Below are 57,671 nucleotides of genomic sequence, written 5' to 3'. Positions count from 1 at the left end.
TGTTCCAACTGAGAAGGAATCCGTAATTGAAAGCTTATTTGCAAACGACATTGAGTTATTAGGTAAAGTTTCTAATGAACAAACATTACGACTAACAACAAGTAATTCTGATGCTGAATTGGACCTTAATGAGGCATTGAAGAATTGGAAAGAGGCTATACCTTGCTTAATGAAATAAAGGGATTAAATGAAGAATGTGGCGTATTCGGAATTTGGGGATCAAAAAACGCCAATTATTTAACATATTTAGGACTCCACAGCTTACAACACCGGGGCCAAGAAGGTGCCGGGATCGTCACTAATGATAATGGCAAACTCAATTGTTACCGTAATTTAGGATTACTGACACAAGTTTTTTACAAACCATCATTGTTAAATTCGCTGACTGGTACTTCAGCCATCGGGCATGTCCGTTATTCAACTGCCGGCAGCAATAAGATCGAGAATGTGCAACCACTATTATTTGATTTCACTGATCAACAATTTGCCCTCGCTCACAACGGTAATTTAACGAATGCATTTACCTTGAAAAAAGAACTGGAGCAAAAAGGTGATATTTTCAAATCAAGTTCAGATTCAGAAGTATTAGTTCACTTGATCCGCCACTCACAACAAGCTAATCAAATTGATCGCATCAAAGAATCCCTCCGTCAGATCAAAGGTGGTTTTGCTTACTTGATGCTTACTGAAGATTCATTGATCTTAGCATTGGACTCACATGGATTTAGACCGTTGTCAATTGGTAAATTACCTGATGGTGGTTATGTTGTTGCCAGCGAAACCTGCGCCTTAGATGCCGTAGAAGCTACCTTTGTTCGTGATGTGAAACCAGGTGAATTGACGATCATCAACGACGAAGGAATGACAGTTGATTCTTGGACTGATGATACTACCATGGCAATTTGTTCCATGGAATATATTTACTTTGCACGTCCGGATTCAAATATTTTAGGTGTTAACGTACATACGGCTCGTAAATGCATGGGTAAGATCTTAGCTAGTGAACAACCAGCTGAGGCTGATATCGTTGTCGGAGTCCCTAATTCGTCTCTTTCAGCAGCTAGCGGTTACGCCGAAGGCAGTGGCTTGCCATACGAAATGGGATTGATCAAGAACCAATATATGGGGCGAGAATTCATTCAACCTAGCCAAGAGTTACGTGAAAAAGCTGTTCGTCAAAAATTAGCCGCAGTCAAAGGTGTCGTCGAAGGTAAAAGGGTTGTCTTGGTAGACGACTCGATCGTTCGTGGGACTACTTGTGCCTTTATTGTTAAGTTACTCAAAGATGCTGGCGCTAAAGAAGTTCACTTACGGATCGCTTCACCACAATTCAAGTATCCAAGTTTTTATGGTATCGATATCCAAGATCGTAAAGAATTGATCGCAGCTCACTTATCGATTGAAGAAATGCGTCAAAAATTTGGTGCTGATTCATTGGCCTTTTTAAGTGAAAAAGGTTTGATCGACGCTATTGGCCTAAAATATGATGCGCCATACAATGGTTTGGATCTTTCATATTTTAATGGCGATTATCCAACACCACTTTATGATTACGAAAAGAATCTTACAGAAGATTTTTAAAAAGGAGAATTTCATGGGAAATCCTTACGAAGAAGCTGGAGTCAATGTTAATTCTGGCTATGAAATTTCCGGATTTGTTAAGAAGAATTTAGCAAAAAAACATGCTAATGCGACCAACATTGGAAACTTTGGTGGCATGTATGAGATCCCCGAAGGCTATAAACATCCTGTGCTTATCTCAAGCAATGACGGCGTGGGAACAAAGTTATTGATTTCAATTGCTGGAAAGAAATACGATACGGTCGGGATCGATTGTATTGCGATGTGTGTCAATGATTTATTAGCTCAAGGTGCTAAGCCTGAATACTTTTTAGACTATTTAGCCACAGGAAAAGTCGATGGAAAGATCAAAGAAGTGTTAAAAGGGATCTTGAATGGTTGTGAGATTGGCCAAGTTGATTTAATCGGTGGTGAGACGGCTGAAATGCCTGACATGTATCAAGGAAACGATTATGATCTTGCCGGTTTTGCAGTCGGGATCGTTGAAAAAGAAAATATCTTGACCAAAGCCAATGTTAAGTCCGGTGACCAATTGATCGGATTGGCATCAAGTGGTTTGCATTCAAATGGCTTTTCCTTGATCAGAAAGATATTTTTCAAAGACAACGATTTCAACTATGTTACTCACTTGCCCGAAATGCCCACGGTCAACCTAGGAGATGCATTGCTTGAACCGACTAGGATCTATACTAAGGAGATCGTTCCCCTTTTAGAAGATAAATTGATCAATGGGATCGCACATATTACTGGTGGCGGCTTTGATGAAAATATTCCTCGTATGTTGCCTGATGAATTAGCTGCCGTGATCGATGCCGATTCTTGGAAGCGACCAGATATTTTCGAAGTAGTTCAAAAATATGGCAAAATCAAGACTTCTGACATGTTTAATATTTTTAACATGGGACTAGGGATGATCTTAGCGGTTGATGCAAAGGATGTCGACACGATTTTAAATCGATTAAATCAAGAACAACTTCAAGCTTTTCACATTGGCCAAGTGGAACAACGAACTGACAAAGCTGTTGTTTTATCCGGAGGTGGCTTATGAGAGTAGCGATATTTGCTTCAGGAAATGGGACAAATTTTGAAGCTTTAGCGGATGATCAAAAGCTTAAAGACGCTGGATTAGAAATCGAGTTATTGGTTTGTGATCAAGTAAACGCTCCGGTCATTGATAAAGCAAAAAAAAGAAATATCCTGGTTTATGTAAATAGTTTAAAAGATTATCCAGATCGACATCTTTATGAGCAAGCGATTATTGATAAATTAGCACCACTTAAAATTGAATACATTTTATTAGCTGGTTATATGAAAGTTGTGACAACAACATTACTTTCTAAATATGCGGGTAGGATCATTAATATTCATCCATCTAAATTGCCCAAATATTCCGGCTTGGATTCGATCGAACGTGCCTTTGATGCTCACGAAAAAGAAACTGGCGTCACGATCCATTATATTGATGAAGGAGTCGATACAGGGCCGATCATTCGCCAAGAAACTGTTCCGATATTTGCGGATGATACAGTCGAGACTCTCGAAGCTAGAGTGCATGAGAAAGAACATCAGATTTATCCAGAAGTAGTACTTGAATTATTAAATAAATAAAACAGGTGGTCATAAAATGAAAAATGCTCTGATCAGTGTTTCAGACAAAACTGGAATCGTAGAATTTGCACAAGGACTAATTGATGCAGGATATTCAATTATTTCAACTGGTGGTACTTACAAAAAATTAGAAGATGCTGGACTAAAAGTAACTGAAATTGATGAAGTGACAGGTTTTCCCGAGATCTTAGATGGACGTGTTAAAACACTTCATCCAAAGGTCCATGCTGGCTTGCTAGCTAAGAGATCAAATAAACAACACATGGAAACGTTAAAAGAATTAAATATCAACACGATCGATTTGGTTTGTGTTAATTTATATCCCTTTAAAGAAACAATTTCTAAGGAAAACGTGGAATTACCTGATGCGATCGAACAAATCGATATTGGTGGTCCTTCAATGCTTCGTTCAGCTTCGAAGAATTTTGAAAGTGTCTATGTGGTAGTTGATAAAGACGATTACAATTCTGTTTTAGATGAAATCAACAACGGAACAGAAGATGAAGTTGCATTTAGACAAAAATTGGCAGCGAAAGCTTTCCGTCACACTGCTGAATATGATGGTATTATTTCAAATTACTTGACTAATATTGCGGATATCGAATTCCCCGAAACAAAGACTATCCCATTAGAATTCAAGCAATCGCTTCGTTATGGCGAAAATTCTCACCAAAAAGCAGCTTTTTACAAGAATTCAATGGCAACTGACTATTCAATAGCTTCTGCCAAACAATTACACGGTAAAGAATTGTCATATAACAATATCCGTGATGCTGATGCAGCTATCAAGATCGTTTCTGACTTCGAAGAACCTTGTGTCGTAGCGCTAAAGCACATGAATCCTTGTGGTATCGGTATCGATGATAATGATATTTATGAAGCTTGGAAAAAAGCTTATGCTGCTGATAAGATCTCTATCTTTGGTGGGATCATCGTTGTTAACCGTGAAGTCGACGAAAAAATCGCTGAAGAAATGCACAAGATTTTCCTTGAAATCGTGATCGCACCAAGTTTTACTGACAAAGCTTTGGAAATCTTGGAATCAAAGAAAAATATCCGTTTGATGACTTTAGACTTTTCAAAAGCCAAGCAAGCTGATAAATTCGAGTACACTTCAGTTCTCGGTGGCATGTTGATTCAAGAAAGAGACACTGTCATAGACAGTCCTGATGACTTTGAAGTCGTAACTGAGAAACAACCAACTGAAGAAGAGAAGAAAGCTCTGTTATTCGCCCAAAAAGTAGTCAAACACGTTAAGAGTAATGCCATCACAGTTACTACAACTGATATGACATTAGGTATCGGTGCAGGACAAATGAACCGGATCGGTTCAGCTAAGATCGCAATTGAAGAAGCTGAAGAAAATGACAACATCAAGAAGCCATTCGTCATGGGTTCAGATGCCTTCTTCCCAATGGATGATTGTGTACAATTTGCTGCTGAACATGGAATCACGGCTATTATTCAACCAGGTGGCTCGATTCACGATCAAGATTCAATTGATATGGCAAACAAATACGGAATTGCCATGGTCTGCACCGGCAGAAGACATTTCAAGCACTAATCCAGGAGGACAAAATGAAAATATTAGTCGTTGGCTCTGGCGCTCGAGAAGATGCTATATGCCAATCTTTACGTAAATCTGATCGATTTAATGATGTGTTTTGCGCACCAGGAAATGCGGGAATGAGACTTTTTGGCATTCAAACCGTGGGCATTGATGAACTAGAATTTGAAAAACTTGCTAATTTTGCGATCGAAAACGATATCGTATATACGATCGTTGGTCCCGAAAAACCTTTAGTCGAAGGGATCGTTGATTACTTTGAAAGTCGTGACCTCAAGATTTTTGGCCCTAACAAGGCTGCTGCTCAAATCGAAGGCTCGAAGGCGTTTGCTAAAGAACTAATGAAGAAAGCAAACGTTCCGACTGCTTTTTATGAAGAATTTACAGACCTTGGTCAAGCTTTAGAATATGTTGAGACGAAAGACCAATTTCCGATCGTGGTCAAAGCTAATGGTTTGGCTAGTGGTAAGGGTGTCTTTATCATTAAAGATATGGGTGAAGCAATTGATGTTTTAAATCAACTATTAACTGACCATAAGTTCCAAACTGATAAGGTGATCATCGAGGAATTTCTCGAAGGTGAGGAATTTTCACTGATGGCTTTTGTCAATGGCGATCATTTTTATCCAATGCCAATCGCCCAAGATTATAAGCGTGCTTTTGACGATGATACTGGTTTGAATACAGGCGGTATGGGGGCAATTTGTCCGGTTGAGAATATTGACTGTGAAGTCGTTTATCAATCATACAAAGATATTTTAAAACCGTTTGTTAAAGCCATGAAGAAAAATGGTGTTGACTACACTGGCGTACTGTATGCCGGTCTGATTATGACTAAAGATGGTGTAAAAGTCATTGAGTTTAATGTGAGATTTGGCGATCCGGAGACAGAGGTTGTCTTGCCAAGACTTCAATCAGATTTGTCAAAGGTGATTTCTGAATTGCTCAAGAATGAGGATGTCAATAACATTTCTTGGCGTGATCAAGGAGTTGATCTGGGCGTGTTTGTCGCTAGCAAAGGCTATCCCACGGCTCCGATCCTCGGTAAATCGATAGGACCTAAATCACAATTTATTGATCAACAGTTAAAAATAAATTTCGCTAGTGTTAGTGAATTTGACAATGAGTTAGTTACCAATGGTGGTAGACTCTACGTGGTTAAAACACATGCCAATACATTGCAAAATGCACAGGATAAGATTTACTCGTATTTGGATACAGTTGATCAGACTAATGTCTTTTTCAGAACTGATATTGGTAAAAATTCTTATTAATGGTAATAAAAAAGAGACCTTCTGAGGTCTCTTTTTTTTGCGCTTTGTTGGCATTAATTCTAGAAAGTATTGGTTTTTGATTTAGGGACTGTTAGTTAGAACGGATTTGTCGGGTTGAAATAATCATGTCAGTGTTTTGTGGCTAAAATTGGTGGATAGTAATATAACTATTAATTTTTCCAGATACTATTTGCAGTGGATTTGGTGGTGGTTATTTGTTTTATCCTCAAGGATGTTGAAACGAGCTGAGCAGGGTAGTGGTTTCTGGTTTAGACGTTGTCACATAGCTGTGTTTACCCTGTTTGTTAGCTAAATTTGCCGAATGAGGATAATGTTATTAATTTATATGGACAAAACTTGCAATGGATTTGATAGTGGTTATTTGTTTAATCCTCAAGGATGTTGAAACGAGCTCCGCGAGGTAGCGGCCTCCGGTTGAGAGGTTGTCACATATTTGTGTTTACCTTGTTTGTTAGCTAAATTTGCTGAATGACGACAATGCTATTAATTTATATGGATAAAACTTGCAGTGAATTTGATAGTGGTTATTTGTTTTATCCTCAAGGATGTTGAAACGAGCTCCGCGGGGTAGCGGCCTCCGGTTAACACATGTAGTCGCGGCACGGCTACGCCGTACCTTGTGCGACTACATGCGTTAATCCTCAGCAGCTGACCGACCCCGCTGCGCTCTCTGTGCTTAATCCTCAGCAGCTGACCAACCTCGCTGCGCTCTCTGTGTTTGTTTAATCTTCAAACTTTTTCTTGTTGGGATCTGGGATGTATTTAAAACTTGGGTCGATTTCTTTATCGACGTTAGCCCAGGCGTCTTCCATATCTTGATTTACTTTTTTAGTTTGTTCGTCATCGAGTTTTGCTTTAAAATTAAAGTCGATTTCTTTTCCGATCCCGATCGTCACTTGCTTGTGTTTCAATAGATCAGAAAAAGTTAAAGGTCCTTGGTATACCATCGGAACTAGTGGAGCTTTGGAAAGCTTTGCGATCAGTGAGGCTCCACCGCGTAGTTCCTCTGAGTATCTAGTTCCTGAAGGGAACATAATCAAAACTTGGCCTTTTTTCTTTAATGCTTTGACGGGAGTTTTGATAACTGATGGACCAGGGTGCTTGCGATCGACCGGAAAAGCATTGGCGTGAACTAAGATATAGCGTAAGATCGGGTTTTTGAATAACTCGATTTTGGCCATGAAGGTGGCTTCACGCGGTTTTATCGCCAATGCAAAGAAAATTGGCTCCCACCAAGTACGATGTGGGGCAACGATAATATAAGGTTTGTCTGGCAAATTTTCTTTGCCAATTATTTTAAAACGACCGTTGACGACGAAAACAACAAATCGTGCAACTTGTCGAATGAATTTATAAAACATTTACATTTTTCCTCCAAATGAATAGGAATATTAAAAGGTAGGCATATGACTAAAATATCAAGAGATATTATAGCAAAGAGTGGGATCGTCATAAATCAGGATAAGGACCTGTATTCATTCAATCTGGATACCATTTTACTATACAACTTCGCAAAACCAGCTAAAAAAGGCAAAATTGTCGATTTATGCTCTGGAAATGGGGCCATCGGGCTAACACTAGCAGCAAAGACTTCTGCAAAAATTTATTTAGTTGAGTTACAAAAGCCGTTGGCAGATCTCGCTCAAGCTAGTATTACTGATAACAAATTGGATGATCAAGTTAAATCGATCAATACTGATGTGAAAGATGTGTTGCAGTACCTTGACCACGATACGATTGACACGATCGTCTGCAATCCACCATATTTTGCCAAGAGTGATCAGACCAAGATCAAAGAAAGTCCTGTGTTAGCAATTGCTCGTCATGAATTAAAGACAAACATTAATGAGATATTACATCAAGCGATGATTTTATTGAAGGAAAATAGTCATTTATTTATGGTTTTTCGTCCAGATCGGCTAGTTGATCTGCTGAGTGCCATGAAAGCTAATCAGCTTCAGCCAAAGAGGATACGCTTTGTTCGAAGTCACAAAACTGATGTTGCAAACTTAGTTTTAGTTGATGGTATCAAGACACACAAATCCTCATCCTTAATGGTCTTGCCCGATCTAGTGATGTATGATGGTAATGTTTTATCACGGGAGGCTAAAGAGATTTTAAATGAGTGAGACTAATGAGGGATATTTTGTGTACATGTTATTGTGTGCAGATGGAACTTTTTACACCGGCACGTCAAACGACGTTTATAAGCGAGTCAAAACGCACAACAGAGGTAAGGGTGCCAAGTACACCAAAGTTCGTCGTCCGGTTCGCTTACTGTACCAAGAAAGATTACACGATAAGTCTGAAGCGTTAAAAAGAGAAGCGGCCATCAAGAAATTGGGACGAAAACAAAAAGAACAATTGTTACGAAACCACGGAATTAGTTGGGATTAATGCTTGATTTAATGTCTTTTTTACACTATAATATTTGCTTGTATTGAAAATACACACACTTAATGATCTATCCAAAGGTGCGGAAATTCCGTCTTGGGTAGAAAAGATTTAAGTGGAGGAAAAACCAGGAGGAAATTTTTATGTCAGTTATTTCAATGAAACAACTTCTTGAAGCTGGTGTGCACTTTGGTCACCAAACAAGACGTTGGAACCCAAAGATGAAGCCTTTCATCTTTACACAAAGAAATGGTATTTATATCATTGATCTTCAAAAAACAGTACGCATGATCGACGATGCTTACAATTATATGAAAGCCGTTGCCGGTGATGACGGTGTCTTCTTGTTTGTTGGTACTAAGAAACAAGCACAAGATGCTATTGCTGAAGAAGCTACACGTGCTGGTCAATACTACGTTAACCATCGTTGGTTAGGTGGAACATTGACAAACTGGAACACAATCCAAAAACGTATTAAGAGATTAAAAGAAATCAAAGCTATGTCAGAAGACGGAACATTCGAACGTCTACCTAAGAAGGAAGTTTCATTGCTTGAAAAGCAAGAAGCTAAACTTGAGAAATTCCTTGGTGGTATCGAAGATATGCCAAGAATTCCAGATGTTATGTTTATCGTTGATCCACACAAAGAAAACATTGCTGTTAACGAAGCTAAGAAATTAAATATTCCTATCGTTGCAATGGTTGATACAAACACAGATCCAGATCCAATCGACGTTATTATCCCATCAAACGATGACGCTATCCGTGCCGTACGTTTGATCGTTTCTAAGATGGCTGATGCCATTGTTGAAGGTAAACAAGGTGAAGATTCAGTTACAACTGATGACTTTGCCAAAGAAGATTCAGCAGATCAAGCAGAATCCATTGAAAATGTTGCCGAAAACGATGATAATAAGAGTGATAACGAAAACAAATAATTAAGATCAGTCATCTGAGAAGATGACTTTCTTATTGACTGGAGGATTATTAATGGCTGCGAAAATTACTGCTGCTCAAGTAAAAGAATTACGTGATAAGACAAGTGTCGGTATGATGGATGCTAAGAAAGCTTTAGTATCTGCTGATGGAGATATGCAAAAAGCTATCGATGAACTTCGTGAAAAGGGTATTGCTAAAGCTGCTAAGAAGGGTGACCGTATTGCTGCTGAAGGTTTAGCTCACATCGAAGTGTCAGGAAACAAAGCTGCTGTGATCGAGGTTAACTCAGAAACAGACTTCGTTTCATCAAACGACAAGTTCAAAGCTCTCGTAAATGAGATCGGTAAGGCTATTGTTGAGAACGAACCAAAAGATATGGAAGAAGCATTAGCTCTTAAAGTATCAGAAGGTACAATTCAAGATGCTGTTACAGGTCTTACAGCCGTTATTGGTGAAAAGATCACTTTGAGACGTTTCAAAGTGCTTGACAAGACAGACTCACAAGTATTTGGTTCATACCTACACAATGGTGGCTTGATTGCTGCTGTTACAATTCTTGAAGGTTCAGACGAAGAAGCTGCTAAAGACGTTGCTATGCACGTTGCAGCTATCAACCCACGTTACATTGACCGTGACCACGTTCCTAGTGATGTTCTTGAACATGAAAAGGAAATCTTCACAGAAGAAACAAAGGCTGAAGGTAAACCTGAAAAGATCATTCCTCGTATCGTTGAAGGCCGTGTTAACAAGTTCCTTTCAGAAATCAGTTTAGCAGATCAAGAATTTGTTAAAGATTCTGATATGACAGTTCAACAATTTGTTGAATCAAAGAACTCAAAACTTGTTGATTACGTTCGCTTCGAAGTTGGAGAAGGTATCGAAAAGAAACAAGAAGATTTTGCTGAAGAAGTTAAAAATCAAATGAAATAATCATTTTGTTATGGAGGGGATCGCTTAATTCATTAGAATTGAGCGGTCCTTTTTCTTTGGAAACAATCACCCTTAATACGCTATCTGATCTAAAAATGAATTCGAGACGATAAGCTTATTCGCTCTCTGAAGATTCAAGGGGTAGCAACTTGCGGTTTAGAAGTTGTCATGTAGCGGAGCGTTTTCCATTTTTGTTAGCTAATATCAAGATATAACGTGAAATGTGCTTTAATCCGCTCTACAATTAATGTAAAATATACGGTTGGTAAACTTAAATAGGCTAGTATGTTAAAATATTAAATAGTAAAATCAAAGGAGTGCACTTATGCCTGACATTAAATATAATCGAGTTATTTTAAAGGTTTCTGGAGAGGCTTTAGCTGGTGAAAAAGGATTCGGGATCAATCCACCAGTTATCAAGCAAGTTGCCGAACAAATCAAGAGTATTCATGAACTAGGTGTTGAGATTGCCATTGTTTGTGGCGGTGGAAATATCTGGCGTGGTGAGACCGGTGCCGAAATGGGTATGGATCGTGCTCAAGCAGATTACATGGGTATGATGGCCACAGTTATGAATGGACTTGCTCTTCAAGATGGCTTGGAACAGTTAGACGTACCTACACGAGTTCAAACATCGATCGAGATGCGCCAAGTAGCTGAACCATACATTAGAAGAAGAGCCGTAAGACATCTTGAAAAGGGTCGTGTGGTTATTTTTGCCGGTGGTACTGGTAATCCTTACTTCTCTACTGATACAACAGCTGTATTACGTGCTGCAGAAATAGAAGCAGACGTTATTTTGATGGCTAAGAATAATGTTGACGGTGTTTATTCTGCTGATCCAAAGAAAGACCCAGCTGCAAAGAAATATGACGAATTATCTCAACTTGATATTATTAACAAGAACTTAGGTGTAATGGACTCAACCGCTTCATCATTATCAATGGATAACAACATTCCATTGATCGTTTTCAATCTGAACAAAGCCGAGAACATCCGAAAAGTTGTTCAAGGTGAAAATATCGGAACAATTATAAAGGGTGGTACAAAATAAATGGCTGAAAATATTGCGATAACAACATCTAAAGAAAAAATGAACAGTTCTATTGAAGTCTTGAACCGCGAGCTAGCTAACATTCGCGCAGGTAAAGCTAATGCTTCCATTTTAAGCAACGTACAAGTTGAATATTATGGTACTTTAGTACCATTAAACCAAGTTGCCTCTGTTAATATTCCAGAAGCTCGTGTACTTTTGATCTCACCATATGATAAGTCAGCACTAGATGCTATCGAGCACGCTATCAATTCTTCTGACCTGGGATTGAATCCAGCTAATGATGGTGACGTCATCCGTTTGGTGATTCCACAACTAACTGGTGAACGTAGAAAAGAAATTGCTAAGAAGGTTGGTAAAGAAGCAGAAGACGCTCGTGTTGCTGTTAGAAATGTTCGTCGTGAGGGCATGGATTCTATCAAAAAACAATTGAAGAATAGTGATATTACCGAGGATGCTTTTCATGATATCGAAGACCAAATCCAAAAAGTAACTGACGATGCTGTTGATCGTATCAACAAATTAGCAGAATCAAAAGAAAAGGAAATCACTGAAGGATAGTCCTTCAGAACGATCGTGTTATGACAGAAAATAATATTGATGGGCAGAATAACAATTTGCGCGTACCAGATCATATTGCCATTATTATGGATGGCAATGGTCGTTGGGCCAAGCGAAGTGGTCAACCACGTATCGCCGGTCATAAGGAAGGCATGAATAACGTTAAACGGATCGCCACATCTGCTAGTAATCTAGGCGTCAAAGTCTTGAGTTTATACGCATTCTCAACTGAAAATTGGAAGAGACCAAGTTCCGAAGTCAACTTTTTGATGAAACTACCAGTGGACTTTTTCTCGATTTTTATGCCTGATTTAATCAAAGAAAATATCCGCGTCGTAATCACTGGCTTTAAAGATAATTTGCCCGCAAAGACAAAAAAAGTCGTTGATAAGGCAATGGAAGACACTAAGGACAACACTGGGATGATTCTCAATTTTGCTTTCAACTATGGCGGACGTGCAGAAATTGTTAATGCCACTAAAATCATCGCTGAAAAAGCAATTGCGGGAGAACTTTCACCTGATCAGATCGATGAGAAAGTTTTCTCTGATGAATTGTTCACGCATATACTAGGTGAATATTCTGATCCTGATCTTTTGATCAGAACTAGTGGGGAAGAGCGGATCTCTAACTTCTTATTGTGGCAAATGGCGTATACTGAAATGGTATTCGATGATGCATATTGGCCAGATTTTACATCAGATGACTTAGTTAATGATATTAAGATTTACAATGACAGGGACCGAAGATTCGGCACTGTTTAACTTGGGGGAAAATTATGAAACAACGTGTAATCACTGCTGTTATTGCATTAGCAATTTTTATCCCGATCCTTTTAGCTGGTGGCATTTGGCTTGAGGTCGCAGCTTGTGCTTTAGCAATGGTAGGTGTTTTTGAGATTTATATTATGCGTAAGCGTATAATAGTGTCAATCGACTTCATTATTACTATCTTAGGTACTTTAGCTTTAGCAGTCCCATTGAACTTTTACAATGGGTGGTTGCCCAATGGATTCAGCCGCTTAGATATCATGTATATCTTTGTCGTACTGTTGTTGATGGTCACTGTCTTTACAAAGAATAAATTTAATTTTGAAGATTCAGCCATTTCGGCAATAACTATGGTTTATGTCGGGATCGGTTTCCATTATTTAGCATCCGTTCGGAATTCCAAAGCCGGTTTAGGTCTTTTACTATTCGCATTGATTGTTGTTTGGTCAACTGATATTTTTGCCTATACATTCGGTAGAAAAATCGGTAAACATAAGCTATGGCCAGCAATTAGTCCTAACAAGACATGGGAAGGTACGATTGCCGGAATAATTTGTGCACTGATTTTTTCTGGGATCTACATGATTTTTGTCCCTCAAAAATATCCAATGATCGATATGTTGATGATTGCATTCGTGCTTTCGATCTTCGGTCAAATTGGTGATTTGATAGAATCGGCTTATAAGCGATTTTATAAGGTCAAAGATTCGGGTAAAATTTTGCCAGGCCACGGCGGTATTTTGGATAGATTCGATAGCATGTTAATTGTTTTACCAATGTTACATATTTTTGGTTTAGTCTAATCGCTTCGTGGAGGTTAAAATGACCGCGATAATTACATTTATAATTGTTTTTGGTATCTTAGTGATCGTTCATGAATTTGGACATTACATTGCTGCCAAAAAGTCAGGAATTTTGGTACGTGAATTTTCGGTCGGAATGGGACCAAAAATCGTCGCGTACCGCAAAAATAGTACAACTTATACATTAAGACTCTTACCCCTTGGTGGATATGTCAGAATGGCGGGGTCACAAGACGACGATTCTGAGATCAAACCAGGGACGATGTCTTCTTTAGTCATGGACGATAATCGGAAAGTGACTAAAATTATTATCTCCAGCAAGGTTTATGACGCTAATGGTGTCCCGGTACAGATCTCCAAGGCAGATTTAGTAGATGATTTGTTTATCGAAGGTTACGAAAACGGTGATGAATCAGAAACTAAGCGTTTTGAGGTCGACCATGATGCCACGATCGTTGAAGAAGACGGAACTGAGGTTCAAATTGCGCCTCGTGATGTTCAACTTCAATCAGTTTCGGTCTGGAAACGGATGATCACTAACTTTGCTGGACCTTTTAATAATTTCGTTTTAGCCATTGTATTGTCGATCCTAGCTGCTTTCATGATGAGCGGTGGCGTATTGACTAATACTAATCAGTTAGGTGAGATTCAACATAACAGTGTCGCTCAAAAAGCTGGTTTAAAGCAAAATGATACTATTACAGCAGTCAATGGGAAGAAAACAGATAACTGGACCGAATTGATCACTGCTATTCAAGCACGTCCTAATAAGAAAACCACTTTGACTGTTAAATCGAAGGATACAACGAAGAAAGTTACAGTTGTTCCTAAGAGTGTCAAAAGTGGCGGGGAGACATACGGTATGATCGGTGTGGCTGCCCAGTTGGATAATTCTGTAGCTGCCAAATTAAAATACGGCTTCACTTCTAGTTTTCAAACTACTCAAGCCATTTTCACTCAACTAGGAAAGATGTTGACTGGTGGTTTTAATATTAATCAACTTGCTGGACCCGTCGGGATCTATTCAATGACCTCGCAGGCCTCACATTTGGGGATCGTATATGTGATTCAATTTATGGCAATGTTGTCGCTAAACTTAGGGATCGTCAACTTGATCCCGATTCCAGCCCTTGATGGTGGAAAAATCGTGATGAACATTGTCGAAGCAATCAGACGTAAGCCAATTCCTGAAGAATATGAAACAATTATTTCATTAATTGGTGTGGGGATCTTAGTATTACTAATGGTTGCTGTAACTTGGAACGATATTCAAAGATTCTTTATTAAATAGGGGGTACTACCGAAAATGAAACAATCTCGAATGTACATTCCAACATTAAAACAAATACCATCTGATGCTGAAGCAACAAGTCATCATTTGATGCTGCGTGCTGGCTATATCAGACAAGTATCTGCAGGAGTTTATGCACTCTTGCCGTTAGCTTGGGATGTTATTTTAAAGATCGAAACGATAATCCGTAAAGAAATGAAGAAAATCGATGCGGTTGAAATGATGATGCCGGCATTGATACCAGCAGATTTGTGGAAGGAAAGCGGTCGTTTAAAAACATACGGTGAGAATTTGTTTTCGTTTGAAGATAGACATAATCGAGAGTTCATATTAGGCCCGACTCATGAAGAAACATTTACCAGTGTTATTAAAGAACAATTAAATAGTTACAAGAAGCTACCTTTGGTGCTTTATGAATTGCAGCCTAAATATCGTGACGAAGATCGACCTAGATATGGATTGCTCCGTGGTCGTGAGTTTTATATGAAGGACGCTTATTCATTTGCTGCCAATAATGAACAGACTGATATCATTTTTAACCAGATGGAAACTGCTTATAAGCATATTTTTGATGCTTGCAAATTAGATTATCGGACGATCATCGGTAATGCTGGACCTATGGGTGGTACTGATTCAAAGGAATTTTCAGTTGTTGCTGATATCGGTGAAGATACGATCGTATTTTCTGATGACAGTAATTATTCTGCTAATTTGGAAATGGCCACTAGTAAAATTGAGCAGGTTACTTCCGAAAAGCATTTGCCAATGGAAGAAATTGCAACACCAGATGCTCATACGATCGATGCTTTAGCTAAATTTCTCAATATCGAACCCACTAAGATCATGAAGGCAGTGGCCGTTATGGCTGATGACAAACCTGTTTTAGTAATGATCCGTGGTGACTATCAAGTCAATAGCATTAAACTTCGTAATTTGTTGAATGCTAATTTAGTTGAAGAAGCTAGTCCGGATGAGGTTAGAAAAGTCTTTAAGAGTGCACCAGGATTTATTTCTCCATATGGTGTTGCGGATGATGTTCGTGTTATCTACGATAGTTCGCTCGAAGGGCTGGATAATTTTGTCATTGGTGCTAACAAAGATGATAAACATTTGATCAATGCAAATTTTGAAGATATCGTCGAAGGACAACCAGAATTTAATGATGTGCGAGTGGTCAAAGAAGGGGAAGTATCTCCTGATGGACACGGTCATCTTGAATTTACTAAGGGAATTGAGATCGGGCATATTTTCAAATTGGGAACGAGATTTTCTAATTCACTTGGAGCTAATTTCATCGATGAAAATGGTAGACAACAACCACTTTTGATGGGGAGTTATGGTATTGGAATTTCACGTTTACTTTCTGCTATAATTGAACAACACAATGATGAGGATGGGATTGTTTGGCCCGCCAAATTAAGTCCTTTCCAAGTTCATGTCGTACCGATCAAATATAGCAATGATGATCAAAGAAAACTTAGCGATGAAGTCGTTCAATTACTTCAAGATGAAGATTTCGATGTTCTTTTAGATGATCGAAATGAACGTGCTGGGGTTAAGTTTGCTGATTCCGACTTAATGGGATTCCCAATTAGAATTACTGTTGGTAAGAAGGCAGTAGATTCGATCGTTGAACTTAAGCTACGTAAAACTGGCGAAACGATCGAAGTTAACAAAGACGAATTAGTTAATTCGGTAAAAATTTTGCTTAAGAATCAGTAATGAGGCTTAGGCTTTTTTTATTCACGAAAGGTATTTTTTTATGTCAGATAATAAAGATTTATTCAAAATTCTGATCCAACAGATTAAATTAGACAATATTTTGCCCAATAGTCATTCATTTGACGATGCTAAATTAAGTAAGGTCGAGGTCCATAAGCAGTCACAAAGTTGGACCTTCTTTTTTGAGTTTGCCAATATTTTACCGTTCCATGAGTTCAAGATTTTTCGTCAAGCTTTGACGGATGGTTTCAAAGATATCAAGGCGGTCGATTTTCAGATCCGTGTTCCCAATGCTCAACTGGATGAAAAACTTATCAAAGATTATTGGCAATTTGTCTTGAGCACAGCACACTTGAATTCTCCAGTAGTTTCACAGCTTCTCCAAGAAAATCCGCCACATATGGAAAATGGTCAACTTTTCCTTTCAGTTTCCAATAAATTTATGGTCGATTTCATGAATGGTGACATTTCTGAAGGCATTCAAAGTGAATATTTCAATCTTGGTTTTCCACCGTTCAAGATCCGTTGCAATGTCGACGAAGCCAAATCTAAAGCCAAAATGGAAGCTTTACAAGCTGCTAATGCTGAGAAAGAAAAAGTCATCCAAGACAAAGCCAAGATCGTTAGTGAAAAGAAGGCCAAGAAGTCTTCCACCAGCAACGTTCAACGATTAGGTAAGAAAATTGCTGATGATGCGCCGATCACATCCATGGTCGACATTGTTGAAGAGGACCGGAACAAAGTTGTTGAAGGATATATTTTTGATAAAGATGTTCGAAAACTCAAATCTGGTCGTTCTTTGATGATTTTAAAAGTTACTGACTATAGCTCATCATTTAGCATTAAGAAGTTTTCCAACGGTGAAGATGATGAAGCCTTTTTTGAGGAATTGGATAAGGGCGCTTGGATCCGCGTACGTGGTAATGTTCAAGAAGACACTTTTTCTCGAGAATTAGTCATTATGGCTAATGATATCAATATGATCAAACATCAATCGCGACAAGATACAGCTCCAGAAGATAATAAACGAATCGAATTGCATGCTCATACAAACATGAGTCAAATGGATGCGATCCCTAGTCCAACGGCATTGATCAAACGAGCTAGTGAGTGGGGACAGCCAGCAATCGCTATTACAGATCATCGGGCATTGCAAGCTTTCCCGGAGGCTTATTCTGCCGGACAGAAATTTGGGGTCAAGATCGGCTACGGTGTCGAGATCGATTTAGTTGATGAAGGTAATCCCATTGCTTACAATTTGCGTGATGAGGCTCTTAATGGAGCTGAATACGTCATTTTTGATACGGAAACTACGGGATTATCAGCCGTTTATGATTCAATTATTGAAATTGGTGCTACCAAGATGAAAGATGGCGAAGTGATCGATCGTTTCGATAAATTCATCAACCCTGGTCATCCATTATCGGAAGTCACGACTAACTTGACTAGTATCACAGATGATATGGTCAAAGATGCTCCCGATGAGAAAGTTATCATCGGCGAATTCATGGACTTTATCGGCGATGATATTTTAGTTGGTCACAATGTTACTTTTGATATGGGCTTTATGAATGCAGCTTTAACGAGAATAGGTCGAAATAGACTGTCTATGCCAGTGATAGATACATTGGAAATGTCGCGAACACTTCATTCAGAGTATCGTAATCACAAACTTGATTCACTGGCTAAACGTTACAACATCGTATTGGAACACCATCACCGTGCTGACTCTGATGCTGAGACGACTGGTTATCTGATGTACAAGTTATTCGAAGAATTAGAAGCTAAGTTTGCAACTACTAATGTTTCTCAATTAAATGACAATGTTGGTGGCGAAGAAGCTTATAAACAAGCACGTCCAAGTCATGCCATCTTGATCGCCAAAACGCAAGCAGGATTAAAGAACTTATTCAAAATCGTTTCGTATTCAATGACAGAGTATTTTTATCGGACAGCCCGTGTTCCTCGAAGATTATTAAATAAGTACCGTGAAGGAATTATCGTTGGTTCTGCTTGTAAAGATGGTGAAGTATTCAATACCATGATGCAAAAAGGTTACGATGAGACCCGTGAAGTTGCTCAATATTATGATTACCTAGAAGTTATGCCCAAAGCGGTTTATCAACATTTGATCGATATCAAGATCATTCGTGATGAAAATGCTCTTGAAGAGATCATTGCTAACATTGTTAAGTTAGGTAAAGAGATCAACAAACCGGTAGTAGCAACGGGAGATGTTCACTATTTAGATGAAACGGATAAAGTTTATCGTGATATCGTGATCAAAGCTGTAAAGAGCAACCCACTGGCTCGTCAAGAATTGCCTGACGTTCAATTTAGAACGACTAATGAGATGTTTGACGAATTTTCATTTTTGGATGATGCTACCGAACAAGAGATCATCGTTGACAATCCCAAGAAGATCATGGATGGGATCGAAGAGATTTCACCAGTTAAGGATCGGTTGTACACTCCTAAAATGGAAGGTGCCGAAGATGAAATTCGTAATCTGACTCTTAACAAGGCACACGAATTGTATGGAGATCCGTTGCCTGATATTGTTCAAGAACGAATGGATAAAGAGCTTAAGAGTATTATCGGTAACGGATTCTCAGTTATTTATTTGATTTCACAGCGTTTAGTTTACAAGTCTAATAAAGACGGTTACTTAGTTGGTAGTCGTGGATCAGTTGGTTCTAGTTTCGTTGCTACAATGACGGGTATCACTGAAGTTAATCCCTTGCCGCCGCATTATCGTTGTCCTAAATGTAAGTATTCCGAATTCTTTACTAAAGGTGAAGTTGGGTCTGGATTTGATTTACCAGATAAGAAATGTCCTGAATGCGGAAGTGAATTATTAAAAGATGGTCAAGATATTCCTTTCGAAACTTTCTTAGGCTTTAAAGGTGACAAGGTTCCCGATATTGATTTGAACTTCTCTGGTGACTATCAGCCAGTAGCACACAATTATACCAAGGTCTTGTTTGGTGAAGATCACGTATTTAGAGCTGGTACTATTGGAACTATTGCCGATCGGACTGCCTTTGGTTATGTCAAGAACTATGAGGAATTGACTGGTCAGCAGTTGAGAAATGCTGAAGAAGAGCGTTTAGCGGTAGGATCTACCGGAGTTAAAAGAACTACTGGTCAACACCCGGCAGGAATCATTGTAGTTCCAGACTACATGGATATTTTTGACTTTACGCCGATCCAATATCCAGCTGACGATCAAAATGCGGCTTGGAAGACGACCCATTTTGATTTCCACTCGATCCATGATAATATTTTGAAACTTGATATTTTAGGACATGATGACCCGACAATGATCCGTACGCTCCAAGATTTGTCAGGAATCGATCCTTTGACGATTCCGGTTGATGATCCGGAAGTTATGTCACTATTTTCCGGAACAGAAGCTTTAGGTGTAACTCCAGAACAGATTTTTTCAAAGACTGGTACATTGGGTGTTCCCGAATTTGGAACGCGTTTTGTTCGAGGGATGCTTGAAAAAACACATCCGACTACTTTTGCTGAATTGCTCCAGATCTCTGGTCTGTCCCACGGGACTGATGTTTGGCTAGGTAATGCTGAAGAACTGATCGACCAAGGAGTCGTAACCTTGAAGGATGTTATCGGTTGTCGTGATAACATCATGATGGATTTGATCCACTATGGAATGGATTCACAAACTTCCTTCCAGATCATGGAGCACGTGCGTAAGGGTAGAGGTATTCCTGACGAATGGAAGCAAGCGATGAAGGATGCTGATGTTCCTGATTGGTATATTCAGTCTTGTTTGAAGATCAAGTACATGTTCCCTAAGGCCCATGCAACTGCCTATATTTTGATGGCTTTACGGATCGCTTACTTCAAGGTCCACTATCCACTGTATTATTACAGTGCTTATATGTCGGTCCGGGCAGATGATTACGATTTAGTCGCAATGACTAGCGGTAAGCAGGCTGTTAAAAATGCGATGAAAGAGATCACAGATAAAGGAATGGACGCCTCAACCAAAGAAAAGAACTTGTTGACAGTCTTGGAGATGGCCAACGAATGTCTCGAAAGAGGCTTCAATATCAAAATGGTCGATATTGAAAAGTCAGATGCATTTGATTTTCAAATTATTGATGATCACACACTGTTAGCACCATTTAATGCTATTCCAGGACTAGGTGATAACGTTGCTAAGCAAATCGTGGTGGCTCGTGAAGAACAACCATTCCTTTCTAAAGAAGACTTGTCTAATCGAGGAAAGGTTTCTAAGACTATCATTGAATACATGTCAGAAAATCATGTTTTAGATGGAATGCCTGATGAAAACCAATTATCGTTGTTTTAGTTGATTTCATTGGAATATTATGGTAAATTATACTTTAGTTAATTACCGTGAACGAGTGAGCAGAAATGCTCACTCTTTTTATTGCCGATTACTATGGAGGGTGAATTTGAACAATAAAACTGATGAATTAAAAGCCATTTTACAACCAATATTAGAGAAACATAATTTTTTTCTAGTGGATTTGGAATTTGTTCATGAGCGTGGTGACTGGTACTTGAGAGTTTACGCTGATAAAAAGGGTGGTATCACAATTGATGATTGTGCCCTGATCAGTGAAGAATATGGGGAAAAGTTAGATGAACTAGATCCAATCGATCCAGCTTACTATTTAGAAGTTTCTTCTCCGGGTGCAGAGCGTCCCTTAACAAATGACGAAGATTTAAGTAATTATGAAGGTGCTTATGTTAATGTTTCCCTTTACCAAAAGGTAAATGGAGAAAAGGTCTATGAAGGTCACCTTGATTCAATTACTGATGATCAAATAACGATGACTTATAAAGTTAAGAACATTAAGAAGCAAGTAACGATCGATCGAGATAAGATCGCTAAGATCCGCCTTGCGATTGAATTCTAAGGAGAATAACATGACAAAAGAAATGGTAGATGCACTAGATGCATTAGAAAAAGAAAAAGGCATCAAGAAAGAATATGTTATTGAATCTCTTGAAGCTGCCTTAGTTGCTGCTTACAAACGTAACTACAATCAAGCTCAAAACGTCGAAGTAGAATTTGACGCAAAGAAGGGTAACATTCACGTATATTCAGTTAAAGAAGTTGTTGAAGAAGTTGCTGATGATCGTCTTGAGATATCCTTAGATGATGCCCAAAAGCAAAGTCGTGGTTATGAGATCGGTGATCACATTCGTGAAGAGGTCACACCAAAGAATTTTGGTCGGATCGCAGCACAAACGGCAAAGCAAGTAATTATGCAACGTGTCCGTGAAGCTGAGCGTGATATCATTTATAATGAATATAGCCAATACGAACATGAGATCATTCAAGGAATTGTTGAAAGAAGCGATAATCGCTTTGTTTACATTAGTTTTGGTAAGATCGAGGCTGTTATGTCAAAATCAGATCAAATGCCTAATGAAAACTACAATCCTCGTGATCGTGTCCGTGTTTATGTGACTAAAGTAGAAAATGCGACAAAGGGACCTCAAGTATTTGTCTCAAGAACTGATCCAAACTTGGTCAAGCGTCTATTTGAACAAGAAGTTCCTGAGATTTATGATGGAACAGTAGAAATTGTTTCAATTGCCAGAGAAGCTGGTGATCGTACTAAGATCGCAGTTAAATCAGATAATCCTGACATCGATCCAGTGGGAACTTGTGTTGGACCAAAGGGTGCCCGTGTGCAAGCCGTTGTTGATGAGTTGAATGGTGAAAATATCGACGTGGTACCTTATGTTGATGACCCAGTGGACTACATCGCAAATGCTTTGAATCCTGCAGAAGTAATTGCAGTTCAATTTGATGATGAAGATAAACAACAATGCATGGTGATCGTACCGGATTATCATCTTTCACTAGCTATCGGTAAAAAAGGTCAAAATGCTAGATTAGCTGCTAAGCTAACTGGTTATAAGATCGATATCAAGCCAGAATCACAAGTTGAATTCGTTGATGATAACGATCAGGATGTGGACATTGAAGATGTCGAAAACGGCAACGTTGAGACTGAAGGTGAGACTGACAATCCAGAATCAACTGATACAACTGATGCTACAGATCCTAGCGATGATGTGACTGATCAAACAGATGAATCTGCTGAAAGTTCAGATGCTGATCAAGACGAAACTACTGAATCACAAGACTAATTACAAAGGGGGCGATGGCAATGGCAACTAGAAAAGTACCAATGCGTAAAGATATTCTTACTGAAAAGATGTATCCCAAAAGGGAAATGGTAAGAATAGTGAGAGATAAAGAAGGAAATATCTCAATTGACCCTACTGGTAAGAAGTCCGGACGTGGAGCCTACGTGGGTCTTGAGCCAGATGCAGTTAAAGAAGCAAAGTCAAAGAAAATTCTTGAGAAAGTTTTTTCTACTAAAGTTGAACCAGAATTTTATGATGAGCTCTTTGAATTTGTCGATCATCAAAAGGCACGAATGGATCTGTTCGGTGATTTAGGTAAGAAACATTGAGAGAACAATTTTTAAATTTTCTAGGGATCGCATTGCGAGCTGGCAAAATAATCGGTGGAACGGACCTCACGATTAAAGGAATTCGTGACAAGTCGGTAAAATTGGTTATAATGGCAAGTGACTGCAGTGAACGAACTAAGAAAACACTTAATGACAAAACATCATATTATGAAGTTCCGATAATAGATGTTTTTTCAAGTGATGAGTTAAAAAAATCAATTGGTAAGGATAGAAAAGTTATGGGTATAACTGATCTTGGAATTGCTAGAAGGTTAAAAGAAATTATGCAAAATTAAGGAGTGTGATAGGATGGCCAAAAAGAGAATCTATACTATTGCAAAAGAAAATAGTGTCGATAACCAAGTTGTATTGGATGCTGCTGCTAAATTAGGCGTTGACGTCAAGAACCATATGTCATCTGTCGATGAATCAAGTGAAAAGAAAATTGTTTCAGAATTAAAGGGTGGAAAAGCTCACAAAACTGAAACTAAGAATGATGCTGCACATACTAGTAAACCGGCTCATTCAAATAATAAGGAGAAGTCTGAATCTGGAGATCATAAGACTAAGATCAAGATTTCCGCTGTAAGACGTGATCCTAATAAGAACAATCGTGGACATTTCGACCACAACAATCATGGTCACAATAATGGACAACGTAACAACAATAACAATGGTGGAAACAGAAATGCTTCTAACAACCAACGTCCAAATAACCGACCAAACAATAACCGTAATAATAATGGTTCAAACAGCAACAATAACAACAGCAGATCAAATAACAACAGAGGTTTCCAATCACGAGACCGTCGTAACAACAATGTTAGACGTGAACAAACTGCTCAAGCACCACGCCCAAGACAAAGTGCAGGAAACAAATATCTAGAACAGTATAAGACGAATATTCAAGACGCAAGTCGTACAACTAACCGTCCTAATACAAATCGACACAATAATTCAAGCAATAATCATAACAATAACAACCATGCTAATAATCGTTCGAACAACCGTCCAAACGATTCAAGACGATTCAATAATAATAATCACAACAACAATAACAATCGTCCTGCAGCACAAACAAATAACCGCAGTACCGTGGTATCTAAGCCTAACAATACTGCAGCAAAGGCTACTCCAACTCCAAAGGCAGAATACAAGAAGCCAAATAATAACAACAATCGTAATTTTGGTCACAAGACCAACCTTGCCAATCCTTACGGAACACGTAAGAAGAAGAAGGAAAGAAAGAGACAACAACGTCAACAACGTAATGAACCTAAGAAGGTTATGCCACAAAGAAAAGAACGTCCATTACCAGAAACATTGGTCTACACTGTTGGTATGAATGCACAAGACTTAGGTAAGATCCTTCACCGTGAACCAGCTGAAATCGTTAAGAAGCTATTTATGCTAGGAATTATGATCAACCAAAATCAATCCCTAGATAAGGATACTATTGAGTTGTTGGCAACTGATTACGGTATCAATGCTGAAGAAAAAGTCGAAGAAGATATTTCTGATATCGACAAGTACTTTGAAGCAGAAACTAAGAATACTGAGAATCAAACACCAAGACCACCAGTTGTTACTATTATGGGACACGTTGATCATGGTAAGACAACCTTGCTTGACCACTTAAGACATACACATGTCACTGCTGGTGAAGCCGGTGGTATTACACAACATATTGGTGCTTACCAAGTAAGATTACAAGATCGTTTGATCACCTTCTTGGATACACCTGGACACGCTGCCTTTACTAATATGCGTGCACGTGGTGCCGATATCACTGATATCGTTGTATTAGTTGTAGCTGCTGATGATGGTGTTATGCCACAGACAATCGAAGCTATCAACCATGCCAAGGCCGCAAATGACCCAATTATTGTGGCTGTCAATAAGATCGATAAGCCAGGCGCAAATCCACAACACGTTACAGAACAATTAATGGAATATGATTTGATTCCTGAAGATTACGGTGGGGATACTATCTTCGTTAATATTTCTGCTAAGATGGGAACAAACGTCGATCAATTACTTGAGATGATCAACTTGGAAGCTGATGTGCTTGAACTTAAAGCTAACCCTGATCAAAAGGCTATCGGTACTGTTATCGAAGCTAAATTGGATAAGGGACGTGGACCTGTTGCATCACTATTAGTACAACAAGGTACCTTACACGTTGGTGATCCAATCGTTGTTGGTAATACTTATGGTCGTGTTAGAACTATGACTAATGATCATGGTAAAGAAGTTAAGAAGGCTGTTCCTTCTCAACCTATCGAGATCACAGGTTTGAATGATGTTCCTGAATCAGCTGACAAGTTTGTTGTCTTTGATGATGAAAAGACAGCCCGTGCAGCTGGTGAAGAACGTGCAAGTCGTGCACTTCAAAAAGAACGTCAAAATACTAACCCTGTTACATTGGATAACTTGTTTGAAACAATGAAACAAGGAGAACTTAAGACGGTTGACGTTATTATCAAGGCCGACGTTCAAGGTTCTGCAGAAGCTATCGCAGGAAGTTTGAAGAAGATCGATGTTGAGGGCGTTCGTGTCAACATTATCCATCAAGCCGTTGGTGCGATCACAGAAAGTGATGTTACTTTAGCTTCAGCATCAAATGCCATCATCATTGGATTCAACGTCAGACCGACTGCTCAGGCACGTAGTCAGGCTAAGGAAGAAAATGTTGACATTCGTCTTCACAGAGTTATTTACAAGGCAATTGATGAAGTGACTGCTGCTATGAAGGGTATGCTTGAACCTGTCTATGAAGAAAAAGTTACTGGTAACTTAACAGTTCGTGAAACATATTCTGTATCTAAGATCGGTACCATCGCAGGTTGTATCGTAGATAATGGTAAGATCACAAGAGATAGTGGCGTAAGACTTATCAGAGATGGTATCGTTAAATACGAAGGTAAACTTGGCTCACTTAAGAGATTCAAGGATGACGTCAAAGAAGTTAAGTCAGGATTCGAATGTGGTGTTACAATTGAAAACTACAATGACATCAAGATTGGCGACGAAATCGAAGCCTATGTGATGGAACAAGTTCCTGTCAAATAGGAGATGATATAATGAAACATCGTATTGGTAGAGTCGAACAAGAAATTCAAAAAGAAGTAAATGATATTTTACTAAAAAGAGTCCGTGATCCACGTGTTCAAGGTGTTACAGTCACCGGCGTCGAAATGACTGGCGACCTCCAACAAGCAACTATTTTTTATAGTATTTTGTCGGAAAAAGCTAGCGACGTTGAAAAAACACAAGCAGGATTGGATAAAGCAAAAGGTTTGATCCGTGGAGAACTAGGTTCACGTTTAACTTTGTACAAAGTACCTGAATTAGTTTTCAAACAAGATCAATCAGTTCGTTATGGTGAAAAAATCGATCAATTGATCGCTAAATTACATCAAGATGAACAAAATCGTTAATAAATAACAAGATTACATCTAATTGCTTTTGTGGTTAGGTGTAATTTTTGTATCCGGAGAAAATCTATGAATGGTGTAGTTCCTTTTTATAAAGAGTTAGGCAAAACTAGCTCGGATTATGTATATTTATTGAGAAAAATTTTAAAGACTAAGAAGGTTGGTCATACAGGGACGTTGGACCCATTAGTCGACGGTGTTTTACCGATCTGTGTTGGACAGGCTACCAAGTTAGTAAACACCTTGACGAACTCTCCCAAAGAATATGAGGGGGAGATCACTCTTGGTAGATCAACAACTACTGAGGATCGTGAAGGAGAAACTGTCAAACAAGTTAAATTAACCGAGCAGATTTCTAAAGAAAAGTTAGATCAAGTTTTTCAAGATATGACAGGTCCTTTAGAACAAATTCCACCGATGTTTTCGGCTGTTAAAGTCAACGGACGTAAATTGTATGAATATGCTCGCGCAGGTATAGAAGTACAACGACCAGTAAGAAACATAACTATTTACGATTTTCATATAATTGATGATTCTCAGTTTGATTCTGAAATTGGTGAACAAAAAGTCAAATTTCACGTTCGTTGTTCCAAAGGAACTTACGTCAGAACTTTGGCAGTTGAATTTGGTCAACGACTCGGATTGCCGGCGTTTATGTCCCAATTAACTAGAACAAAAAGTGCTGGTTATGAAATAAAAGATACTTTCAAATTGTCTGAGATCGAATCAATGGTAAAATCAGGTAGTAACGATTTCATTAAAAGCATTGATGATGTCCTAAATTATTTACCTGCACATCAACTGACCGACGATGAATGGGAGATCAAGGTGATTCACGGTGGCTTTTTAAATTTAAACCAACAAAACCAAGACGAATTACTGCGTGTACAAAGAAATGGCGTTACGAAGGCTATTTATCGCTTTGATCCGGATAGGAATACCTGGGTACCAGACATAATGTTATTACAAAATGAGTAAAGAAGATGGCTATGAAGATACTACATGTAACGCATCCACTAAAAGAAGACGAAATACCACAACAAGATACCGTTTTGATCATGGGCTTTTTTGATGGAGTGCATCGAGGACATCAGAAAGTCATTAAAACTGGGGTCGATATTGCTAAGAAGCATGGCCTTAGATCAGTTTTGATTACTTTTGATCGTTCACCTCGAGTGGTTTATCAAAAAGAACAAAATTTCAAATATTTATCAACCGAAAAACGAAAAGCAGCCTTGATCGAGAAATTAGGGGTTGACGATTTATATTTCATAAAATTCACAACCGATTTTTCTAAATTAACTCCACAAGAATTTGTTGATAATTATATGATCAATATGAGAGCTAAATTTGTCGTTGGTGGATTTGACTACACTTATGGCAAACGTGATATTGCAAATATGCAAACTCTGCCGCAATATTCACGTGATAAATTTGAGATCATTACTGTTCCTAAACAAACTTTTGATGAAGAAAAAATCGGCTCGAGTTCGATCAAAGACTTGATCTTGTCAGATCAAATTGATCAGGCTAATCATTTATTAGGCTACTATTATCAAAACACGGGGATCGTGGTTCATGGTTTACAAAGAGGACGGACTTTAGGATTCCCAACAGCCAATTTAGCAATTGGTCAAGATGAATTGATCCCATCGATCGGAGTGTACGCGACACGTATTAAAGTAGATGGAAAATGGTATGACTCAATGACCTCAGTGGGTTACAATGTAACATTTTCTGAGAATACCGGGATCACCGTTGAATGCAATATTTTCGACTTTGATCAAGACATTTATGACCAGCCTATAACTATAGAGTGGATCCATTATTTGCGGGGAGAGATCAAATTCAATGGTCCTGACGGCTTGATTGCACAATTACACCATGATCAAGATGATTCCAAAGCTTTACTACGAAATCTTGAATAAATAACAATAATTGATTGACGGTTTATGTCATAGAGATCACAAATTCAATCAATTTTAAAAATCTCACAATCGTGGGATTTTTTGTTTGTAAAAATAATGTTCTTTTGAAATAAGCAAATTTGGTTGTTAGTTGGGATCGAATTATCATTGTAAATTATATTATGTAATAAAAATCTGAATAATATTTATTAATTTTTGTACGCAAACAGAATGGATTATCGTCAGAAATTTATGACAAGACTATTTTTATTTTTTTAAAGTGCATTACTTGACACATAAAGGCTAGATTGTTATATTTTACATTGTTAGCACTCCAATATGAATAGTGCTAAAAGGAGGACGGTATAATGTTATCGGAACGTCAAGATGCTATCTTGAGAGAAGTCGTGCGCATTTTTACAGATACCGGCCAGCCGGTTGGATCAAAGACGTTGATGAATGCTTTACCATTTCATGTTAGTTCGGCAACGATCAGAAATGAAATGGCTACGCTAGAGGAGATAGGCTATCTCGAGAAGACTCATCTATCCTCTGGTAGAGTCCCATCGATTTTAGGATATCGTTATTACTTGGATTATCTAGTCCAACCTAGTGTGGTTCCAAGAGATGTCTCTAAGAAAATCGATGAGGATTTCGGGCATACTTATCATCAACTTGATGATATTATCGAAAGGTCTGCTAAAATACTTTCACACTTAACCAGTTATACAGCGATAACTTTAGGTCCTGAAAGCAGCAAAACATTGTTAACTGGATTCAGAATCGTTCCACTTAATTCCCATCAAATAATGGCAATTATCGTTACGAGCGATAACAATGTTGAGAACAACATTTATACAGTTGATGATGAATTAGACAGTTCTTTAATTGAAAGATTTGTCAAGATCGTTAATGACAAATTAGTTGGTCAACCTTTACCAAAAGTCATTGAGATGTTACATGATGATGTACCAATCATTTTATCTAACTACATGCATTCAGCTAATGGTTTAGTGGACATGGTCGATGAATTGTTCAAGAAAGCCGATTCTGATAAGTACTTTGTCGACGGGCAATTGAACTTGTTGAATTATGCGGATGGCAATGACATGCAGGAGGTTCAATCGTTGTTTTCAATCATCAATCAAAGCAACGATCTTAAGAAACTGCTTGACCCTAGTTCTTCAGAAAGCGGGATCAAGGTTAGATTAGGAAGTGAGCTGGGTTCAGATGTGTTGAAGAACTACAGCATTATCACGGCTGATTATGATGTTGGTCATCACGGTAAAGGAATAATTGCCTTGCTAGGTCCAACGACAATGCATTATTCGCAGTTGATCGGGCTACTCGGTGAATTTAGAACAGAGCTAGCCAAACGACTGATCGATTATTATTCGAGATATGATGATTCATGATATAGGAGGCTGTAATGGCAGAGAAGGAAAAAGAGCAACAAGCTCAAGCTTCAAAAGAAGCTGATCCAAAGAAATCAGAAGCAAAAGCTACTGAGGAAACTACCACAGATCAGAAGGTAGATCCACAGATCGCTGAACTTCAAAAGCAAATTGAAGATCTCAAGCAAAAGAATTCTGAATTAGATGATAAATATATTCGTTCACAGGCAGAAATTCAAAATATGGCTAATCGGCAAAAGAAAGAAATTGCTGGCATCATTAAATATGATGGCCAAAATTTAGCCAAGGAGATCCTTCCAGTTTTAGATAACTTAGAGCGTGCATTGACCGTTGAAGTTAATGATGAAACTGGCAAACAATTGAAGAAGGGTGTGGAAATGGTTCAGCAACATATGGTTAAAGCAATCACTGATAACAACGTGACTGCTATCGACAATGTTGGTGAGAAGTTCGATCCTAATGACAGTCAAGCAGTACAAACTGTTCCTGCTGACAAGGATCATCCAGAAGACACAGTCGTTCAAGTTCTTCAAAAGGGTTATAAACTCAATGATCGAGTTTTACGTCCAGCAATGGTAATCGTTGCAAAATAATTAAATTTTAAAAAAGAGGTATTTGTATATGTCTAAAGTAATCGGTATTGATTTGGGTACTACAAACTCAGCTGTAGCTGTTCTTGAAGGTGGTTCTCCCAAGATTATTGCCAACCCTGAAGGTGCTAGAACAACTCCTTCTGTAGTTGCATTTAAAGATGGTGAAATCCAAGTAGGTGAAGTTGCTAAAAGACAAGCAATCACAAACCCAGATACAGTATCATCTATTAAGAGACACATGGGTGAAGCAGGATACAAAGTTACTGTGGGTGGCAAATCATACACACCACAAGAAATTTCTGCAATGATCCTACAATACATTAAGAAATTCTCAGAAGATTATTTAGGTGAAGAAGTTACAGATGCTGTTGTTACGGTTCCTGCATACTTCAACGATTCACAAAGACAAGCAACTAAAGATGCTGGTAAGATCGCTGGATTAAATGTTCAACGTATCGTTAACGAACCAACAGCTTCAGCATTGGCTTATGGTTTGGACAATGACAAGGGTGACGAAAAGATCTTAGTATACGACCTTGGTGGTGGTACATTTGATGTTTCGATCCTTGAATTAGGTGACGGTGTCTTCGAAGTACTTTCAACAAATGGTGATACAAAACTTGGTGGTGATGATTTTGATAAACACATCATGGATTGGTTAGTAGATCAATTCAAAGCTAAGAACGGAGTTGACTTGTCACAAGATAAGATGGCTGTTCAAAGATTAAAGGACGCTGCTGAAAAAGCTAAGAAGGACCTTTCAGGTGTCAACCAAACTTCTATCAGCTTGCCATTTATCTCATCCGGTGCAAATGGTCCTCTTCACTTGGAAGAAACACTTACACGTGCTAAGTTTGATGAATTAACTGCTGATCTAGTTGAAAGAACTAAGACACCAGTTGAAAATGCTCTTAAAGATGCAGGCCTTTCAAATAGTGACATCGATAAAGTTATCTTGAATGGTGGTTCAACACGTATTCCTGCAGTACAAGACGCCGTTGAAAAATGGACAGTAAAGAAACCAGACCACTCAATCAACCCTGACGAAGCTGTTGCTTTAGGTGCTGCTATTCAAGGTGGTGTTATTTCTGGTGATGTTAAAGACGTTGTCTTGCTTGATGTTACTCCATTGTCATTAGGTATTGAAACAATGGGTGGAGTCTTCACTAAGTTGATCGACAGAAATACCACAATTCCTACAAGTAAGTCACAAGTATTCTCTACTGCTGCTGATAACCAAAGTGCTGTTGATATCCACGTATTACAAGGTGAACGTCCAATGGCTGCTGACAACAAGACATTAGGTCGTTTCCAATTAACAGACATTCCAGCAGCTCCTCGTGGTGTTCCTCAGATCCAAGTTACATTCGATATTGATAAGAATGGTATCGTTAATGTTTCTGCTAAGGATATGGGAACTAACAAGGAACAAAAGATCACTATCAAGAGTTCATCAGGTTTGAGCGATGAAGAAATCGATCAAATGATGAAAGAAGCCAAAGAAAACGAAGCTGAAGACAACAAGCGTAAAGAGGAAGTTGATGTTAAGAACGACGTTGAACAAGCATTGTTCCAAACAGATAAGACTCTTAAAGATGTCAAAGGCAAAGTTTCAGATGACGAGATCAAGAAGGCTGAAGATGCCCGTGATGCTTTGAAGAAAGCTCAAGATTCTGGTGACATTGAAGAAATGAAGTCAAAACGCGATGATTTGAATAAGATCATCCAAGACTTATCAGTAAAACTTTATCAACAAGCACAACAGGCTCAAGGTGGCGCTGATGGCGCAGCTCAAGGCAATGATGGTGCCCAAGGTAACGATGATAAAGATAAGGGTGACGATGGTAAGACCGTTGACGGTGACTTCAAAGAAGTAGATCCTGATAAAGACAAATAAGCAAACATTTGAGATTATGACAGACAAAACTGTTATAATCTGTTTGTTGAAATAAATTAAATCGTTGGGACAAAGTGATTTGTCCCAACTTTTATATAAAGGTGATTTTTAATGGCTGACAGAGATCCATATGACGTTTTAGGTGTCGACAAGGATGCCTCGCAAGATGACATAAAGCATGCATTCAGAAAGCTTTCAAAGAAATATCATCCAGATATTAACAAGGCTCCTGATGCTGAAGAGAAATTTAAAGAAGTAAACGATGCATATGAAACTCTCAAAGACCCTCAAAAGCGTGCTCAGTATGATCAATATGGATCAGCTGGCATGAATGGCGGTGCTGGTCAAGGCTTTGGTGGCTTTGGTGGCGGTGGCGCTGGACAGGGCTTTGGCGGTTTCGAAGATATTTTCAGCCAATTCTTTGGCGGTGGAACTGCTCGTCAAAATCCAAACTCACCTAGACAAGGCTCAGATTTGCAATACCGCATGGATCTAACTTTTGAAGAAGGTGTCTTTGGTAAGAAGACAACTATTTCATATAATCGAGAAGAAAAATGTGAAACTTGTGGTGGTAATGGTGCTAAGCCAGGTACTGAACCCGTCACATGTAGTAAGTGTCACGGCTCAGGTTATATGGAAGTAGACCGTCAAACTCCACTCGGCAGAATGCGCACACGTGTAGTTTGTGACGTCTGTGGTGGTACAGGTAAGGAAATCAAAGAGAAATGTGAAACTTGTCATGGTGCTGGAAAAGTTAACGAAAAGCATTCGCTTGAGGTCAATGTCCCAGCAGGTGTTGAAGATGGTCAACAAATGCGTCTTGAAGGACAAGGTGAAGCCGGTGAAAATGGTGGCCCATATGGTGATCTTTACATTGTCTTCCGTGTGGCACCAAGTAAAGAGTTTACTCGCAATGGTTCCACTATTTATACCTCAGTCAATATCAGTTTCCCACAAGCAGCATTAGGTGATGAGATCGATGTTAATACTGTGCACGGACCGGTCAAATTGACCATTCCAAGTGGAACACAAACAGGAACATCGTTTAGACTAAGAGGAAAAGGTGCTCCAGTGTTGAACAGTAAGAGTATCGGTGACGAGAAAGTAACTGTAAACATTGTTACACCACGTAAATTATCTAGTGAACAAAAGTCTGCCTTGAAGAAATTCTCCGAAGCAGGTGGAAATAAGATCCGTGAAAAAGACAGCAACTTTTTCAATAAGATAAAAGATGCCTTTAACGGAGATTAATTTAAATAGAGAGCGAAAGTCACTGGTCAGCTGCTGAGCATTTACGGACTTTCGACAAAAGAGTGCTGAAAAGCTTGCTCGTCGAAAGCATGTAAAGCAGAGTCCGCTAGTGAATGTAGCTCCTTATAATTTAGGTTGAGGGTCAAACCTCAACCTTTTTTTGGTATAATGGTTTGGTTAAAGGAGATTCACATAAATGGATTTAGATAAATTAAAAGAACGTCAAAAACACATTCGAAACTTCTCCATTGTTGCGCATATCGACCATGGTAAATCAACGATTGCTGATCAAATTCTTGAGAAGACTAATACGATCGCAAAGCGTGATATGAAGGCACAGATCCTTGATGATATGCCACTAGAACGTGAGCGTGGTATTACGATCAAGCTGAATGCTGTCGAATTAGAATATAAAGCTAAAGATGGAGAGACTTACATTTTTCATTTGATCGACACACCAGGACATGTCGATTTTTCATATGAAGTGTCACGATCATTAGCAGCCTGTGAAGGAGCATTACTGATCGTAGATGCTGCTCAAGGTGTGGAAGCACAAACTTTAGCTAATACTTATTTAGCTATTGATAACGACCTTGAGATCGTTCCGGTGATCAATAAGATCGATCTGCCTTCAGCTGATCCTGATAAGGTCAAAGAAGAAATTGAAGAAATGATCGGGATCGATGCCGAAAGTGCTGTTTTAACATCAGCTAAAACTGGCGTTGGTATCGATGAGTTGATCGAGCGGATCGTCACAGATATACCAGCTCCTCAAGGTGATATCAAGGCTCCTCTAAAAGCTTTGATCTTTGATTCAGTTTATGACTCATACCGAGGCGTTGTCTTGAACGTCCGTCTCTTTGAAGGCGTCGTTAAACCAGGTGATACGATCGAGATCATGAATAACCAGAAGAAATTCGAAGTTACCGAAGTTGGTGTCATGTCACCGAAGGCCGTTCCACGTGATTACTTGATGGCTGGTGATGTTGGATACATCACTGCAAGTATTAAGACGGTCAAGGATACTCAAGTAGGTGATACTGTCACATTGGCTGATAATCCTACTGCTGAGCCCTTGACTGGTTATCGTCAAAGCACGCCCATGGTTTATGCTGGTATGTATCCAGTCGATAATGGCAAATACGAAGATCTGCGTGAAGCTTTGGAGAAATTACAGTTAAATGATGCTGCCCTTGAATTTGAGCCTGAAACATCGCAAGCGTTAGGTTTTGGTTTTCGTTGCGGATTCCTAGGACTTTTACATATGGATGTAGTTCAAGAGCGGTTAGAACGAGAGTTTAACTTAGATTTGATTATCACCTCACCATCAGTGGATTACCACGTTACTAAAACCGACGGTGAAAAGATCATCGTTGATAATCCTGCTGAATTGCCAGAGACTTCAGAGATCCAGGAGATCAAAGAGCCTTACGTTAGGGCAGAAATAATGGTCCCTGAGGATTTCGTTGGACCGGTGATGGAACTTTGTCAACGTAAACGTGGCGAGTTCGTGACAATGGACTATTTGGATAAATATCGAGTAAATGTTATTTATAAATTACCATTGTTGGAAATCATTTTTGATTTCTTTGACGATTTGAAATCTAATACTAAAGGTTACGCTTCATTAGATTATGAGGTTGAAGACTATATGCCAAGTGATTTAGTTAAGATGGATATTTTATTGAATGGTGAACCTGTTGATGCACTTAGCTTTATCGTGCATAGGGACTTTGCATATCAACGTGGTCGAGATATCGTTTCTAAATTAAAAGAAGTTATCCCACGCCAAATGTTTGAGATCCCAATTCAAGCAGCCATCGGTAATAAGATCGTTGCACGTGCGACTGTTAAAGCTTATCGTAAAGATGTTACCGCTAAGTTATATGGTGGTGATAGAACTAGAAGAGATAAACTATTGAACAAGCAAAAAGCCGGTAAGAAACGAATGAAAGAAGTTGGTAAGGTTTCTATACCACAAGAAGCTTTTATGTCTGTCTTGAATTTAAATAGAGGCAAGGAATCTGATAAATAAATTTTTTAAAAACCGTTGAATTTACTTACCGTGAATTTAGCGGTTTTTTTTAGATAGGTGGGAAAGTTTATGAAAATGAAAGCAGCTGTGATCGAAAAAGTTGGAACACCAGATGAAATCAAAGTTAGAGAAATTCAAGTGCCACAAGTGGGTGTCAATGATGTGCTGATCAAGGTATTTGCGGCATCTGTTACATTTGTACGTTCAGGAGCATTTAAGACGCAAATGAAATTTCCATTTGTTGTCGGACGAGATTGTGTTGGAACTGTTGAAAGGATAGGTGAAAACGTCCAAGGTTTTTCCATTGGTCAAAGAGTATGGACTAATTCTATGGGCTATGATGGCAGACAAGGTATCACTAGTGAATACGCCGTTATTCCTTCATCAAGATTATTTACGGTTCCTCAGGGTGTGAATGAATTGAAACTTATAGCGTCAGTTCATTCAAGTGCTACAGCTGAGATATTGCTAAATGATGTTTTAAAGGTTAAGTCAGGCAAGAGTGTTTTAGTTGAAGGTGCAGCTGGACATGTCGGAACAAAACTGGTTGCAATTGCTAAACTCAATGGTTTAACGGTAGCCACAACTGCTAACGTCAAAGATTTTTCTTATCTAAAATCGATCGGGGCGATGAATAATTACGATTACACCAAGCCGATATCTGAAATCTCTGATAATTTTGACTATATAATTGACACATCTGGAAAAAATGAGTTGCAACTAAATTTGGACCATTTAAATCAAGCTGGGGAAATTGGATTGATAACTGCTCCCAGAACTAACCAATTCAGTTTTAATGTTAGAGATTTCTATATGAACTTGAAGCAGATCAAGGGTTTTGTGATTAGTCATGCTAGTCTCTCACAAATCCAAAGATCGGCTTTATTCATAAATCAATATTTCCAAGACAACAAATGGTTAGATGATGACTTATTAATTAAAACCTTGGATGACGTCAAATATGCTCACTTTTCACTAGAAAACAATCAAAATCACCGTCAAAGAATTATTATCAAGATTAATTGAAATCGAATTATTGAAAAATAGTGTATTTAGTAATGAATATTTAGGCAACATTAGTAAATAATAACTAAATATTGAAAAATGTTTTTATGTAATTTAGATTTTAAAATTTCACATTCTAATCTTTCTAATTTGTTTTAGAGATAGGGCTTTAAGCTACTGCTGTCATTAGTTACCGTTGATTAGAGAGAAGTAGGCTCAAAAGTTTAATTGTGAGGTTGATCACAGAAACCTTACTTTAACTTAAGATTTTGCTTATAGAAAACAGTTTATTGATAACTAAAAAATTACTATAATTACTGATATTTTAGTAATAAAAGCGTTTACATTTTTTAGTACGGGTTTATAATTTATGTATTAACAAAGTGATTAATAAATGTATATTTTTGGGGGAATGTTTTATGAAAAAATACAACCTACTTTATGCTTCGCTTTTAGCAATTCCAGTCGCATTAATTGGTGCAGGAAACGCTCAAGCCGCTGACACTGATTCTACTGATCAAACCCCAGTAGAAAACGTCGCTCAAACAACGAACGATACAACGTCAACAACTGAAGCAACGGCTAATACACAGGCTAGCCAAGAAGCTCCACAAGCAGTTGCTACATCGCAACAACAAAATGCTCCATTAGTTGTTGAAAATGATCCTACTGAGCAAACTGCTCAAGTACAAGCAACTAGCGAACCTACTGTTTCATCCACTGAACCAACAACAGGTGGGAATTATACAGAAGGACGTGCATATTGGGTCGCTAACCCTGATTACTACATTTGGGATACTCCTTATAGTGAAACTTCCCAAGTAGTAGCCAAAGCTGCTGATTACACACACACTGTATTCAAAGGATTGAACCAAGTTCCAAATGCTGAAGGTAATTTGTACGAACAAATTACTAATAATGACAACGTAACAGGTTGGATCTACTTGCCAGCACTTTCAGAATCAGATCCTAATGAAGTTGCACCAGCCCCAGAAGCTCCTGCAACAACGACTGATACTTCAACTGATGCATCGTCTGATGCCGATGCTAGTGCAGATGCAGAAGCACCAGCAGATCCATTAGATACTATTAAAGATACAGCTGATAAGATCGGCTCTACTGCTGATTCTGTAACCAGTGCAATTGACAAGACTCAAAGCTTGCTTCAAGAACCAGGAAAAGTCATTACCAATGGCATCACAAATGGTCTGACGAACTTAACTGACATTAATAATGCAGCTACAGGCAATGTGACAACTGTGATAGATAATTTATCAAAGACAAGTGACAGCTTGTTAGGTTTGCATGATTCAGCTAAGAAATTAGTCTCAGCTCCTATTACTGATTTGAAAGACGCTGTAAACGACCTAGGTCAAACTGGTCAAGCAATTTTTGATAATGGTAAAGGTGCCTTAGACAACTTTCGGACAGCTGCTAAAGATGCTGCCAATGACGTAAGCAACATTTATGATGGCGTAACAGGTGCCGTTAAGAAAGTTGCTGGAACTGCTGGGGATGTCCTAGATGGTATTAACAGCGGTGTCAGCAAAGTAACTGATACTGTGGAAAATGTCGCTGATGGTATTAAAAAAGCCGGCGACGCTGTTTCAAGTATTACTAGTGGTATTTCAGGTGTTGTAAGTAAAGCAACTGATGCTGTTAGTGGATTGACTAGTGCTGGAAAAACAATCTCATCGATCGTTAGTGGACTAGCTGGTCTCTTAAAATAGTTATTAATTCAAGTCTCAAAGCAAACTGCTTTGGGGCTTTTTATTTTGAAGCGCATTACTTTGTGATAAATATTTTTTAGGCTACAATAAATTTATTGATCAACAAGTTTAAGGAGGAAGGCTGGATGAAAAAATATGACGCGATCGTAATCGGTGGAGGTCCTGCTGGTGGAGCTGCAGCTTATGCTTTAAAAGGAGCTGGGAAGAAGGTTGCCATTTTTGAAGATGATTTATGGGGTGGAACTTGTCCCAACCGTGGGTGTGATCCTAAAAAGATGTTACTCAGTGCTGTTGAAGCTAGGGATAGGATCAAACAATTACAAGGTAACGGTTTTTCCAAGGTTCCTGATGCTGATTGGACTGAAATGGAGCGCTTTAAGGAAACTTATACAGAAAATATTCCTGAAGGCACTAAAAAAGGTTTAGATTCAGCCGGAATCGCTACTTATTATGGCAAATCTAGTTTTATTTCAGAAAATCAGCTTCAATTTGATAGCGAAGTTTTTGAAGCTGACCAGTTCATTATCGCAACTGGGCAAAAGCCATCGATCTTGATTATTGAAGGATCAGAGAATCTGATCACTAGCAATGAATTTTTGTCGTTGAAGCAAATGCCAAAATCGATTACCTTCATTGGCGCTGGATACATTGCCATGGAGTTAGCTAATATTGCGAATGCTACGGGTGCTGATGTCCATTTGATCCATCATAATGATCGTCCACTGAAAGCATTTGATGAAGATTTCGTTAATGACATGGTTGAGCAAATGAAACAAAGCGGTATTACTTTCCACTTTAATGTCTATGTTGACCAGGTTGAGAAAACTTCTGATGGATTGACGATCCATGCTAATGATTTTGAACTAAAGACCGGAGCTGTGGTTTGTGCAACTGGCAGAATTCCTAATGTTGAGGGTCTTAACCTGGAGCAAGCAGGTGTCAAAGTTGAAAGATCCGGTATCAAGGTCAACGAATATTTACAAACAGACAATCCTAATATTTACGCAGTAGGTGATGTGATCAAAAAGTCAGAGCCTAAATTAACGCCTGTTGCTGGTTTTGAAGCTAAGTATGCGGTTGGACACATTTTAGGACAAAATAGCCAACCAATCAGTTATCCAGCAATCCCAACGTTAGTTTATGGAAGCCCAAAATTGGCCAAGGTCGGAATTTCCATACCTGATGCTAAGGCTGATCCTGAGCAATACCAAGTTAACGAATTCGATTTGACTAATTGGTTCACTTATCACCGGATAAATGAGCCAAAAGCTGCAGCTAAAATTGTTTTAAATAACAATAAACAGATCGTTGGCGCAACTGTCTTGACCGAACAAGCTGATGAATTGATCAACTTATTGACGATTGCTGTTGATAAGAAGATGGACAACAGTGCCTTGAATGATTTCATCTTTGGATATCCAACTGTTGCTAGTGATCTCCAGTACTTATTTTAAAAATAGTTATCGATTCAATTGATAATTTCCAATATAAGTTGACAAAAATTAAATCATTCACTATATTAAACGTATAGCTTTAAAGATTTGGATTATTAGTAATCAGGCGGCGCCAGAGAGTCTATCAATCGTTGGAAGATAGATCACCGATAACTGATCACGAACCTGCCAAACCTATTTGTTGTCGCAAGACAATCGCTGTTCAGCGTTACGAATCGAGTGAATCTTCGAAACGAAGATTAATTAAGGTGGCACCACGGAAACTACTTCGTCCTTTATTGGATGAAGTAGTTTTTTTTATACATTTAGGAGGGATAGAATGTCAGATTTACAAAAAGAAAACTTTTCAGAATGGTATTTAACAGCTATTAAGAATGCCGATTTAATGTCATATTCACCAGTTCGTGGATGTATTATTTTTAAGCCAGATGGTTATTCACTCTGGGAAAGTATCCAAGCAGAATTTAACAAATATCTTGCTACACAAAAGATCAGAAATGCTTATTTCCCATTGTTGATCCCTAAACACTTCTTTGAAAAGGAAGAAGAACATATCGAAGGATTTGCTCCTGAGCTTCCTTGGATGACACAAGTCGGTGATCAAAAGCTTGACGAACCATACGCTTTGAGACCAACATCAGAAACAATGATCGGAAATGCCTTTAGTGACTGGATCAACTCATATCGTGATCTTCCTTATGAAATCAACCAATGGGCCAACGTCTTCAGATGGGAGAAGAAGACTCTACCATTCTTGAGAACTTCTGAGTTCTTGTGGCAAGAAGGACATACTGCTCATGCAACTGAAGAAGATGCTCGTAAGAGAACATTGTCAGTGCTTGATGCCTATGAAGACTTGATCGTTAATTTCTTAGCTATCCCTTCATATAAAGGTCAAAAGACACCTTCAGAACGTTTCGCAGGTGCCGTTGATACTTATTCGATCGAAACAATGATGCGTGATGGAAAAGCCGTTCAAGCAGGTACATCACATTACTTAGGTCAAAACTTTGCCAAGTCATTTGACATCAAGTTCCTTGATAAAGATGACACTCACAAGTACGTATATACAACATCATGGGGAATCTCAACTCGTTTGATCGGTGCAACGATCATGGTTCACGGTGACGAAAAAGGTATCGTCTTACCACCTAAGATCGCTCCAACGCAAGTTGTTTTGATTCCTGTTGGTCCATGGCAAAAGAATCCTGAGATCATGGAAACTCTTCAAAAGATCCAAACAAACTTGGAAGCTAAGAATATCCGTGTTGAAATCGATGACTCAGACAATACTCCAGGTTACAAGTTTAACGAATGGGAACAAAAAGGTGTGCCAATGCATGTTGAACTTGGACCTAGAGATATCAAGAATTCTTCTGCAGTTATTAAGATGCGTGATCTCGACGATAAAGACTCAGTTGCACTTGATGGCATTGAAGATAAGATCAGTCAAGAATTAGACACAATGCAAACAAAATTACTCGAATCAGCTAAAGCTAGAAACAAAGCAAACGAACACTACGACATTGATACTTTGGATGATTTTAAGAAACACATTGCAACATGCAAAGAAAATAATGAAGTTCCTGGATTTGTTCTAATTGGCTGGGATGGAACTGACGAAACTGAAGCTAAGATCAAAGAAGAAACTGGTTTCACAACTCGTAATATTCCATTCAACCCACCAATGGAAAAGAAAGTTGATATCGTAAGCGGTAAACCAGCTAAATACACAGTATGGATCGCTAGAGCATATTAATATTGAGGCTGCTAGCTTGCAGAACTTATTTCAAAACAAAAACACATCGCAAGATGTGTTTTTTTGATTGAAAAAAATTCTGTTTTTCATTTATAGTTTTTTGAAATTTGATATACTAATTACGTAATTAACTAAAACTTTCACTGTTTTTCCAATGAGTTTGCTATGTGTTAATTGCTTAACTTATTAATATTTTTGCTTTATTATATGAATAAGTTAAGAAATTCTGAATCGGATCGAGAAGGATACTTATGAAGAAATTTTTTTCTATAACCGGTATCGTGCTGCTATTTGTAGTAGCATTAGGCTTGATTTTTAATGAGCCTTTGAAGCAGTTTGCTGTTAGTCATATGTCCAATCATTATTTGACTTCCTTAACAGCCGACGATGTCAAGAAGAATCAAAACAAGAAGGCTGAGTATGACTTTAAGAAGGTCAAACCAATATCAGCTTCACAGGTTGCCAAGGCTTCCATCAACAACAATGCCATTACGATCGGCAAAATGTCTGTTCCCGCAGTTGACTTATATTTACCCATTCTTAAGGGATTAAGCGATGATGCTTTGTCTACTGGTGGTGGAACAATGAAGCCAGATCAAAAGATGGGGAAGGGCAACTACGCTTTGGCCGGTCACTATATGACTAACAAGGGTGTATTGTTTTCACGTTTGGAAAATGTCCAACTAGGCGATTTAGCATACATTACCAATATGAAGAAAGTTTATACCTACAAAATTTACTTTAAGAAGGTCGTCCCACCAACCGCAGTTTATATGATCGATGATTCGCCAGGAAAGAAATTATTGACATTGATCACCTGTGCCGATGGTGGAACTAACCGTTGGGCTATTCAAGCTTCATTAGTCAAAACTCAAAAAGCCAATTCTAAATCATTAGCAGTGTTTTCAAAATAAGTCGAGAGGCTTATTTTTTTTAGATTAATTGTTATAATGTACAAGTTAGTAGGTGATGTATTGGTATCTATAAAGTGGACAAAACGTGACAGTCCAACAAATGAACAGATCAGCGCTTTTGCGCAAGAAAATAAACTATCAAATATCGTAGCGGAATTAATGTTGGAAAGGGGATTTAGTGATCCGATCCAGATCCAAGAATTTTTGCATCCGGACGTTTCAGGATTACAAGATCCTTTTGCTTTGCACGACATGGATAAAGCTTTAGAGACTTTAGACACAGTCATTCAACAAGAAGGTAAGATCGCCATTTATGGCGATTATGACGCTGATGGCGTTACGAGTGCTTCCATCATGAAATTGACCTTGAAGAAGCTTGGAGCAGATCCCATCGTCTACATTCCTAATCGGTTCAAAGATGGCTATGGTCCAAATTTAGATGCATATAAGAAATTAGTTGAAGATAAACAGATCGATCTTTTGATCACCGTCGATAACGGTGTCAGTGGTAAGGATCAGATCAAATACTTGAAGGACAATAATGTCAAAGTTATCGTCACTGATCACCATGATCTGCCCGATGAATTACCACAAGCAGATGCGGTCGTTCATCCACGAATCCCAGGGTCGGAATATCCTTGTCCTTATTTATCTGGAGCTGGAGTAGCTTTTAAATTCGCAGATGCCTTATTGGGTGATGATGCCTTAGATTTTGTCGATCTAGCCGCTATTGGTACAGTAGCAGATTCCGTGGCATTACTAGGCGAGAACCGGGTGATCGTCTCCGAAGGCTTGAAACGAATGAAAGAAAACGGACACTTAGGGATCTTAGCTTTGGCTAACAAATGTAATATCGATCTTGATAAGATCACAGAAGATGAAATTGCTTTTACTATTGCACCAAGACTAAATGCAATCGGTCGGCTAGATGATGCCACTTCTGCAATGGAATTATTGACGACTAGCGATGAGACACTTGCTAATGATATCGTTGATGAAACAGAAGATATCAATACTAGACGGCAAGAACTAGTATTAGAAGCATATAACGATGCCCAAAAACAGATTGACGAACAATCTGAGAACGGTGTCTTAGTTTTGACGAGCGATAAATGGCATCAAGGAATACTTGGGATAGTTGCCAGTCGAGTGGTAGAACAGACCCACAAACCAACGATGGTCTTGCGTTATGACCAAGATGCTGAGCTATATAAAGGATCAGGAAGAAGTCCGGAAGGATTCAATCTGTTTGACGCATTGAACGCTCATAATCAATTATTTGCCGGATTTGGTGGGCATGCTCAAGCTTGTGGATTTTCGATCGAGGAACCGCAGCTGAATCAATTGATACCAGAATTGCAAGCTGAACCAGCTAAACAAGGTTTTGATCCGCAAAGTGCTGTTGAAGAAAAATATGATCTTGACCTGAATATTTCACAATTTAGTTTTGAGCTGATCAAAGAAATCGATCAATTGGCGCCTTTTGGGATGAACAATCCTAAGCCAGTAATTAAAGTGGCGAATGTCAATTTGACGAATAATCAAGCTGTCGGCAAAGACAAGTCACATTTGAAGACAATTATTGCCGATCAAACGCACCAATTACCAGCTATCGGTTTTCGACTTTTTGCCAAAGAACAGGAAATTCAAAATGAGCTTTGTAATGTTTATGGTCAGCTGAATATCAATGAATGGCGTGGCAAAAAAACTTTGCAAATGATGTTATCTGATTTCGAACCTTCTCCAGAAGCGCAAACTATCAATAAATTGCAATCGATCTATATCGACTATCGCAACAAGAAGCTATCTAAGCCACTAATGGAAAGGTTTGATAGTATCGTTTGCTTTAATCAATCATACTTTGAGATGCTCAAACGTCACGATTTGAATGTCAAAGTTATTATGTCGACGGATGACTGTAATGGAGAAAACGTCTTGATCTATGATCGTCCGCATGACTTGAAGCTGTTCCAGCAGTTCTTAGAGAGCAATAAAACCGCCCACACGGCACTTTATTTACACACGAGTGTAACTAGCGGCTATCTACGTCCAGACGTCGTAGGAATGAAACAATTCCTGAAATACTTGTATTCTCATGATAATTTGCAAATGTCTAACATGCCGACCGTTGCTCAGTACTTGAAAATCAATAAAAATGACATAGATTTCTATTTAAATGTGTTTTTTGAGTTGAATTTTGTTAAAATGGTAAATGGCTTTGTTAAAAGAGCAGAAGTATCGCAACAACGTGAATTAATCGAATCTCCAACTTATATGAAACGGTTACAACGTAACGATGTTGAAAAAATACTAATTGAGTCTAATTTTGACGGTTTGTTGAACTGGATCAGTGAGTACGACTGTCATAATTAGATTGAACGGAGAATGAAAGATGGATATTGATTTTAAGAAATATGTTGCCAATGTTCCGGATTTCCCGGAACCTGGTGTCTTATTTCGAGACATTTCACCACTAATGCTTGATGGACAAGCATACGGTGCTGCAACTGATGAAATTGTTGACTACGCAAAGAGTCGTGGTGCCGAAATGATCGCCGGTCCAGAAGCACGTGGATTCATCGTGGGATGTCCTGTGGCTTACAAATTAGGAGTTGGATTTGCTCCAGCTCGTAAGAAGGGCAAGCTTCCTAGAGAAACAGTTTCAGTAACTTATGACCTCGAATATGGTCAAGGATCATTATGGATGCAAAAAGATGCCGTTAAACCTGGCCAAAAAGTTCTCGTAGTCGATGACTTGATGGCAACTGGTGGTACCTTAGCAGCAACGATCAAACTAGTTGAACAACTCGGTGGTATCGTCGTTGGAACTGCATTCTTGATCGAACTGAAAGATTTACATGGCCGTGATAAAATAAAAGGCTATGACATGTTTACATTGATGCAGTATTAATATTAAAATAGAAGGTAGCGATACCTTCATCATGGTGAGTTGGCAGAGTGGTAATGCACCGGACTCGAAATCCGGCGAACCGGTTAATACCGGCGCGCAGGTTCAAATCCTGTACTCACCTTATAGATAGTTATGTTGAACACCTTTGGGTGTTCTTTTTTTTGTACAAAAATCATTCAAATATAAATACTTATAATTATAATAATTCTTTTATAATCATAAATAACATGATATATTTTATGTGAAGAACAGAGAGGAGATGTTTATGATGTTTAAAAATGTATTGCTTGTAAGTTTGACAGTTTTATTATCAGTAGGTTCACTAGCCATTTTGGGTACTACGCAAAATGTCCAAGCTGAGACAGCCACCGAAGTCAACTACAATAATCAATTGCCAGCATGGACGAACACCGACATTAAGGCAGTGGTAACTGTGAACAACTCTCAAGGCGCGTACTTGTATGATGCTGACGGGAAAATCATTCCCAATAGAAAATTAGCTCCATGGAGTAGTTGGTATACTGACATCGCCCGTGAAGCTAACGAAAAGAGCAACGTAAGTAATCCGGTGAAGAAGGGCACTTATTACAGAGTATCAACCAATGAATATATCCGTGGCGAGGACGTTGTTCGACCTGTTTATAATCAGGCTCGATAGAGGATCTGGCAGAGTTACAAACTATATAAAAATGTCTGATGTAATCAACTTTTCGTGATCACATCAGACATTTTTTTAGATAACGAATTAATTGTATAAGTGTACTATAATATTGTTTTGTAATTATAATTTCTATCGATTGATACATATTTTGTTTATTTTAGCAAAAATAAAACATTGATTTCAAAGATTTTTGTGCATCATCATTGTGTCTACCGAGAATCTTTTTTAAAACTATTTTTTATATCAATATTTATTTAAAAGATATTTTAAAATAGAATCGATGTAAAAATAGTGTAAATTCATTCTAATGATAATATTAGGAAATATATTATAACATTGCGTATTAAATCCTCAAAAATTAATATCAAACTATGCATTGATGGTTAACTATTAAATGCATATATTTGTTTGGAGGGTTAGCACATGAAAAAAAGTATGTTTATCGGATCGGTAGCTTCAGTTTTACTTGCATTGTCATCTAGTGTCATGTTGGGAACAGCGTTTGCGGCTGATGATGATCAACCATATGTTGATGGTGGTGGTGTTACAATCACAGATGCTGATATTGGAAATGATCATACAACGCACATTTCGGAAAATGATCCTAGTAACTGGCATTTTTCTGAGGTCAAAGGGATAGCTACTGCGGATCATGATGCTCCATTATATGATGATAATGGGAATATAATTTCTGGCAGAACTGTTTCTGCAAGAAGTTCTTGGGCTGTAGATGGTTCCAAAAAAAATGATTTTACCAATGAACAGAGATTTCGAATTTCCGCTCATGAATGGATAAGTGAAAATGATGCAGGATTTCACGAGACTCATACAATAAACAAAGTAAAGAGAACGCCATTAATTAATATCAAAGCCGATACAAATGGACGCACGACGGTTCATTTGAAACCAGGCAAAAATTATGATTTGTATAAGTCAGACGGTACATTATCAAATAGAAAGCTAGCAGGTGGGACTGACTGGTTTTCTGATAAATATGCAGAAGAGTCGGGTGAACTAGACAATAACGAATCGCCAACACAATATTTCAGAGTTTCGACTGATGAATGGGTACGTTTTGGTGATGGTGTAGCATATGAATTCGCACCATTTCTTTAACCTTGTGACAAACAAAATCGGTTATGAAGAACACAGTAAGTAAGTTGTGGGAATTGTTTTTTAATTTTTATCCAACAAATTGTAGATGACCGATATGATTGATAAAGGTTATCGACTTAGTGATCAAAATTCATATAGTGTGTTTAAGAAATAATGAATTTATTGCTTAGTGATTTATTATGAGTCGAGCGAAAGCTCGACTTTTTTGATGCCTATCAATGGTATTGATTGTTGATTACAAATACCATGGTACAATTCATTGCAGGAAATATGATATTCTTAATGATAGAGCAGAGGGGGAGATATCATGATGATTAATTTAGTCGACCCAAAGACTAATGTGACTAAGAAAGCTAAGATAGGTTTTTCCTGGACCACTTTCTTTTTCGGTTTCTTTCCAGCAGTATTTCGTGAGGATTGGAAGTGGGCAGCGATTATTTTCATAATTGAAATGATTGCGACCGTGCCGACGCTTGGATTCGGCTTTTCCATTGTTGGAATTATTTTTTCGTTTTTCTATAATCGTTTATACATCAAAGATTTGCTGGCAAAAGGCTATGTACCAGCAGATGAATATTCTAAAAATAGTTTGATCAATAAAAACTTTGAAATTAAGGCATAACAAAAACGGTAGATAGTTGCAAAAAACTATTTACCGTTTTTTGGTTCGGAAACGAGTTCCAGACGACAGCAGCCTCCGGTTTAGCAACTGTCAGCAGGCACGGCATCGCCGCACCTCTGAGCTGCCAGTCCCTAAATCTTAGTAGCTGAACGACGTCTTCCACTCTCTTATTTTGAAATGTTATCTGATTAATTTTGCATTTTTAACATCTTCAATATTCTTAGTTCCAGCTAGTTGCATGATAGTCTTGAACTCTTCATTTAGATGTTCGACTACGGAATATACACCATCGGCTCCACCAAGAGCTAGTCCGTAAATGATCGGACGTGCTAGAGCAACCATATCGGCACCACTAGCTAAAGCTTTAAATACGTGGGATCCACGACGAACGCCACTGTCAAAGATGATCGGTACTTGGTGGTTTACAGCATCAGCAATGCTCTTTAATACATCGAATGAGGCAGGACCACCATTTAATTGACGACCACCATGATTTGAGACGTAGATACCGTCAGCGCCAGCACCAATGGCGAGTAAAGCATCTTCAGGACTTTGGACTCCTTTGACGATAACTGGAAGATTAGTGAAATCCTTAATACGTTTAATGTCAGCTGGACTGATCTTTTGAGCAGCTGCTGCATAAATTTCGGCAATTCCTTTACCTTTTCCATCGCCTTCGCTAAATTTCTCTAGATTAGCCATTGGAATTGGGAACTGGAAATTATTGATAATGTCTGATTCACGATAACCGTCGACTGTTGCATCAGCAGTTAGAATGATTGCTTTGGCACCAGCATTCATAGCTTCTGTCAGAAGACTTTCATTAAAGTTCCAATCTTTACTCATATAGAGTTGGAAAAATTGTGGAGCTCCGTTAGCGGCTTTTGCTGTATCAGCAATCGATGTTGAAGAATAAGTACTTTGCGACATGAGCGCGCCAGCTTTAGCCATACCTTTGGCTGTGTCTTTTTCACCTTGTGAATGAGCCAAGCCTTGTGCAGCAGCAGGAGCCATCATGATCGGTGTCTTTACTTTGATGCCAAAGATTTCAGTATCGGTCTGGGGATCTTCGATATTGCTCAAAACTCGGGAATGATTTGAACGTGATTGAAAGATTTGGTATTTTCCGATAAAGTCCACTCATCTTCTGAACCGCCACTGATATAACCAAAACCACCAGTAGGGATGATTTTTTTAGCTTCTTTTTCAAGCGTTGGTAAATTAAGGATATTTAATTCCTTTTCATTATCACTTTGTGTATAGCCATTAATTTCTGTCATTTTTAATCCTCTCTTTGATCAAAACTAGTTCCGGAACATGATCAAGATAGCATTGACCTTTGACAGATACAAATTATCTTTCTCGTACTTACAAAAAAATTTATACTAGATCTTATTTTGTGGGAAAATGGGAGTATCAATAATTTGTAAAGAAGCGATTTTATGTCAGATCAACGTTCTCAGCTAGGAAAATTTTTGGGACAAAGGCTTTGGTTCAAGGCAACGTTTGAAAGATTCAGTCACAAAAAGATCCCTGCTGGCGGTTTTAGTCCTGTACTGCTCTTATTAGACGTACAACTGAGCAATAAAAAAGGTAAATCGATTTCAGCTAACGTTGCCGATCATGTCTGGGTTTTTGCCAATAAAGAAGTGTTCAAAATCGGTAAGGAATTGTTCGAGGGCGACGAAATTAGTTTTTCGGCTGTAGTTGACACATACTCCATCAAACGACAAGATGTTGTCAACAAACGCAATAACATCCAGCAAGCAGTTAATCAGGACAACAAGCAAATTTTCCAAGATTATCGTGAAAATTATGTAGATTGGAAAGATAACTGGAAAAAAGTTGCCCAAAGAAATCAAGCAATTAAGCAACAATTTCAAGCAGGTCAAATTGATCGCAAGACAATGCAACAATTGGAGCAAGCCAATATCGATCAATATAAAAACAGGCAGCCAAATGGAGTTACTGTGAAAAAGGAAGAAGAAGCTAATAAACAACAAGCCAAAATAGACCAACGAGCGCTTAAATATATTGATTATCAACTCGTTGAATTAAGACAAGTGAAATTCATTAAGCAAAGAAGACTCCATAAAGGCTGGATTCGCAAACAGATCACGGAGAAAGATCAGCCTAACCGTAAATTTACCAAATATTTAGCTGCCAGAAGTTTTGCTTACAAAGATGGTATTGCTTATGACGAATTTATTAATAAAAAATAATCAAGAGAACGATCATTTGATTTTTTTGTAAACGATTAACTATAATTGAAAAATCGATCAAAAGCGGAATTTAGTTATGGTTAATTTTTTACGGAACAATAAAATAGCGACAGTTCTGTTAACACTTGTCATGATTTACTTAGGTGTCAAATGGACACTTTCCGGTTTTGCTAAAGTTACCATTGGAGCAGGTGAGGCTACGAAAGGAATGCTGGCTGCAGCTGTCAAAAGTCCTGTTAAAGGACCTAGTGGCGATGCAGTCTATCCGTGGTTCAATGATATGATCAATTCCATTTTGCCTCACGCACAAGGAATGAGTGTGCTGATATCATGAGGTGAGCTGTTAGTTGGTTTAGGATTGATCTTTGGTTGCTTGACAACGGCAGCAGCATTTTTTGGTCTAGTTATGAATTTCTCGTATTTGTTAGCGGGAGCGATTTCAGTCAATCCATTGTACATTTTTCTAACTTATTTCATCTTGATCGCAGGTTATAACGCTAAAAAAATTGGTTTGGATCACTGGGTGATTCTATGGTTCAGAATTTATTTGTTTCACAAAAAAGCAATAGCGTAATTGATAAGATTTCAATATATAAAGTCTTTGAATAATTAGGCAAATCAAGGCAGAGCTGACAAGCTTTGTCTTTTTGTAAGAATTAATTTATCATTTGCTTAACTAATATTGAAATATACAGTAAACTGATATTAAATGATTTATTTATAGGGGTGTGTGAATTGGTCACAATTAGAGATATTGCCAAACAGGCTGGCGTTTCTCCGTCAACAGCGTCGAGGGCGCTCAACAATAATCCACATATCAGCAAAAAAACGATCGAACGTGTACAGTTGATCGCTGATCAGCTCGGATATTTGCCAGACTATAATGCTAAGAACTTAACAACTGGTGAAGCGTCCGCTGTCGGGGTGATATTTCCAGTCGATGGTCATGCTGTACAGAGCAATCCTTTCTACATCAAGGTACTAAGTGGTGTCAACGATGAATTGATCAAGCGAGGTTATGCCTTATCTGTTGCCATTACCAAGACAGTTGCTGATCTTCAAAGAAACGTTAAATCGATGATTTATCAAAGCAAGATCAAGCGATTTATCTTATTGTACTCGCAGCCAAATGATCCGATCGCACAGTTTTTGCGTGAAAATCAACTTCGTTTCGTCGTCATCGGTCAACCAACAGAACCATCTGATTATTATGTCAACAATAACAATAAAGAAGCTGGGGCTGCGGCAACTAGATATTTGATCGAACAAAGTCAGCCGACCGAATTGGCATTCGTGCATTCGCCAGAAAATTGGCTTTTTGAAAAAGAACGATTTGCAGGTTTTAAGCAGGTTTTGGACGAGCATGATTTATCATTTCACGAATTTACAGTCGATCAAAATGATCCGCAAAAATTAGAAAGACAGATCTTTGAAGAACCACAGGTTGATGGAGCAGTGGCAACCGATGATATTAATGCGATGAACTTCGTCGATAATTTCAAAAAAGTTTATCCATTGAAACAAATTGATATTATGGGGTTCAACAATTCTTTGCCACAGGTGCTTTTAGACCGAAATTACAAAACGGTAGATCTCTTCCCAGAAGAAATGGGGAAAAAGGCAGCTTTACTCTTGTTTAGCGATCGAGAGGATGACAAGATCAACGAGAAGAAACATTTGTTAGTCGGGTATAAGATTGTTTAGATTTTCGCTGACAATAGTATTTCACATATAGATAAAGTAAAAATAAATCTCATATCAAAATTTGAGGTTTATTTTTTTACCCAATTTTTCTGAATATTGGCCAAGATTTTACAAAATGCCATCGATCATCAAAAAATTATAAATTTTTTTCGTAATTTAAAAAGAGTATCCGAGATTGATATATCAACTTTTATCGACAAATGTACATGTAAAATAAATCACTAGCTTCTGCGCAAACGGTTGCATAAAATTGGAAGCGGTTTTATACTAAGACCATAAATTAATTCATACAACGAATTGAGGGGGAAACATCATGTCAGATAAAAAAGAGACAAAACAAGATGGCGTTGGTTTACCAAAGCTGTCTTCGAATACCATCTGGATGCTTAGTTTAGGATTTTTAGGCGTTCAAATGGCCTTCACTTTACAAAGTTCGCAGATGAGTCGGATCTTCCAAACTATTGGAGCTGACCCTAACAACTTAGGTTGGTTCTTCATCTTGCCACCATTAGCAGGATTGATCGTCCAACCGATCGTTGGTTACTATTCAGATAGAACTTGGGCACCTAAATTAGGTGGTAGACGATTGCCTTACTTGATTTTAGGTACAGTAGTTGCCGCTATCGTTATGTTCTTACTGCCAAATTCTGGCTCTATGGGATTTGGTTATGGATCTCTTGCAGCTTTACTTTTTGGTGCTATTACCGTTGCTTTTCTTGATCTATCATCAAACGTTGCTATGCAACCATTCAAGATGATGGTCGGGGATATGGTCAATGATGATCAAAAGAGTTATGCCTACGGTATTCAAAGTTTCTTATCCAATACTGGTGCGGTTATCGCCGCGATCTTCCCATTTGTTTTCACAGCACTAGGAATTGCCAACACGGCTAAAAAAGGTGTTGTACCACAGTCAGTTGTTTGGTCCTTCTATATCGGTGCCGCTATTTTAGTTATTTCCACTATCATTACGATTTTTAGAGTTAAAGAATATGATCCTAAAACTTACGCTAAGTATCACGGCATTTCAGAAGACGCTAATAAAACAGGTGGTAACTGGTTAGCTCTTCTCAAGAAAGCTCCTAAAGTTTTCTGGACAGTAACACTAGTTCAATTCTTCTGCTGGATGGCTTTCCAATATCTTTGGACTTATTCAGCTGGTGCAATTTCAGTTAACGTTTGGAATACATCAAATGCTAGTTCAGCTGGATATCAAGCAGCAGGTAACTGGTATGGTGTTTTAGCAGCTGTTCAATCGATCGCCGCTGTTGTTTGGTCATATGTTTTAGCAAAAGTTCCTAACAACCATCACAAGTTAGGCTATGCACTTAGTTTACTTTTAGGTGCAGCTGGTTTCTTATCAGTCTTCTTCATTCACAGTCAATATGCATTGATCGTCTCATTCGTGCTCGTTGGAATGGCTTGGGCTGCTATGAATACTTATCCATTGACGATGATCACTAATGCTTTATCAGGTGAACATATGGGTACTTATTTAGGATTATTCAACGGTTCAATTTGTTTACCACAAATCGTTGCATCATTATTAAGTTTTGCTTTGTTCCCATTATTAGGTAACTCACAACCACACATGTTCTTGCTATCTGGGATCATCATGGCAGTAGGTGCTTTATCAGTAGGATTTATCAAAGAAACTTATAAAGCTTAAAATTACAGCTTAAAAAGGAGAATCACGATGAAAAGAATTTTTGAAGTTCAACCTTGGAATGTTTCAACACATGAATTTAAGGCTGAAGATAAAAGACTACAAGAATCGATGACTAGTTTAGGTAACGGCTACATGGGTATGCGTGGCTTTTTCGATGAAGATTATTCTGGCGACAGCCTTTCAGGAATTTATCTGGGTGGCGTTTGGTTCCCCGACAAGACTCGAGTTGGTTGGTGGAAAAATGGCTATCCAAAGTATTTCGGCAAGGTTATCAATGCTGTTAACTTCATCAAAATGAATTTTGAGATCAATGGATCAAAACTTGATCTCGCAAAAGATCAAATTAGTGATTTTGAATTAAATTTACATATGAAAGATGCCGTTTTAACACGTTCATTCGTTGTTACAAAAGGCGATGCCAAAGTGAAATTTAACTTTGAAAGACTTTTAAGTGTTGCTCAAAAAGAACTATCAGTTCAAAAAGTAACAATGGAAAACCTTTCCAATGAGCCTGTTGAGATCAAGGTCATCTCAGCCATCGATGCTAATGTGAAAAACGAAGATGCAAATTACGACGAACGATTCTGGGAAGTTAAAGATATCGCTGCTGGAAGCATTGTAGCTGAAACAGTTGCCAATGATTTCGGGACACCGAGATTCACCTCCGGGATGCAAGCAAATTATGTTACTAGTTTGCAACCTGTCGGCAACGAATTAACGGATTTAGAGACGTCCACGACTTTTACTGGTAAGTTGAGTCAAGGCGAAGTAGCTTCATTTGAAAAACGTGTCATTGTTGTAACTTCACGTGATTATGATAGCCAAGACAAATTGGTCAAAGCCATGAATGATTTATCAAAGAAAGTATCAACTATTTCGTATGATGAATTATTAACAGCTCATAAGAATATCTGGGCTCAAAGATGGGAACAATCAGACGTCAAGATCCAAGGCGATGACGAGGCACAACAAGGAATGCGCTTCAATTTATTTGGCCTCTTCACAACATACTATGGAGACGATGCAAGATTGAATATCGGTCCTAAAGGATTCACTGGTGAAAAATACGGTGGTGCAACGTATTGGGACACCGAAGCATTCGCCGTTCCGGTTTACCTAGGTATTACCAAGCCAGAAGTAACTAGAAATCTGTTGATGTATCGTTACAAACAATTAGATGGAGCATACGTCAATGCTAAAGAACAAGGCCTAAAGGGTGCATTGTACCCAATGGTTACTTTTAATGGTATTGAATGCCACAATGAGTGGGAGATCACCTTTGAAGAGATCCATAGAAACGGTGATATTGCCTTTGCCATCTACAATTACACTAGATATACTGGCGATAAATCGTATGTGCTTAATGAAGGCTCCAAAGTCCTTACAGAGATTTCCAGATTTTGGGCTGATCGAGTACACTTTAGCGAACGCAACAACCAGTATATGATCCATGGTGTAACAGGTCCTGATGAGTATGAAAACAATGTTGATAATAACTGGAACACTAATTATTTAGCACGTTGGACATTGGAATATACACTGAAAGTTCTTGGCGAAGTAACTCCCGAACAAACTAAGAAATTAAACGTCTCAGATGAAGAAAAAGCTAAATGGCAAGATATTGTTGATCGGATGTACTTACCTTACGACAAAGATCTAGATATTTTCGTACAGCATGACGGCTTTTTAGATAAGGATATACAACCTGTTTCTGCTATTCCTGAAGATCAAAGACCAATTAATCAAAATTGGTCATGGGATAAGATCTTGCGTTCGCCTTATATCAAGCAAGGTGATGTCTTACAAGTTATTTATGACTTTATTGATGACTTCACACCAGAACAAAAGAAGAGCAATTTTGACTTCTACGAACCATTGACAGTTCACGAGTCCAGCCTTTCTCCTGCTATCTATTCCGTAGTCGCTGCCGACTTACATTATGAAAAGAAAGCGGTTGAATTATATGAAAGAACAGCTAGACTAGACTTAGACAACTATAATAATGACACAGTAGACGGATTGCATATTACTTCAATGACTGGTGGTTGGATCGCCATGGTTCAAGGTTTCGCAGGAATGAGAGTTCACGACGATGTGTTGAGTTACAAGCCTTTCTTACCACAAAAATGGCAAAGTTACTCATTTAGACAAGTGTTTAGAGGTCGTGTTATCGAAGTCTCCGTTGATAAAGACGGCAATCACTTAAAGCTGATTTCCGGTGAACCACTTGATATTAAAGTAAATAACAAGACGGTTACATTAGATTCATTACAAACTAATTAGTTATTAGGTGTCTGGGTTTTTGAAAATTCGGACACCTTTTTTGAAAGGAAGGATATAGATGGTTAAATTCAAGGATATTAAAGGTTTCGTCTTCGATCTCGATGGTGTTATCGCCGATACTTCTGTTTACCACTCAAAGGCATGGCATCAGCTAGCAGATGAATTAGGAGTTCAATGGAGCGATGAATTAGCTGATAATTTAAAGGGTGTCAGTCGGATGGATTCATTGGAGTTGATCTTGAAAACTGGTGGCAAAGAGAACGATTATACCCAAGAAGAAAAAGAAAAGTACGCTGCCAAGAAAAATGCCAATTATTTGGATCTACTAAAGGGTATGGACTCTTCGGCAATTTTACCAGGTATCGCAGATTTTCTAGCTAGTTTGGAAGCAAATAATTATAAGTTGTCGCTTGCATCAGCATCTAAGAATTCTCCACTTGTTTTGGAACAATTAGGTTTGGCTAAGTATTTTGCAGAGAAAGTTGACCCTGCAAAACTCAAACATGGGAAACCAGATCCAGAGATTTTTGCACGTGGGGCACAAGTTCTTAACTTAAAGCCAGAACAATGTATCGGAGTCGAAGATGCCAAAGTAGGTGTTGAGTCGATCAATTCTGCTGGAGAAACTTCAATTGGTATTGGGGATGTAAATGTCTTATCCGAAGCAGACATTAATTTCACCAAGACTTCAGAATTGACTTTGGCCAACATCAAAAAAGCTATGGAAGTGGGAGAGGTTTAATGATTAAGGAACAAAATTTTGGTCAAGTTGACGGCGAAGATGTCAAATTGTTTACCATTGAGAATAAGAACGGAACGAAGATTAATGTGATAAGTTATGCGGCAGCTTGGCAAAATTTTGAAGTTGTTGAGGATGGAACTACACATTCATTGATCGAGCATTATGATGATATTTCGGGTTACGTTGCTAATCCTTACCAAGTTGGAAAAACTGTTGGTCGGGTAGCTGGAAGAATTGGAAATGCTAAGTTTGAGATCAATGGAAAGCAATTTAAGTTACCTGCTAATGAGGGCGACAATTTGTTACATGGTGGCGAAAAGGGTATCCAAACACATAATTTTGCCAGCAAGATCGACGAAAAGAACAATGCTGTCATTTTCACAACCGTTATGAAAAGTGCTGACGATAATTTCCCAGGAGACTTAACATTAACGATCAAATATACTTTGAATAAAAATGATGAAGTTGTTATTGAATACACTGGTGAGAGTACAGAAGATACGCTTTTCAATCCAACTTGCCATGTGTACTTTAACGTACTGGATGACACAACGGATGTTTCGGAGCAAAAATTACAGATCAACGCTGATGAGTCATTGGCAATTTATGGTGATAAGGTTCCAACAGGTCGTAAGCTTCCTGTAACTTCTGGATATGATTTTAGAAAACCTAGAACTATTGCTCAAGGGTTGAAGGAGTTATATGCCGAAAATCAAAAGATCGAATTTGATGATTGTTATGTGACTGGTAAGTCGAAATCAGCTGTTGCTGAGTTGAGTGGTGATGGTCGTAGGGTTAAGTTGTTCTCTGATCGGAACGGTATGGTGATTTTTACTGCTAATCCGCAAGATAGTGAGAAGCAGGATGATCATGAATATAGTTCGTTAGCTACTGAGCTGCAAACTTTACCTGACGCTGTTAATCATAAGGATTTTGGTGATATTGTTTTGCCTGCTGGTAAAACGGTAACATATACTAATAAGTATAAATATTTAAAAGATTAATATTTTGGAAGACGCTGATTGTAGAGGCGTCTTTTTTTTATAGATGTAAGAGAGCTATGGCAGACAGAAGCGTTTTATTTTGTTGTGTGCTGGTAGTTTGTTTGGTGTTTTGGTGGGAGGTAGTATTTTTGTTGCTACGTTCAATGCCGACTCCGGGGCCCGGGGATACAGCCACTGGAACGCTGCCGACGTCGATTTGAGCTCCTCGAAGAAGACCATTTCGACGATCTCAAATACGAGTCTTATTCTAAGCGGTAAAACCGGTTCTCGTCGTGGTTTGGTTATTTTGATGCATTTATTTAAGAAGAGGCTTATATACTCAATGCCAATTTTC

At 38.4% G+C, this 57,671-nt stretch carries 48 protein-coding genes, 1 tRNA gene and 1 pseudogene (1 of these 50 running past the window's edge); 48 read left to right on the top strand and 2 right to left on the bottom strand.

Annotated elements, in window-relative coordinates; genetic code table 11:
* The 6 genes in view from purL to purD are tightly spaced (at most 16 nt apart) and all read left to right on the top strand, a layout consistent with a single transcriptional unit that may run on beyond the window.
* A protein-coding gene (gene purL / locus EKM78_RS02030; RefSeq protein ID WP_125768638.1) for a phosphoribosylformylglycinamidine synthase subunit PurL crosses the window boundary here: on the top strand, nt 1-178 show its final stretch. 2,036 nt of this gene lie to the left of the window's left edge; 178 of the gene's 2,214 nt are visible here — the last part of the coding sequence; its start codon lies beyond the left edge, outside the window; the stop codon is at nt 176-178.
* The gene (purF, locus tag EKM78_RS02025; protein WP_125768635.1) at nt 163-1,581 is read left to right on the top strand and encodes an amidophosphoribosyltransferase; all 1,419 of its coding nucleotides are present in this window, start codon (nt 163-165) and stop codon (nt 1,579-1,581) included. Before purL ends, purF begins: the two co-directional genes overlap by 16 nt.
* Nucleotides 1,582-1,594: 13 nt before the next feature.
* Nucleotides 1,595-2,629, top strand: a complete 1,035-nt coding sequence (gene purM / locus EKM78_RS02020; protein WP_125768632.1) for a phosphoribosylformylglycinamidine cyclo-ligase — start codon at nt 1,595-1,597, stop codon at nt 2,627-2,629.
* Entirely contained in the window at nt 2,626-3,189 is a 564-nt protein-coding gene (gene purN / locus EKM78_RS02015) for a phosphoribosylglycinamide formyltransferase (protein ID WP_125768629.1), read from the top strand. Before purM ends, purN begins: the two co-directional genes overlap by 4 nt.
* 16 nt (nt 3,190-3,205) lie before the next feature.
* Nucleotides 3,206-4,753, top strand: a complete 1,548-nt coding sequence (purH, locus tag EKM78_RS02010) for a bifunctional phosphoribosylaminoimidazolecarboxamide formyltransferase/IMP cyclohydrolase (RefSeq protein ID WP_125768626.1) — start codon at nt 3,206-3,208, stop codon at nt 4,751-4,753.
* A 14-nt stretch (nt 4,754-4,767) separates the two neighbouring features.
* Complete coding sequence (gene purD / locus EKM78_RS02005) at nt 4,768-6,030, top strand: phosphoribosylamine--glycine ligase (protein ID WP_125768623.1); 1,263 nt, start codon at nt 4,768-4,770, stop codon at nt 6,028-6,030.
* 743 nt (nt 6,031-6,773) lie between these two features.
* Here purD and EKM78_RS02000 read toward each other — a convergent pair.
* Nucleotides 6,774-7,412: a lysophospholipid acyltransferase family protein gene (locus EKM78_RS02000; protein ID WP_125768621.1), complete on the bottom strand. Its 639-nt coding sequence runs from the start codon at nt 7,410-7,412 to the stop codon at nt 6,774-6,776.
* 45 nt (nt 7,413-7,457) lie between these two features.
* Here EKM78_RS02000 and EKM78_RS01995 point away from each other — a divergent pair, with 45 nt between their 5' ends.
* The 35 genes from EKM78_RS01995 (at nt 7,458) to EKM78_RS01825 (ending at nt 47,713) form a co-directional block, all read left to right on the top strand.
* Nucleotides 7,458-8,180, top strand: coding sequence for a tRNA1(Val) (adenine(37)-N6)-methyltransferase (locus EKM78_RS01995; protein WP_125768618.1), 723 nt, complete (start codon nt 7,458-7,460; stop codon nt 8,178-8,180).
* Nucleotides 8,173-8,448: a GIY-YIG nuclease family protein gene (locus EKM78_RS01990; protein ID WP_125768615.1), complete on the top strand. Its 276-nt coding sequence runs from the start codon at nt 8,173-8,175 to the stop codon at nt 8,446-8,448. Before EKM78_RS01995 ends, EKM78_RS01990 begins: the two co-directional genes overlap by 8 nt.
* A 140-nt stretch (nt 8,449-8,588) precedes the next feature.
* Nucleotides 8,589-9,383 carry a 30S ribosomal protein S2 gene (gene rpsB, locus EKM78_RS01985; RefSeq protein WP_125768612.1) on the top strand — a complete coding sequence of 265 codons (795 nt, stop codon included), beginning with the start codon at nt 8,589-8,591 and terminating at the stop codon, nt 9,381-9,383.
* 52 nt (nt 9,384-9,435) lie between these two features.
* The gene (gene tsf / locus EKM78_RS01980; RefSeq protein ID WP_125768609.1) at nt 9,436-10,314 is read left to right on the top strand and encodes a translation elongation factor Ts; all 879 of its coding nucleotides are present in this window, start codon (nt 9,436-9,438) and stop codon (nt 10,312-10,314) included.
* A gap of 325 nt (nt 10,315-10,639) precedes the next feature.
* Entirely contained in the window at nt 10,640-11,368 is a 729-nt protein-coding gene (gene pyrH, locus EKM78_RS01975; RefSeq protein WP_125768606.1) for a UMP kinase, read from the top strand.
* A complete protein-coding gene (gene frr, locus EKM78_RS01970) occupies nt 11,369-11,929 on the top strand; it encodes a ribosome recycling factor (protein ID WP_125768603.1) in 561 nt (186 codons plus the stop codon). It begins immediately after the preceding gene.
* Nucleotides 11,930-11,949: 20 nt separating this feature from the next.
* Nucleotides 11,950-12,693, top strand: a complete 744-nt coding sequence (locus EKM78_RS01965; protein WP_164507156.1) for an undecaprenyl pyrophosphate synthase — start codon at nt 11,950-11,952, stop codon at nt 12,691-12,693.
* Nucleotides 12,694-12,707: 14 nt separating this feature from the next.
* Nucleotides 12,708-13,502 (top strand): phosphatidate cytidylyltransferase, encoded by a 795-nt coding sequence (locus tag EKM78_RS01960; protein ID WP_125768600.1) that lies wholly within the window; start codon nt 12,708-12,710, stop codon nt 13,500-13,502.
* Between the two features lie 19 nt (nt 13,503-13,521).
* Nucleotides 13,522-14,793, top strand: coding sequence for an RIP metalloprotease RseP (rseP, locus tag EKM78_RS01955; protein ID WP_125768598.1), 1,272 nt, complete (start codon nt 13,522-13,524; stop codon nt 14,791-14,793).
* A 15-nt stretch (nt 14,794-14,808) separates the two neighbouring features.
* Nucleotides 14,809-16,515 (top strand): proline--tRNA ligase, encoded by a 1,707-nt coding sequence (locus EKM78_RS01950; RefSeq protein WP_125768595.1) that lies wholly within the window; start codon nt 14,809-14,811, stop codon nt 16,513-16,515.
* A gap of 40 nt (nt 16,516-16,555) precedes the next feature.
* On the top strand, nt 16,556-20,857 hold the full coding sequence (locus tag EKM78_RS01945) for a PolC-type DNA polymerase III (RefSeq protein ID WP_125768592.1): 4,302 nt from the start codon (nt 16,556-16,558) through the stop codon (nt 20,855-20,857).
* Nucleotides 20,858-20,963: 106 nt separating this feature from the next.
* Nucleotides 20,964-21,431 carry a ribosome maturation factor RimP gene (gene rimP, locus EKM78_RS01940; RefSeq protein WP_125768589.1) on the top strand — a complete coding sequence of 156 codons (468 nt, stop codon included), beginning with the start codon at nt 20,964-20,966 and terminating at the stop codon, nt 21,429-21,431.
* A gap of 10 nt (nt 21,432-21,441) precedes the next feature.
* Nucleotides 21,442-22,677, top strand: a complete 1,236-nt coding sequence (gene nusA / locus EKM78_RS01935) for a transcription termination factor NusA (RefSeq protein WP_125768586.1) — start codon at nt 21,442-21,444, stop codon at nt 22,675-22,677.
* Between the two features lie 20 nt (nt 22,678-22,697).
* Nucleotides 22,698-23,006: an RNase P modulator RnpM gene (rnpM, locus tag EKM78_RS01930; protein WP_125768583.1), complete on the top strand. Its 309-nt coding sequence runs from the start codon at nt 22,698-22,700 to the stop codon at nt 23,004-23,006.
* Nucleotides 23,003-23,302 carry a L7Ae/L30e/S12e/Gadd45 family ribosomal protein gene (locus EKM78_RS01925; protein WP_125768580.1) on the top strand — a complete coding sequence of 100 codons (300 nt, stop codon included), beginning with the start codon at nt 23,003-23,005 and terminating at the stop codon, nt 23,300-23,302. Before rnpM ends, EKM78_RS01925 begins: the two co-directional genes overlap by 4 nt.
* Nucleotides 23,303-23,315: 13 nt before the next feature.
* A complete protein-coding gene (infB, locus tag EKM78_RS01920; protein ID WP_125768577.1) occupies nt 23,316-26,078 on the top strand; it encodes a translation initiation factor IF-2 in 2,763 nt (920 codons plus the stop codon).
* 11 nt (nt 26,079-26,089) lie between these two features.
* Nucleotides 26,090-26,446, top strand: coding sequence for a 30S ribosome-binding factor RbfA (gene rbfA, locus EKM78_RS01915; RefSeq protein WP_125708199.1), 357 nt, complete (start codon nt 26,090-26,092; stop codon nt 26,444-26,446).
* A gap of 66 nt (nt 26,447-26,512) precedes the next feature.
* Entirely contained in the window at nt 26,513-27,421 is a 909-nt protein-coding gene (truB, locus tag EKM78_RS01910) for a tRNA pseudouridine(55) synthase TruB (RefSeq protein ID WP_125768574.1), read from the top strand.
* An 11-nt stretch (nt 27,422-27,432) separates the two neighbouring features.
* Nucleotides 27,433-28,371 carry a riboflavin biosynthesis protein RibF gene (gene ribF, locus EKM78_RS01905; protein ID WP_164507159.1) on the top strand — a complete coding sequence of 313 codons (939 nt, stop codon included), beginning with the start codon at nt 27,433-27,435 and terminating at the stop codon, nt 28,369-28,371.
* A 347-nt stretch (nt 28,372-28,718) separates the two neighbouring features.
* Nucleotides 28,719-29,765 carry a heat-inducible transcriptional repressor HrcA gene (hrcA, locus tag EKM78_RS01900; protein WP_125768568.1) on the top strand — a complete coding sequence of 349 codons (1,047 nt, stop codon included), beginning with the start codon at nt 28,719-28,721 and terminating at the stop codon, nt 29,763-29,765.
* Between the two features lie 14 nt (nt 29,766-29,779).
* Nucleotides 29,780-30,358, top strand: a complete 579-nt coding sequence (gene grpE / locus EKM78_RS01895) for a nucleotide exchange factor GrpE (RefSeq protein WP_125768565.1) — start codon at nt 29,780-29,782, stop codon at nt 30,356-30,358.
* Nucleotides 30,359-30,386: 28 nt separating this feature from the next.
* Nucleotides 30,387-32,255 (top strand): molecular chaperone DnaK, encoded by a 1,869-nt coding sequence (gene dnaK / locus EKM78_RS01890; RefSeq protein ID WP_164507155.1) that lies wholly within the window; start codon nt 30,387-30,389, stop codon nt 32,253-32,255.
* Between the two features lie 111 nt (nt 32,256-32,366).
* Nucleotides 32,367-33,506, top strand: a complete 1,140-nt coding sequence (gene dnaJ, locus EKM78_RS01885; RefSeq protein WP_125768559.1) for a molecular chaperone DnaJ — start codon at nt 32,367-32,369, stop codon at nt 33,504-33,506.
* Between the two features lie 196 nt (nt 33,507-33,702).
* A complete protein-coding gene (lepA, locus tag EKM78_RS01880; protein WP_125768556.1) occupies nt 33,703-35,541 on the top strand; it encodes a translation elongation factor 4 in 1,839 nt (612 codons plus the stop codon).
* A gap of 69 nt (nt 35,542-35,610) precedes the next feature.
* Nucleotides 35,611-36,567 carry an alcohol dehydrogenase catalytic domain-containing protein gene (locus EKM78_RS01875; RefSeq protein WP_245994733.1) on the top strand — a complete coding sequence of 319 codons (957 nt, stop codon included), beginning with the start codon at nt 35,611-35,613 and terminating at the stop codon, nt 36,565-36,567.
* A gap of 398 nt (nt 36,568-36,965) precedes the next feature.
* The gene (locus tag EKM78_RS01870) at nt 36,966-38,276 is read left to right on the top strand and encodes a phage tail family protein (protein WP_125768553.1); all 1,311 of its coding nucleotides are present in this window, start codon (nt 36,966-36,968) and stop codon (nt 38,274-38,276) included.
* A gap of 125 nt (nt 38,277-38,401) precedes the next feature.
* Nucleotides 38,402-39,730, top strand: a complete 1,329-nt coding sequence (locus tag EKM78_RS01865; RefSeq protein ID WP_125768550.1) for a dihydrolipoyl dehydrogenase family protein — start codon at nt 38,402-38,404, stop codon at nt 39,728-39,730.
* A gap of 319 nt (nt 39,731-40,049) precedes the next feature.
* On the top strand, nt 40,050-41,489 hold the full coding sequence (proS, locus tag EKM78_RS01860; protein ID WP_125768547.1) for a proline--tRNA ligase: 1,440 nt from the start codon (nt 40,050-40,052) through the stop codon (nt 41,487-41,489).
* Between the two features lie 251 nt (nt 41,490-41,740).
* Nucleotides 41,741-42,403, top strand: a complete 663-nt coding sequence (locus tag EKM78_RS01855) for a class A sortase (protein ID WP_125768544.1) — start codon at nt 41,741-41,743, stop codon at nt 42,401-42,403.
* 36 nt (nt 42,404-42,439) lie between these two features.
* Nucleotides 42,440-44,776 carry a single-stranded-DNA-specific exonuclease RecJ gene (gene recJ, locus EKM78_RS01850; RefSeq protein ID WP_245994732.1) on the top strand — a complete coding sequence of 779 codons (2,337 nt, stop codon included), beginning with the start codon at nt 42,440-42,442 and terminating at the stop codon, nt 44,774-44,776.
* Nucleotides 44,777-44,795: 19 nt separating this feature from the next.
* The gene (locus EKM78_RS01845; RefSeq protein ID WP_125768537.1) at nt 44,796-45,314 is read left to right on the top strand and encodes an adenine phosphoribosyltransferase; all 519 of its coding nucleotides are present in this window, start codon (nt 44,796-44,798) and stop codon (nt 45,312-45,314) included.
* A 33-nt stretch (nt 45,315-45,347) separates the two neighbouring features.
* A tRNA-Ser gene (locus EKM78_RS01840) sits at nt 45,348-45,435 on the top strand.
* Between the two features lie 147 nt (nt 45,436-45,582).
* Nucleotides 45,583-45,972 carry an SLAP domain-containing protein gene (locus EKM78_RS01835; protein WP_164507154.1) on the top strand — a complete coding sequence of 130 codons (390 nt, stop codon included), beginning with the start codon at nt 45,583-45,585 and terminating at the stop codon, nt 45,970-45,972.
* A gap of 426 nt (nt 45,973-46,398) precedes the next feature.
* A complete protein-coding gene (locus EKM78_RS01830; RefSeq protein WP_125768532.1) occupies nt 46,399-47,091 on the top strand; it encodes a hypothetical protein in 693 nt (230 codons plus the stop codon).
* Between the two features lie 307 nt (nt 47,092-47,398).
* Complete coding sequence (locus EKM78_RS01825; protein ID WP_125768529.1) at nt 47,399-47,713, top strand: DUF2628 domain-containing protein; 315 nt, start codon at nt 47,399-47,401, stop codon at nt 47,711-47,713.
* A 180-nt stretch (nt 47,714-47,893) separates the two neighbouring features.
* Here EKM78_RS01825 and EKM78_RS01820 read toward each other — a convergent pair.
* Nucleotides 47,894-48,993, bottom strand: a pseudogene (locus EKM78_RS01820) (lactate oxidase).
* Between the two features lie 162 nt (nt 48,994-49,155).
* Here EKM78_RS01820 and EKM78_RS01815 point away from each other — a divergent pair.
* The 7 genes from EKM78_RS01815 to EKM78_RS01785 all read left to right on the top strand — a co-directional run bounded on the left by EKM78_RS01815 (nt 49,156) and on the right by EKM78_RS01785 (nt 57,337).
* Nucleotides 49,156-49,935 carry a hypothetical protein gene (locus EKM78_RS01815; RefSeq protein ID WP_125768526.1) on the top strand — a complete coding sequence of 260 codons (780 nt, stop codon included), beginning with the start codon at nt 49,156-49,158 and terminating at the stop codon, nt 49,933-49,935.
* 130 nt (nt 49,936-50,065) lie between these two features.
* Nucleotides 50,066-50,269: a hypothetical protein gene (locus tag EKM78_RS13355; protein WP_342768423.1), complete on the top strand. Its 204-nt coding sequence runs from the start codon at nt 50,066-50,068 to the stop codon at nt 50,267-50,269.
* A gap of 401 nt (nt 50,270-50,670) precedes the next feature.
* A complete protein-coding gene (locus EKM78_RS01805; protein ID WP_125768523.1) occupies nt 50,671-51,639 on the top strand; it encodes a LacI family DNA-binding transcriptional regulator in 969 nt (322 codons plus the stop codon).
* A 313-nt stretch (nt 51,640-51,952) separates the two neighbouring features.
* Nucleotides 51,953-53,308 carry an SLC45 family MFS transporter gene (locus tag EKM78_RS01800; protein ID WP_125768520.1) on the top strand — a complete coding sequence of 452 codons (1,356 nt, stop codon included), beginning with the start codon at nt 51,953-51,955 and terminating at the stop codon, nt 53,306-53,308.
* A gap of 27 nt (nt 53,309-53,335) precedes the next feature.
* Nucleotides 53,336-55,591 (top strand): glycoside hydrolase family 65 protein, encoded by a 2,256-nt coding sequence (locus EKM78_RS01795; protein WP_125768517.1) that lies wholly within the window; start codon nt 53,336-53,338, stop codon nt 55,589-55,591.
* Between the two features lie 58 nt (nt 55,592-55,649).
* Complete coding sequence (gene pgmB / locus EKM78_RS01790; protein WP_125768515.1) at nt 55,650-56,333, top strand: beta-phosphoglucomutase; 684 nt, start codon at nt 55,650-55,652, stop codon at nt 56,331-56,333.
* Nucleotides 56,333-57,337 carry an aldose epimerase family protein gene (locus EKM78_RS01785; RefSeq protein WP_125768512.1) on the top strand — a complete coding sequence of 335 codons (1,005 nt, stop codon included), beginning with the start codon at nt 56,333-56,335 and terminating at the stop codon, nt 57,335-57,337. The genes pgmB and EKM78_RS01785 overlap by 1 nt, the downstream gene beginning before the upstream one ends.
* Nucleotides 57,338-57,671 lie beyond the last annotated feature (334 nt).

Origin of the sequence: Companilactobacillus furfuricola (assembly GCF_003946325.1) — a bacterium.
Classification (GTDB): Bacteria; Bacillota; Bacilli; order Lactobacillales; family Lactobacillaceae; genus Companilactobacillus; species Companilactobacillus furfuricola.
Note: the sequence above shows the minus strand (reverse complement) of the source record. Positions and strands in the feature narration are given on the sequence as shown.

Excerpts from the sequence above, each read along its gene's own strand:
- purM (WP_125768632.1), top strand. The coding sequence starts at position 1,595 with ATGGGAAATCCTTACGAAGAAGCTGGAGTCAATGTTAATTCTGGCTAT.
- purN (WP_125768629.1), top strand. The coding sequence starts at position 2,626 with ATGAGAGTAGCGATATTTGCTTCAGGAAATGGGACAAATTTTGAAGCT.
- purH (WP_125768626.1), top strand. The coding sequence starts at position 3,206 with ATGAAAAATGCTCTGATCAGTGTTTCAGACAAAACTGGAATCGTAGAA.
- purD (WP_125768623.1), top strand. The coding sequence starts at position 4,768 with ATGAAAATATTAGTCGTTGGCTCTGGCGCTCGAGAAGATGCTATATGC.
- EKM78_RS02000 (WP_125768621.1), bottom strand. The coding sequence starts at position 7,412 with ATGTTTTATAAATTCATTCGACAAGTTGCACGATTTGTTGTTTTCGTC.
- EKM78_RS01995 (WP_125768618.1), top strand. The coding sequence starts at position 7,458 with ATGACTAAAATATCAAGAGATATTATAGCAAAGAGTGGGATCGTCATA.
- EKM78_RS01990 (WP_125768615.1), top strand. The coding sequence starts at position 8,173 with ATGAGTGAGACTAATGAGGGATATTTTGTGTACATGTTATTGTGTGCA.
- rpsB (WP_125768612.1), top strand. The coding sequence starts at position 8,589 with ATGTCAGTTATTTCAATGAAACAACTTCTTGAAGCTGGTGTGCACTTT.
- tsf (WP_125768609.1), top strand. The coding sequence starts at position 9,436 with ATGGCTGCGAAAATTACTGCTGCTCAAGTAAAAGAATTACGTGATAAG.
- pyrH (WP_125768606.1), top strand. The coding sequence starts at position 10,640 with ATGCCTGACATTAAATATAATCGAGTTATTTTAAAGGTTTCTGGAGAG.
- frr (WP_125768603.1), top strand. The coding sequence starts at position 11,369 with ATGGCTGAAAATATTGCGATAACAACATCTAAAGAAAAAATGAACAGT.
- EKM78_RS01965 (WP_164507156.1), top strand. The coding sequence starts at position 11,950 with ATGACAGAAAATAATATTGATGGGCAGAATAACAATTTGCGCGTACCA.
- EKM78_RS01960 (WP_125768600.1), top strand. The coding sequence starts at position 12,708 with ATGAAACAACGTGTAATCACTGCTGTTATTGCATTAGCAATTTTTATC.
- rseP (WP_125768598.1), top strand. The coding sequence starts at position 13,522 with ATGACCGCGATAATTACATTTATAATTGTTTTTGGTATCTTAGTGATC.
- EKM78_RS01950 (WP_125768595.1), top strand. The coding sequence starts at position 14,809 with ATGAAACAATCTCGAATGTACATTCCAACATTAAAACAAATACCATCT.
- EKM78_RS01945 (WP_125768592.1), top strand. The coding sequence starts at position 16,556 with ATGTCAGATAATAAAGATTTATTCAAAATTCTGATCCAACAGATTAAA.
- nusA (WP_125768586.1), top strand. The coding sequence starts at position 21,442 with ATGACAAAAGAAATGGTAGATGCACTAGATGCATTAGAAAAAGAAAAA.
- rnpM (WP_125768583.1), top strand. The coding sequence starts at position 22,698 with ATGGCAACTAGAAAAGTACCAATGCGTAAAGATATTCTTACTGAAAAG.
- infB (WP_125768577.1), top strand. The coding sequence starts at position 23,316 with ATGGCCAAAAAGAGAATCTATACTATTGCAAAAGAAAATAGTGTCGAT.
- rbfA (WP_125708199.1), top strand. The coding sequence starts at position 26,090 with ATGAAACATCGTATTGGTAGAGTCGAACAAGAAATTCAAAAAGAAGTA.
- truB (WP_125768574.1), top strand. The coding sequence starts at position 26,513 with ATGAATGGTGTAGTTCCTTTTTATAAAGAGTTAGGCAAAACTAGCTCG.
- ribF (WP_164507159.1), top strand. The coding sequence starts at position 27,433 with ATGAAGATACTACATGTAACGCATCCACTAAAAGAAGACGAAATACCA.
- hrcA (WP_125768568.1), top strand. The coding sequence starts at position 28,719 with ATGTTATCGGAACGTCAAGATGCTATCTTGAGAGAAGTCGTGCGCATT.
- grpE (WP_125768565.1), top strand. The coding sequence starts at position 29,780 with ATGGCAGAGAAGGAAAAAGAGCAACAAGCTCAAGCTTCAAAAGAAGCT.
- dnaK (WP_164507155.1), top strand. The coding sequence starts at position 30,387 with ATGTCTAAAGTAATCGGTATTGATTTGGGTACTACAAACTCAGCTGTA.
- dnaJ (WP_125768559.1), top strand. The coding sequence starts at position 32,367 with ATGGCTGACAGAGATCCATATGACGTTTTAGGTGTCGACAAGGATGCC.
- lepA (WP_125768556.1), top strand. The coding sequence starts at position 33,703 with ATGGATTTAGATAAATTAAAAGAACGTCAAAAACACATTCGAAACTTC.
- EKM78_RS01875 (WP_245994733.1), top strand. The coding sequence starts at position 35,611 with ATGAAAATGAAAGCAGCTGTGATCGAAAAAGTTGGAACACCAGATGAA.
- EKM78_RS01870 (WP_125768553.1), top strand. The coding sequence starts at position 36,966 with ATGAAAAAATACAACCTACTTTATGCTTCGCTTTTAGCAATTCCAGTC.
- EKM78_RS01865 (WP_125768550.1), top strand. The coding sequence starts at position 38,402 with ATGAAAAAATATGACGCGATCGTAATCGGTGGAGGTCCTGCTGGTGGA.
- proS (WP_125768547.1), top strand. The coding sequence starts at position 40,050 with ATGTCAGATTTACAAAAAGAAAACTTTTCAGAATGGTATTTAACAGCT.
- EKM78_RS01855 (WP_125768544.1), top strand. The coding sequence starts at position 41,741 with ATGAAGAAATTTTTTTCTATAACCGGTATCGTGCTGCTATTTGTAGTA.
- recJ (WP_245994732.1), top strand. The coding sequence starts at position 42,440 with ATGTACAAGTTAGTAGGTGATGTATTGGTATCTATAAAGTGGACAAAA.
- EKM78_RS01845 (WP_125768537.1), top strand. The coding sequence starts at position 44,796 with ATGGATATTGATTTTAAGAAATATGTTGCCAATGTTCCGGATTTCCCG.
- EKM78_RS01835 (WP_164507154.1), top strand. The coding sequence starts at position 45,583 with ATGTTTAAAAATGTATTGCTTGTAAGTTTGACAGTTTTATTATCAGTA.
- EKM78_RS01830 (WP_125768532.1), top strand. The coding sequence starts at position 46,399 with ATGAAAAAAAGTATGTTTATCGGATCGGTAGCTTCAGTTTTACTTGCA.
- EKM78_RS01825 (WP_125768529.1), top strand. The coding sequence starts at position 47,399 with ATGATGATTAATTTAGTCGACCCAAAGACTAATGTGACTAAGAAAGCT.
- EKM78_RS01815 (WP_125768526.1), top strand. The coding sequence starts at position 49,156 with ATGTCAGATCAACGTTCTCAGCTAGGAAAATTTTTGGGACAAAGGCTT.
- EKM78_RS13355 (WP_342768423.1), top strand. The coding sequence starts at position 50,066 with ATGATTTACTTAGGTGTCAAATGGACACTTTCCGGTTTTGCTAAAGTT.
- EKM78_RS01800 (WP_125768520.1), top strand. The coding sequence starts at position 51,953 with ATGTCAGATAAAAAAGAGACAAAACAAGATGGCGTTGGTTTACCAAAG.
- EKM78_RS01795 (WP_125768517.1), top strand. The coding sequence starts at position 53,336 with ATGAAAAGAATTTTTGAAGTTCAACCTTGGAATGTTTCAACACATGAA.
- pgmB (WP_125768515.1), top strand. The coding sequence starts at position 55,650 with ATGGTTAAATTCAAGGATATTAAAGGTTTCGTCTTCGATCTCGATGGT.
- EKM78_RS01785 (WP_125768512.1), top strand. The coding sequence starts at position 56,333 with ATGATTAAGGAACAAAATTTTGGTCAAGTTGACGGCGAAGATGTCAAA.